Here is a 57,671-nt window from a genome sequence, read left to right on the forward strand (position 1 = left end):
AGATACCACAAACATAAGTCTGTAGCCATCTCAGCACAGTTACCTGTTAAGAATTGGGTTTCAATTTTCAAAGATCAAACGATTGCAGATGCGGTCTTGGACCGCATAGTGCGCAATGCGTATAGGTTCGACCTAAAAGGTCCTTCCCGCCGTCCTACGATAGAACATATGCCGGCTGACGCCGGAGATGACAATAAGACGGCAAGCGAGTAATATAAAAAATAGATGTCATCTTGTCCACTTGATACAGGAATCTTGTCCGGATATTAGTAGAAACCTTGTCCGGATAATTGCGGAACTAACGTCCGAGTATTACAAGATGCTTGTACCAAATAGACAAGAATCATCACTTGAGGGTATCCATCCTGCCGGACCAAAAACCGAAAGAGTTTCTTGGGTATTCACAAGCTTTTGTCTGATTTTCGACTAAAGAAATAGAGGTTTCATATGTATCCGTATGCAGATGCGAGGATAATAGCTCTTGACAATATATAAAAGATGTGGTGTTATTTATATTATAGACCGACAGTCAGTCAATTAAATTCGATTCAGGTGATGAAGATTATATGAGAGTTGTAAAAGAAGCGATTGAAAGACGTAATGAGATCCTTGATGCTGCAGAGGAGCTCTTTGTTACAAAAGGATATGACAAGACGAGTACGAACGATATTTTGGACAGAGTAGGAATTGCAAGGGGGACACTGTATTATCACTTTAAGTCCAAGGAAGATATTCTTAATGCGATGATAGAGAGGATCAATGATTCTCTTATCGCCAAGGCTAAGATGATCGCGGCAGATACATCTGTTCCGGTGATCGACAGGCTGGTCATGACGATAGCATCGCTTAATGTAGAGACCGATATCGGGCATGAGATCATAGGTGAGGTTCATAAGCCGCAGAATGCGCTCATGCATCAGAAGATGCAGGAAAATCTGACATCCGGGATAGTTTCGGTATTGCTTGAACTTGCTGAAGAAGGAGTCAGGCAGGGATTGTTCAACATTAAATATCCGGCTGAAACAATTGAAATGCTTGTTTTATATTCCAACATAGCTTTTGATGACTATCATGAAAAGAATTCTCCCTCCATGGAAAAGAAGATCGCAGCCTTTTTGTATAATACAGAAAAGCTGCTGGGTGCCAGGGAAGGAAGTCTCCAGAAAGTATTGAGAAAGCTGTTTCAATAAAACAGAGCTTTTAAGTTAAGGAAACCGTATATTCAGGAAGGTTGGATGGAGGTTTCCTTTAAAAAGACAATCCTACCGACAGACAGACGGTCGAATAAAAGGCATAAATTGGGGTTTGCAACATAATTAAAATTTTTTTTTGAAGGAGAATGTCATGAAAAAGGAATCGGGTTTTTCAAAATTTCTGGTACTATGGTCCGGTGATTTCATATCACAGATAGGAGGCGGACTTACAAGCTTTGGCCTGGGAGTATATATTTACAATAAAACAGGCAGTGCTGCGCAAATGGCGCTCATAACTTTACTTGGATTTCTTCCGACGCTGGTTTTGTCGGTCCCCGCAGGGGTTCTTGCCGATATGTACGACAGAAGAAAGCTGATGATGATCGGCGACGGTTGCTCTGCTCTGGGAATTCTATATATCCTGTTAAGTATGCAAAAGGGTGACGCTTCACTATTTCAGATATGTATTGGAGTTTTTATCAGTTCGGTATTTTCGTCTCTACTGGAGCCTTCTTACAGAGCAACAGTCACGGATATTTTGTCGGAAGAAGAGTTTACCAAAGCAAGCGGGCTGGTCTCTCTGTCGGGAAGTGCCAGATATCTGGTCTCTCCGGTGATCGCAGGATTGTTGCTTGGACTGTATGACATAAATCTTCTTCTTGTTTTGGATATATGTACCTTTTTTGTGACGCTTGCCACTACCGCTTTTGTAAAAAAAAGTATCGTTACATCGGAAAAAGCAAAGAGAGAAAGCTTTTTCCGCAGTCTGTCAGAGGGGTGGAACGGGGTATATTCCCGGAACGGGGTTATGCAGCTCATTCTGATATCTTCTCTTATATCCATGTTCATAGGAGTGATACAGATTTTGTCAGAGCCGCTTATTTTATCCTTTACAGATGCAAAAACTCTGGGGATATCCGAAACTGTCTGTGCATTAGGAATGCTTTTTACAGCATTGCTTACCGGAATTTCCGGCATCAAAAAGAATCAGAGCAGAGTACTTTCCGTGTCACTTATGATGGCTGGGGCTTTTATGATCCTGTTTTCGATGACTGAAAATGTGATGATAATATGCACCTTTGGCTTCCTGTTTTTTGCAATGCTTCCTCCGGCGAATTCATGTCTTGATTATCTTGCGCGAACTAATATCCCAAATGAGATGCAGGGGCGTGTCTGGGGATTCATAGGATTGATATCCCAGCTTGGTTATATTCCCGCATATGCATTATCCGGGGTACTGGCAGACGGAATAGGAAGTGCATTTGACATCGGGGGCGGAAGAGGAGCGGCCTGGGTCATAGCAATATCAGGAATGCTTCTTATGGCATCGGCACTCGGCTTCCTATTTTCCGGCAGGATTAGAAGTCTGGAATGGGGAAGTGATCTGAATGTGACATACAAGAAACAGAAAGAAATTTCAAATATCGTATAGAATAAGGAGATCGTTATGAAAGAGAATCAGAAAAATACAGGAAATAAAGGATACAGATACAGACCGGTATATTATTTTGCAATGGCTTATCTGTTTACATGGATATTCTGGATCCCGGCGATATTTCTTCCGGAGAATATAGCAATGACGCTTATGATCCTTGGGCTGATAGCACCTGCGGTTGTCTCAACGGTATTTATATTATGCTCTGGATCAGATGCCCTTAAGAAGGATCTGAAAGATAAGATATTCGGATTTTATAAGGTGAAATGGCTGAATGTGATCCTGTCCGTGATCGTTTTTGCCATGATCGTTGTCTGTTCAATCCTGTTATCACTTGTCTTCGGCCAGTCCATCAATCAGTTTGCATTTTCTGATGATTTTAACTTCACGGGAGTCGGGGTGGCAAGTGCGCTGGTCACGATAATCATTGCTTCCATACTTGAGGAGGTTGGCTGGAAGGGGTATTGTGAAGATTCTATAGGCAATTATATGAACTGGTTCTGGGAGTCGGTAATTTTCGGAGCGATATGGTCATTCTGGCATTTTCCCCTTCTCTTCATCAAGGGAACTTATCAGGCGGGACTTATGGTAAATCCGCTCTTTGTGGTCAATTTCTTCGTAAGTGCGATAGCCATGGGATTTATAATAACCTGGGTATATCTTGCTAGCAATCGTTCGATCCTTGCATGTATCATTTTCCATCTTTTCGTTAATTTCATGCAGGAGAAGATTGCCATGACTCCTGAGACCAAATGTGTCGAGACGATAATCGTCTTTATTGCTACGGTCATAATAGTCATCGCGAATAAGGATATGTTCTTCGAAGAGCGTCATGTGGGACATATTCTTGAGTGAAAAGAACGTGTGAGTGCAGGTAAGACTTGTTGCGTAGCACCCGTATAGCACCCACAAATTAATAAAAGTGCCTATTTACGCGGTTCTGCGTTATGCAAGCGTTAACAAAGAGATAATCGCTAAAAATGTAGAATTCTACAATTTAGGAGATTATATGATAAAGCGAGATAGATATCTAAATCAGTTGATTAATGCTAAAGATAATGGATTTCCGAAAGTGATAACAGGTGTAAGAAGATGTGGAAAATCATTTCTTCTAAAAGAAATTTATAGAGAATACTTGCTTTCTCAGGACGTTCCAGAGAGTAGGATAATTATCCTGGAATTGGATGATGATAAAAACAGCAAGTATCGCGATCCTTTAGAACTAGGAGCTTATATAAGGGAAAAATGCAAAGATAAAGAGAATTACTATGTGTTTATTGATGAGATACAAAAGGTATATTCGATAATTAATCCTAACCTTACCGATGGCAAACATGTTTTGGCAAATTCTGATGACACTGAAGTAATATCATTCGTAGACGTTGTACTCGGACTATCAAGAGAAAAGAATATAGATTTATATGTGACGGGATCAAATTCTAAAATGTTGTCTTCAGATATAGTTACTGAATTTAGAGATAAGGCAACAAATATAAAACTTTCTCCGCTTTCATTTGAAGAATACTATGATCAATACAAGAATAAGGGCATAGAAACTACGTTTGAAATGAATCCCGGAAATCATTTCAAAGATGCGGATCTGCGTCTTGCAAAGGGAATAGCCTGGATACTAAAATGATCTTAACTATTAAATAATTAACATCAAGAGAAAGACCAAAGAGAGCGGCCATGACAAATACAGAACAGACCACACAAAATATGACCTCAGGAAACAGTATGAAACAGATCATACTGTTCTTTTTGCCATTATTATGGGGAAATCTTTTCCAACAACTATATAGTCTTGTGGATAGCATTATAGTTGGCAAGGGAATCTCGGATCAGGCGCTGGCTGCTGTTGGGGCAACCGGGACACTTAACTTCCTAATACTTGGATTTGTTGTGGGGATGACCAGAGGATTTGGCATAACCTTTGCCCAGAGCTTTGGAAAAAACGATATGGCTATGCTGAATGCATACATCAGAGCAGCCAAGAAGCTCAGTATCACGTTTGGAATAGCCTTTACTGTTGTATGCGTTTCTTTGCTCAATAAGATGCTGACGTTCTTGAACACTCCTGAAGATATCTTTGACGATTCGTATAGATATTTTGCTGTGATCTTATTGGGAATTGTAGTGACGGTTATGAATAACCTTGAGATTACAATTCTCCAGTCAATGGGAGATTCCAGAACGCCCCTCACTGCTATGATCTGTTCATCACTCGTGAACATCATGCTTGATATTATTTTCATAATGGCCTTTGGCACAGGAGTTGTCGGAGCAGCAGTGGCAACAGTGGTCTCTCAGTTTGTATCATACCTTTTGTGCCTTAAAAAGCTTAGAACCATCAATTTTATGAGTCTGGGAAAAGACACGTCAGAAATAGCAGATGAAAAGAATATATTGGTTGAACTGATGAAAATAGGACTTCCTGTGGCACTTATGAATTCGGTCACAGCTGCAGGGACCATGGTATTGCAGTACTTCGTAAATCTTATGGGAAGCGCATATGTGGCAGCCTATTCAGCCTGCATGAAATTTGCATCACTCTTTGAGCAGTTCGGAATGTCCGTAGGTCTTTCCATGATGACCTTTGTGGGGCAAAATAAGGGCGCTGGCAAATATGACAGGATACGCACAGGAGTAAGACAGGGCCTGATGCTCTCTACACTTGTGAATGTGCCTATATCGCTCCTTATGATATTTGTGCCCGGAAGCCTGGCAAGGATGCTGCTGACTGACAACATGATAATCGGTTATTGTACCGATTTCATGCCGATCATGGGAATAAGCTTTTTTGCCCTGGGCTGGCTTTTTGTATACAGATACTCTGTTCAGGGGTTGGGCAATACCTTTATACCAATGCTCTCAGGCGGGCTCGAAGTCATTATGAGGCTGATCTTTGGCTTTTTGGTAGGAAGGAACGGATTTAAGGGAATTGCCATTTCTGAAGTATCTGCATGGATAGGCGCTTTTCTGATGCTCATGGTGACATACTATTGTTTAATTGGTAAAAGAACTAAAGCAATAGCATAAAGTAGCAATAAAAAGACTCCCTGGATTTTTTATAAAAATGTAAGAAAGCACCATGGAATAATATTGGATTAACCGATGAGAGAAGATAGATTATGGACAAATCATGGTCAGAAAACAATAAAGAAATACAGAAATTGTTGACGAAGGAAGCAACCTTTAAAGAGGCTATTCAGAAGCTTTTGGCTTTCCGTGAGGAAATGTTTGATCAGATCACACAGATTGTGAGTGGATATCCGGATGAGGCCTTTGCCAAAATGCCCTTTGCGGGTGCGGACGGATATCACAGTAAAACCCTTGCCTATTCTATCTGGCATATTTTCAGGATTGAAGATATAGTTGCCCATGAGATGATAGCAGAGGATAATCAAATCCTTTTTACACATGACTTTCATAATCGCATTGGCGCACCTATCATTACTACGGGTAATGAACTTCAGGGAAACGAGATTGCAGAGTTTTCAGAAAAACTGAATATTAAAGAACTATATCTGTATGTAAAAGCTGTAAAGGAGTCTACGGATCAGATTCTTGGAGATCTGACATACAAGGACTTAAAGCAAAAATTCGGCGGCGATGTAAAGGAAATACTTATACGCAGTAAATGCGTCAGCGAGAATGAGAATGCGTTTTGGCTGATTGATTACTGGTGCGGTAAGGACATAAAAGGACTGATTCAGATGCCATTTTGCCGTCACTGGATCATGCATATCGAAGCCATGAGCCGCATCAAGAATAAACTCTGCAAGATAGCACGAAAGGGTGTTGATCCTGTTGCTTATTGTGGCTTTTCCTGTAATCACTGTTTCATTTCAGAGTGGTGCGGATCCTGCAGAACGAAGTACAATGTCTGCTCTTTTGCCACCTGTGCTGAGGACAGAACATGTCCGAATGTGAAATGCTGTAAGGAAAAAGATTTGGACGGATGTTATGAGTGCGATGAGCTCGAAAATTGCAATAAAGGGTTCTATATTCCATCAAATGACGGAGCAAATGCAGCAAAGGCTCAGGCATTATATATAAGGAAATACGGAAAGAAAGAGTTCTTAAAGGTTCATGACAGACTACATGAGAAGTATGACTTCCAAAAGACACAGGAAGTTTTGGGACAGGATTATAAGGAAGGACTGAGAATTCTGGAGGAAACTTGAAAAAGCCTATAAATATGCTATTCTATCATATATAGGTGATGCACAGCCTTATAAATGAGCGATTTATGTAGTGGATGCGCTATGGAATCTTGAGATGCCTATAGCCCGGAGAGTTCATGCGTGAGCTCTCTTTTTTTATTATCGATACTGGTGAGCTGGATGAAACTTCTATCGGCATGGCGGATGTTTCCGGGTTTCTTTATACATAAATTGTGATAGAAAGTAGTGAATGGTGGAAAATTAATATAATTTCCCATTCCACAATGCCACGAAATTTAACAGACAAATGTAAAAATGTAAACTTTGCTTGGTGGCTCGGGCAAAGTTTATTTTTTATAATCGTGTAAAGAATAATGGCAAAGGTGGTAAAATTATGAGAAAGACATACCTCGACAATATCCGTTGGATTACAGTGAGCCTTGTGGTAATCTATCATGTGATTTACATATTCAACGGCGTCACACGATACGGCATCATCGGCCCTTTCCGTGCAAATCAGCCTCAGGATCTGTTCCAGTATATGGTTTACCCCTGGTTTATGCTGTTGCTGTTCGTGGTTTCCGGTATGTCCGCCAGATTTGAGCTGGACAAAGTCACAGCTAAGGAATTCGTAAGAAAAAGGACAAGAAAACTCCTGGTGCCCTCCACCATAGGCCTGCTGGTATGGGGATGGGGCATGGGGTATTACAATATGCTCATCGGCGGTGCGTTTGAACAGATGGGCGCCGTCCCGAAGCCGATACTGTTCCTGATCATGTGCGTCAGCGGCACCGGCCCGCTGTGGTATATCCAGCTTTTATGGATTTTCAGCATCCTGCTTCTCGTAATCCGTAAAATTGATAACAACAGGCTATGGCACCTTTGCGGAGATGCCGGGACTGTTGCTGCCCTCGTTCTTACGGTGGTGATCTATGGCGCAGCACAGATTCTGAACACTCCCGTTATTGTGGTCTATCGCTTCGGCATCTATGGAGCAGGTTTCCTGATCGGTTACTTTGTCTTTTCCCATGATGAGGTTATGGACAGACTGGAGAGGAACTGGATTTTGCTGAGCTCTCTGGGAGCGGCATCTGGTGTGCTGTTTGTTGTAATGTATTGGGGGCAATCCTATCCGGATCATGAGGTGTTGGATACCTTCGTCTGTAACCTTTTTGCATGGCTCGGCACCTTGGGCGTTCTCGCCTTTATGAAAAAATGTGGTGGATTTGAAAACCACTTTGCCAATTGGATGAAGAAGCGGTCCTTCGGGCTTTACGTGTTTCACTATCTGCCCATTGCAATGAGCGCCTGGTATCTGAAAATGTATGCGCCACAGCTTTCACCGTTTTTTATTTACATGCTTGTCGGCGTGTCCGGCTTCGGGGGAGCATTTCTTCTAAACGGAGTTATTCGTAAAATACCCGTAATACGATGGTGCGTTTTAGGCATAAGAAAGGAGAAAAAATGAGTTTTTCGGAAAACCTGATTGAGCTTAGGAAATATCACGACTATTCGCAGGAGGAGCTGGCAGAGATGATCGGCGTTTCCCGCCAGACTCTGTCAAAATATGAGACAGGTGAGTCCCTGCCGGATATCGAAAAAAGCAAGCTCCTTGCGGATGTGTTCTCCGTGACCATAGACGACCTAATTAACCACGAAAAGAACGATGAGGAAAGTCTTGGGCTGGGCGTTCCCCCAAAGGGAAAGCATGTGTTCGGCATGGTTAAGGTTGGTGACAAGGGGCAGATCGTGATTCCCGCCAAGGCGCGGAAGGTCTTTGACATTCAGCCCGGGGATAATCTGATCGTTCTCGGCGACGAGGGGCAGGGCATTGCAATCATCAAAGAAAAGGGACTGCTCAATCTGCTGAATAAGGTGCGGAACGGGCGCTAAATTTCAGTTTATTATGCATATTACATGCCGTTGTCCCGGAGAACACTGAGCTGCTCTCCGTAAGACGCAGGCAGGTAGCAAAACTTTTGAAAAAATGCCGTATTTTCAGTACTTTGCGGTTATCAAAGAGATGAGAATATCTGCAGTTGCAGATTTCAGAAACCCACAACCATCTGGTTGTGGGTTTTTTGTTGTCAAAAATAGTGTAGAATATAAACATGACATATAGATGACATGTTTGTGCTTGTATGATAATCATAGAAGGTGATCAAATGAAGATAGACAGACTGATTGGCATACTATCAATTCTTTTGCAAAAAGAGGTGACGACAGCTCCGGAGCTGGCTGAGCATTTCGAGGTGTCTAGAAGAACCATAAACAGAGATATTGAGACTCTTTGCCAGGCAGGAATACCAATTAAAACGACCCGGGGAGTTGGAGGCGGTATAAGCATCATGGATGGCTATAAGATGGATAGGACTCTTTTGACATCCCGTGACATGCAAATGATCCTGGCGGGACTACGAAGCCTTGATAGTGTTAGTGGAAGCGGATATTATGGGCAGCTTATGGAGAAGCTCCAGGCAGGTTCTTCGGAGTTTATCAGCGGTAGGGATTCTGTCCTTATCGACCTGTCTTCTTGGTACAAGACATCGCTGGCTCCAAAGATATCTACTATTCAGGATGCGATAGAAAACAGGCATCTTTTGACCTTCCACTATTATGCTCAGGCGGGAGAAGGAAAACGAACTATTGAGCCATATTATGTAGTGTTTAAGTGGAGCAGCTGGTATGTCTATGGATGGTGTCAAAAGCGCAAAGACTATCGCCTATTTAAATTAAACCGCATGGTTAAAGTGGTTGAAACGGATAAAGGATTTGTCTGCAGAAACGCTCCATTACCTGATCTGTCTACAGAAAAGATATTTCCTGGTGGAATCAAGGTAAAAGCGCTGTTTTCAAAGGATGTAAAGTGGCGCCTGGTGGAGGAATTTGGACCAAACTGTTTTACGGAAACAGAGGATGGTAGACTTATGTTTACTGCGGATTACACGGACTCAGATAATTTGATCACATGGATAATGACCTTTGGAAATAAAGCAGAAGTGCTTGAGCCGGTAGAAGCCAGGAGGCAGATTTCAAAGATGGTACAGAAAATGGCGACGATTTACAAGGAGGACTAATGAAAATGAGACTTGATGGTTTTGGATTGTTTGTTGAGGATATGGGCAAAATGGTACGCTTCTACAGGGATGTGCTGGGGTTTGAAATAAAAGAGACAGAGGATACATCCAATGTGTATCTGGTGAAGGATGGGACCCTTTTTCTGTTATACGGCAGGAACGACTTTGAGAAGATGACAAGACGCAGGTATAAGTACATAAAAGGTCTCAACGGACATTTCGAAATAGCGCTTTATGTTGATACATTTAAAGAAGTGGATGAAGCTTATAATAAGGCTGTACAAAACGGTGCAACATCAGTCCTTGCACCTGAACTAGAACCTTGGGGGCAGAGAACCTGTTATATAGCAGATCCTGAAGGCAACCTGATTGAGATTGGTTCATGGAATAAGCCTTACGAGTCAAAAGATATTTCGGAGGAATAAAGACATGGCATTCGATTACAAGAAGGAGTACAAAGAATTCTACGAGATTTACCTTAGCGATGCAAGGAAAGTGGTGCCAGAGAAGCTTAAGACGGTTATCAGACATCCTATTAGAAAGGAGAGCTGAAGATGGAGTATATAAGAGTATCCAAGGATAATCTTGAAGAAGAACACATTTGTTGTGCTATATCAAACAATAAAGATATACAGGTTTCATCCAAGAAAGCCTGGCTTGCTGACAGATTTGATGAAGGGCTTGTTTTCTTAAAGAGTGTCGAACGCGGTAAATGCTTTATTGAATATATCCCGGCAGAGTATGCGTGGAATCCGATAAATGCACCGGAATATATGTATATCGATTGTCTGTGGGTTTCAGGTTCCTTAAAGGGACATGGATATTCAAGTGATCTTCTTAATGAGTGCATAAAGGACAGTAAGGAAAAGGGGAAGAAGGGAATTTGCATATTATCTGCTGCTAAGAAAAAGCCATTCCTTTCTGATCCAAAGTTTCTAGCATTCAAAGGCTTTCAAGTTTGTGATGAAGCCGATAATGGAATCCAGCTGTGGTATCTGTCCTTTGAAAAAAGTGTTGAAACACCATGCTTCAAGGAATGTGCAAAGCATCCTCGTATCGATGAAAAAGGATACGTGCTTTATTACACGAATCAGTGCCCATTTAATGCCAAGTATGTGCCTGTTTTGGAAGAGACTGCTAAGAACAATGGAATACCGTTTAGAGCGATCAGAATAGAGACCAGAGATCAGGCTCAGAATGCTCCAACACCAATTACCACATATGCACTGTTCTGTGATGGGGATTATGTAACTAATGAGCAAATGAATGATAAGAAGTTTTTAAAACTGGTCAATGCAAATCTTTGATATTATCATGATTTAAAGAGTTTTCGATTCACACTGGTATACCGGTTCGTACTTTAGAGGATTGGGAAGCAGGGCGCAGGACTCCTCCGGAGTATATTCCGAGGCTGATCGCTTATCAGCTTGAATATGAGAAAATAATGAAGGATAGAGGGGAATTTAATGGCAAAGAATGAAATTGTTTTATTTACAGACGGGAATACAGAGATAGAGGTGCAGATATGTCCTGAGCAAGAAACAGTTTGGCTAACACAGAAACAAATGGGTGAATTATTTGGTGTTAAGCAAGCCACTCTTAGTGAGCATATAAAAAATATTATCGATACGGGTGAGCTAGATGAGACTTCTATCGGTTTTTCCGATAAAAGTTCCGGAGGAAGAAAACCTAAGATATACAATCTGGATATGATACTTTCTGTTGGATATCGAGTAAATTCAAAAAGAGGAATAGCATTCAGACGATGGGCTAGTTTGGTGCTTAAACAGTATACTTTAAATGGCTATGCAATAAATGAACGCAGGCTACAGGCACTTCAGAAAACCGTTGAAATACAAACTAAGATGATTGCAGGTACGCTTGATATTGAACAACAGGATGTGCTCAAGGCTGTAAATCTATACACGCAGGCGCTTATACTTTTGGATCAATATGATCACCAGTCTCTTGAGAAGCCTGAAGGCTCAAGCCCAATATACAGAATCACCTATAGTGATTGTAGAGAGATGGTTGATCATATGGAGGATACATTCAAATCAGACGTATTTGGTGTAGAGAAGGAAACTGGTAAGGTGGAAGGCATTTTGGCAGCAGTATATCAGGATGTTTTTGGAGGGGAGGTATATCCTTCGCTAGAGGAAAAGGCGGCCAATCTTCTTTATTTCATGATAAAAGACCATCCTTTTGAGGATGGCTGTAAGAGAATCGCAGCATCATTGTTCTTGGAGTTCTTGAACAGAAACAATGCACTTTTTAGAGATGGGCAGAAGATAATAAGTGATGGAGCGCTTGTGGCTATTACCCTTATGATTGCAGAATCCAATCCAGATGAAAAAGATATTATGACAGCTATGGTAATGAATTTATTGAGAATATAACGACTCTGAAGAATTAGACTTTAAATTGCCACCAGCCGCATACAGTAGCCCTGAGCTGTCTACCGTACGAAGCAGGTAAACAGCAACTCGTCCTACAAATGCCCAAAACAAGGCACTTAAGGCGGTGATAAAGTTCTCAAAGAGATAATCAATCTGCTATTGCAGATTTCAGAAGACTCGGTACATTGTACTGAGTCTTTTTCAAGAAAAATTAGGGAACTTTTTGACATGTTTCTATTAAAAAAGTTCCCTAATTTTAATTTGAATTTTAGGGAACTTTTTGATATATTTTTATTGGAAAAGTTCCCTAAAAGGAGAAATTGATGAATAATAAGTTGGAAATAATTCAGAGTTTATTGCAGGATAAAGCTGATTTTCAGGCACGTCTAAATCTCATACCTTATGATGGCTCACCGGAAGTGAAGGAAAACTCCAGCGGTAAATACTTGTATATAAGAAAAAGAGTAAATGGAAAACTCACATCAACATATGTTGATGTTTACTCAGACAATCTGTACCAGTTGCTCCTTAGGAACGCTAGAGAAGCCAGGGAATTAAAAAAGAATATTCGAAAGATAGATAAGCAGCTTGCAGAAGTTGGATATAGTCCTGCTGAACTACCTGCAAATGTTGTTATGAATTTGGACTTTGCCAGAGCAAATATGAAATCAAATATCTATGATCAGGCTGTTTTGGAGGGAGTAGCAACGACATTCCCACAGACAGAGGAAATATTGGAAAAAGGTATCGTCAATGGCATGACAGCGGATGATGTACAAAAAATCCTGAATCTTAAGCATTCCTGGGAGTTCATTCTTGATCAGGATGTTATACAGGCTGAAACTGACTATTATTTACTCTGTCATGTAGCAAAGCTTGTTAATGAAGGTTTTTTCTCTTATGGGGGAAAAATACGTAGTGTGCCTGTAACCATAGGAGGTACAAGTTATGTACCTCCTATTCCTATAGAGTCGGTTGTTATAGAGAACATAAACGAAATAAGAACTTCCGATAAGACAGATATAGATAAAGCTATAGAATTATGCATGTATTGCATGAAAACGCAGGTCTTCGTTGATGGTAATAAAAGAGCTTCAGTAATATTTGCTAATCATTACCTTATATCCAATGGACAAGGGCTTCTTGTCATACCAGAGAAAGAAGTGTCTGAGTTCAAGAAATTGTTGGTTGCGTACTATGAAGGTGAAAACATCAATGTGATAGCTGATTTCCTTAAAGAAAAATGCTGGAAACAGATGGAGTAGTAATGTATGTTTCTATTGGAAAGAAATAACAGAGAACCACCAGCCGCATACAGTAGTCCTGAGTTTTCTACCGTACGCAGCAGGTAAACAGCAAAATTTTAGAGGCAGGGCGAATAACAGCGTTCGTCATGCCTCTTTGTTTTCCTGAAAAGATGTTTGTTTGACAGTATTAAGAGTCTATGTTAACCTAAAGGCTAATAGCATTAGCTTACAAGCTAAAATGATTAGCAAGGAGGGGAAATGTCCAGAAAACAAGAGATCATTGAAGTGTGTGTCGAAATGATAGATAAAGATGGTTTTCAGAATCTTTCTGTAAAAACTATTGCTGATAGATTGGGCATAAAGCCCCCATCTTTGTATAAGCATTTTCAAGGCGGTTTGGATGAGATAAAAGAGGCAATCATAGTATATGGTTGGAGCAATATTGATATAAAAATCGCTAAATCGGCAGTAGGAAAGTCACGGGAAGAAGGATTAAAGGCAATGTGCTATGCGCTTCGTGAATTTGCTCATGATCATCCCGGAGTTTTTGAGGCAATTTGCTGGCACAATTCATATACATCCGAACTGAATAATGAAATTACAAAAGGGGTTATATCATCATTGTATTCTATTTTGGATTCTCTTGAGTTTAGCGAAACCCGGAAAATGCATGTTCTGCGAAGCTTGCGAGGTTTTGTGGAAGGGTTTTCGATGCTGGAGTTACATGGTAGTTTTGGAGATGAAATCTCTTTGGATGAAAGTTTTGCATATGGCGTAGAGGCATTGATCTCAGGGATTATGAAAGGACAAAAAAATGTGGACTGATGAAAAAAAGAAAGCACCGATAGCAGATTTTCTTGGTTGGCTTCTGTTTATAACTGTATTTTTTCAAATTATTATGTTTGTTCTCGAACCTGTATCGGTTAGTTATGCGGAGACAGGAAAGCTGACATTTGCATATATTATGTATGCAATCATAGGTATTCTCTTTACGACACCGGCTCCGGTTATTTCTCTTTTTATCGTACTTAGGAAAGAAGAGCATATCACTGTAAAAGAATATTTGAAGCGCTTTTTATATACCCCTAAAAAGATGAAAACGCTTCTGATAACAGGCCTGTTCTGCATATGCGCCTTGATATTTGCTCTTTTTTACGGTGAACCCAACGGTTCGCCCTTGTATATGATGCCGCTTGGGTTTCTTATCATGCTTCCGTTTGTCGGATTTGCGGAGGAAACCGGCTGGCGCGGCTTTCTGCAACCTATGCTGGAAAAAAGATTTCCATTCCCGGTTGCAACTACTATTGTGGCGGTGATTTGGTGTGTATGGCATTTTCCGATATGGCTGCAGCCGTCCTCCAACCACTATGGCGATAGCATTGTAGGTTTTGCTATGAACATATTTGTATGGACTTTTGTGGCCGCTGCAATTTATAAAGCAACAAAGAGTGTCCTGGCATGTGCCATATATCATTCTTTTATAAATTCCATAGGCGCAATTTATGATTGGAATAAATTATTTGATGCGTATCCGAAATCAAATGCAGCTTACATATACTTTGGAATTATTTTTATAGTTGCTTTGATAATTTGGTATAAGGAAGATAAAAATAAAATATAAAGACATTCATGTTTTTTCTGAAAAGGAATTGGAAGAACCCTAGGTTTTATCCGGGGTTCTTTTTTTGCCCGGAAATCCTGCAAATTCCTGTATAATGGTTGTACTGGGGCATGGCATATGTCTCGGTACAGCAACTTTTGTTTTAGCGGATTTAGGAGAGAAAAAAATATGAAGAAAAGAAAGGCACTGTTGTCATATATCTTAATTATATTCGGAGCCATAATGGCGAGCTTTGCGGTCGCTCTGATACTGCTTCCGAATGATGCGATAGATTACGGAACAGCCGGCGTTGCGATAATTATCAGTAAACTTACCGGATTGCAATTATCGCTGTGCGTTCTCTTTGTCTTTTTGCCATTTATAATTGCAGGTTACGTATTTCTGGGGAAAAAGTTCACTGTAAAAGCCGCCGTGGGCTCGGTGGTTTACATGGTAGGCCTTGAATTTTTTGAGAAAATTCCTTTTGAACTTAATACGGAACACTTTCTTGCAGTTGCATTCGGCGGAGCAATTCTTGGCGCAGGCCTTGCGCTGATTCTCAGAAACGGAGGGTGCATTGACGGATCGGAGATACTTGCGAACATAGTGGTAAAAAAGCTTTCTGATAGGACCGGACGTAACTATAGCCTTACACCGATGCTTCTTGGATTTAACGCTCTGGTCTATATCACGGTATTCGTAGTCATTGATGCCACTGCGGCGCTCCTTAGCCTCTTAGTTTATGTCGTTGCTACAGCAGTTATCGACCACTACACCGATCACTTCGAAGCTATCAAGCAGGTAACGATAATAACCCAGGATCCAGACGGAATCATCAAGGACATAAAGGATAAACTGAACAAGACATGCACCATCATGGATTCCCGCGGCGCAATCGCCGGAGAGAACAACACACTCATTTGCTATATCAGCTATTTTGAACTTCCGCTCATGAAGGAAATCATCTCAACTCATTCGGGAAGTTTTAGTACGGTTTCTACGATTGATGAGATTTTGAGATAGGAGCTTTATTTACCGAAAGACGATTGGCTTTCGGTTTTCTATAATATACGGAGACAAACTTCTTACAAAACTGGATTACGCTATCCTTGTTGAAGCCCCAAAAGAAACAAGATTGGAGCGGGTAAAGAAACGCTCAGCTCAAAAGTTTGGTGATAGAATTCTTGCTGACGGAGATCTTTCCGATATAGAAAATTCATGGTTTGCGAAGGTTAATAGCAGACCGGAGGACTTTGTCACATCATGGCTTGAAGGAATTGAATGTCCGGTGATCAGGATTGACGGGATGGTTCCTGTTGAAGAAAACGTAGAATATATCCTTTCATTACAAGAACTTAAAAAGAATAAATAATATTCGGACATAATCAAAGATAGGAGAATGAACCCCATGGAAATCAGGCGAGTTACGGAAGATGACAGTGGCAGAGAGCCTTAGAGATAAGCTAAGGTACAACATGATGATGAATCATGATAGTATTGAGGTGTCAGATAAAATATTTGGATTTGATACCCTTGCGCAAAGGGAATTAAAAGCGACTCTGGAGGAGAGACTTTTCAGAAATGAGACGCCTCATCGCATGGAGAGAAAAGCATCAAAAAAACGTGGCATGGAGTAAAGCCAACCTCATGCAGGATGCCGAGAATCACAAGCTGAACACTGATGAGGGCGAGAGGTGCTTTGAGAATCATATGAAAAAGAATACCGCTTTGGCGTATGAAATAGCACCGCACAGAATGGCTAGAAAGAAGGCGTACGGTGTAGAAACAAGAAAAATGCCACCGCACAGAAAGACTGGAACGAAAGTGTGCGGTGCAGAAAAAATAGCATCATATCATCAAAACAAGCGTATCAAACTACCATAAAGGAGACACCTTATGAAAACAAGAGAAGAAGCCCTAACCTATGGTATGTCTTTCCCGGACACCTATCAGGAAGCGCCGTTTCATGATCCTAATTGGCAGCTTGTTCGGGTAAAAAAATCCAAGAAAGCCTTTTTATGGACATATGAAAAAGATGGCTATATCAATATAAATTTGAAGGTTGATGCTGAGTGGAGAGACCTTTGGCGAAAAACATATAAAGCCGTACTTCCCGCGTATCATCAGAATAAAGAGCACTGGAACACGGTTATTTTGGATGGTTCAATTCCCGATGATGTCATAAAGAGGATGATTGCAGAGAGCTATGACCTTGTTACAGATTCTCCTACAAAAAGAATATATGAAGCGGTAAAAAAAATCCCGAAGGGCATGGTTGCCACATATGCGGATGTTGCAGAAATGGCCGGCGACAGGAAGATGGCAAGGGCTGTTGGTAATGCGCTTCATAAAAATCCTGATCCAAGCACCATTCCGTGTCACCGTGTTGTCAATTCAAAGGGTGAACTCGCAGGTGAGTATGCTTTTGGCGGAGCTTGGAAGCAGGCGCAGATATTGGAGAGCGAGGGAATTGAGATCACAGAAGGCAAGGTGAATTTGAAGAAATACAGAATTACCCTGTAAGTTGGGGGAAAGATGATCAAGACTGCCATGGAGCATAAAACAATAAAAGTGTAAAAGGAGGAGCGGGAGATGAAAGCACTATTCATTGGCGGAACCGGAACAATAAGTATGGGAATAGTAAGAAGGCTTGCTGAGGATCCTCAGTGGGAACTGTATCTTCTTAACAGAGGAAATAGAATGAGTGAAGTTCCTGAGGCTGTTAAACAGATAATTGCAGATATAAACGATGAAGAGGATGTTAAAAAGAAACTTGATGGAATGACATTTGACGTTGTTAGCGATTTTATTGCTTTTGATGTCAGTTCAGTTGAGCGTGATTACAGACTCTTTGAGGGAAGGACAAATCAGTATATCTTCATAAGTTCAGCTTCTGCCTATAATAAGCCGGCTGCATCTTACGTGATAACAGAAGGGACTACCCTTGCGAATCCTTACTGGGAATATTCAAGAAACAAGATAGCATGCGAGGAATTTCTTTTACGTAAGTACCGTGAAAATGGATTTCCTGTAACAATAGTAAGGCCAAGCCATACCTATGACGAGAGGCATATTCCGCTGGGAGTTCATGGCAATAAGGGGTTTTATCAGGTAATAAAGAGGATGCAGGAAGGAAAGCCTGTTATTATTCAGGGCGATGGATCTTCCTTGTGGGCTCTAACATTTAACAGGGATTTTGCCATAGGCTTTACAGGACTTATGGGAAACAGACATGCTATTGGAGAGGCTTTTCAGATAACAGGAGACGAGATTCTTACATGGGATCAGATATATAGGACTATTGCAGATGCTCTTTCTGTAGAACTTAAAGCATACCACGTTTCATCTGAGTTCCTTGCTGATGTGGGTGAAAAGTACGGCTATGATTTTAGAGGACAACTTCTCGGAGACAAGGCAGTATCTGTGGTGTTTGACAATACCAAGCTAAAAAGGATTGTACCTCAGATGACCACTAATATTCCATTTAATGAGGGTGTTCGTAGGGTTCTTGATCATGTGCTTTCGCACTCCGAAGAGTATGAAGAAGACCCAGATTTTGACAAGTTCTGTGACAAGGTGATAAGCGCATTGGAAGATGCAAAGAAAAAAGTTTTAGAGTAAACGGTCTACAAGGCAGCATATAAGAGCTGTTGGAAACGCACTTCATAAGAATCCGGAGAAATACAGGATTAGACTGTAAGAAAGGCATAAAGCGGATGTATATTGATTCTTTTCAGTTTCCGGGAGTTGACGCAGAAGAGCAATTTGTAAATTACATAAGAAGAACATGCTATAGCTCTTTTTACCCGTTCGGGGTGTTTGCGGAAAATCAGCTGGAGTCGTTGTCTTTTGCCGAAATAACTATTCTGTATGGGAATAATGGTTCCGGAAAAAGTACGGCGCTCAATCTGATGGCAGAAAAACTAAAGGCAGAGCGAGATACTTTGTTCAACCGTAGCAGCCTATATGGTGAGTACTTAAAGATGTGCGGATTTGAAATGACTCCGGGAGAAAAGCCGGAAGAGATCAGGATGATCACAAGTGATGATGTGTTTGATTTCATGCTTAATCTGCGTGCGCTGAATGAAGGTGTCGATCGAAACAGAGAGCGGGTTTTTGATGAGTGGGTCAAGAATAGAAATTCCACATTTCAAATGAAATCGCTGGATGATTACGACCGGTTAAAAAAGGTAGTAGAAGCTCGTTCCAAGACACAGTCTAAATATGTCAGGGATGAAATCGGAAGCAATGTGATTACGCACAGCAATGGGGAAAGTGCTTTACAGTATTTTTCTGAGAAGATCAAAGATAATGGACTATATTTGCTGGATGAGCCGGAAAACTCCTTGTCCCCACAAAGACAGCTTGAGCTTATGGAGTTTATTCAGAACTCGGCACGCTTTTTCGGATGCCAGTTTATCATTGCGACTCATTCGCCGTTTTTACTTGCGCTTAAAGGCGCGCGGATCTACGATCTGGATGAAAGCCCGGTTGATATCAAGAAGTGGACAGAGCTTGAAGGAGTAAGGACATACTTTGAGTTTTTTGAGCAACATAGAGATGAATTTGTATAAAAAGAGTATGTTCATTCATGACTATGATGTTACAGGATATACTAATGTTAATCTGCGTTGCTTGAGGAAAAAACATAGTAGTAAGAGCGGTCGCAAATTTAAGTTGCGAAGATGCAAACATAACCTATTTAGAACGATAGAAGAGTGATTTATAACGTAGAGACCTCAATCTCCAAAAAAAAGGATAGAGGCCTCTTTTTATAAATATTTATGAAACTCTATATTCCATCAAAGTTGTATTTTGCCATTTGCCAAATCTGTCCTTGGCGATTCTTTCCCGGTATCCGATCTCGCGGAAACCACATTTTTTATGTAATCTTATGCTTGCCTCGTTTATGGAGATTATTGCTGAATAGATGCTCCAATAACCGGCCTTTTGGCTCTCCGAGATCAGATGATTTACCAAAGCGGTGCCTATCCCTTTGCCGCGATAAGCCGAATCAATATAGATACTCATTTCTACGCAGCCTTTATAAACGCAGCGGCTGGATGTCGGGCTGATGGCAATCCATCCAACAACTTTGCCGGACTCTTCGTAAACGTACCTGCATTCTTTGATGTGGCTGTTATTCCAGTCTGCATAGCTGGGACATTCGGTGTTGAAAGTCGCTGTCCCGCTTGATAAGCCCTGTTCATATATTTCAGCCACTCTTTTCCAATCTGTTTCACACATTTCCCTGATCACAACAATTTTCCTCCGTTTTTCTGCAAGCTTCATTAAAGATTTGTAGCGCTTCAAGAACCATATCTTTTTTATCTTTAGCAATGTTAGAGAATACCCTTTTGAATTTCTCGTACATGTCCGCTTCTATTTTGTTAAAATGCGATGCTCCGATATCGGTAAGAGTCAAAACAACGCTGCGGCGATCGGATTTAGAAGGCTCTCTGATAACATAATCCTTTTGAACAAGCTCCTCTATGGCTCTGCTTATACTGCTTTTGTCAACGTGGAGCAGGCTGGCCAGATCTTTTAAACAAATACCGGGGGCTCTGCCTATTTCAACAACTATATAGCATTGCAAAGTATTAACATTGCACTGGCAACAATCGCTTCTATCCATATTTTCAAGATTACGATAGAGCTGTCGTGTATATTCTCTAAAAAGCTTCACTTGGTCCATTCAGATACAACCTCCTTTAGGTGATAATATTAGATGATATAGTTGCGAATGTCAATAATTTATTATTACAACTAAATCAAAACTGTCGTGTTCCGGTTTTTGTTCTGATATAGTGATATATACAGACATTAATTTATAGCATGATATCGGAAGATGCGTTGAGAGGACCTCCCTAAAAATAGTATTGATACTGTTTCAGATCCACAGGGCTCCTTGCAATCGTAACCTACTTCTTGATAAACCGTCATGCGGTAACTAACTGATTAACAAATAAACAAAGAGACTGTGGTTGGAGCCTCTCAAAAACCGTCTATGCGGTAGGAGCAAAAGACCAATCCACAGCATCTTAAACAGCATAGTCGAACCTATTGAAAAGGTAAAGAAAGACTATGACTAATACTAATAGTAGGAGCAATATGATAAAACCAAATAAATTGCAGCGAGGAGATACCGTAGCTACAATTAGCCCTTCATGGGGATGTGCAGGGACTTCGCGCGTAAAATGGCAATATAGATTGGGCTGTGAGAGACTTAATGAACTGGGACTAAACGTAGTAGCCGCTCCGAATTCAATGAAAGGTACGTCGTATTTGGCTCAAAATCCGCAAGCACGGGCAGAAGATATAAATTGGGCTTTTGAGAATAAGGAAGTAAAGGCCATTATCAGCAATATTGGTGGAAATGACGCAGAGCGCCTATTTCCCTATTTGTCGAAAAAAGCTATAAAAGATAATCCAAAGATCTTTTGCGGTTATTCGGACGTGATGGCGTTGCACCTTTTTTGTTATAGGCTTGGAATCATGACTTTCTATGGCGATAATCTGCTCACTACGATAGCTGAAAATCTCAAGTGGCATCCTTACAGCAAGCATTGGTTTGAGAAGACTTTTTTTGATCCGTCGAGCATCGGAGAAATATTTTCTGCAGACGAATGGTCATATGATCCTAACAAACACACGGATAAATCTTATAAAAAGACATTTGTTTCAAACGAAGGTGTAAAAAGAATTCAGGGAAAAGGCGCAGTCAGAGGAAAATTATTTGGAGGACATGGGGAACTGATCTCAATTAAAGATGCCGATGGTCAGCCGCTTGTCAGAGAAGAAGACTTTAAGGATTCGATATTCTTTTTCGAAGATATACCGGAGTGCTGCGATGTTGATTACATAAAAAGATTTTTTGATTATCTGGGCAAAAAAGGATACTTGCAGTTGCTGAACGGAATTATTATAGGAAAAATGCCCTCACCAATGAGCTTTGAGCCGTATATGAATGCTATAAAGGAGATAATCTCAGAGAAATATGGCTTACCGGATTTGCCGGTCATGTGCGATATGAATTTCGGACATTCATCGCCTATTTTTATTTTACCTTACGGCGCAGAAGCTGAGTTGGATGTGGATAACTTAAGCTTTGCGATCACGGAAAGTGGAGTTGTATAGCGCAACTGTCACTAAATAAGTTGATTCTATTATTTGTCTAAATTGCCATCTGCGTTGTTGCCGTCAATCGTTGATGCCTGCATCGGCTCAGTCCTCCGCTGCGTAGATTGGCAAAGTATGCATTCTTGAACATGAAGTTCAAGGATGCATTAACCAAGCCAATTAGAATCGACTTTGTCGATGAGGCTTGGTTGACTCTTGTATCACTTTCTCACGAAATCCGCAACCGGTGCGGCTTTCTGTAATTTCATTCGAGAAGTCATTCTTTGTAAAAAGGTCGAGGCTTTGATGCCGGCAGCAATACCGGAAGAACACAGATCGTAATTGAGCAGGTGATATCATTTATCTGTGTTTAAGTGAGAAATTTCAGGGAAAAAGACCGAAAAATACAGATCAGAAATGAGCAGGTGATATCATTTATCTGTGTTTAAGTGAGGAATTTCAGTGAAAAAGACCGAAAAACACAGATCAGAAATGAGCAGGTGATATTATTTATCTGTGTTTGAATGAAGAATTCAGAGGAAAACAGCGAAAAAACACAGATAAGAACTGTAGAAGTGTATATCGTTATCTGTATTTTGGAAAAAATGCTTGAAATGAGGCATGCAATCTTGAACATGAAGTTCAAGATTGCATCAACCAAGCCAATTAGAGTCGACTTCGTCGATGAGGCTTGGTTGACTCCTGAATCATGTTCTCACGAAATCCGCAGTTGGTGCGGCTTTCTGTAATTTCATTCGAGAATACATACAATACGCCGAGGAGTAGGCGCTAAGAAAAGAGAAATATGCCCTCAGAGAAAGAAAAGCATGAAATAAGGCATACAATATGCTGAGGACGAGGCACGGAGAGAAGAAAAATATGCCCTCAGAGAAGGAAAAGCATGAAATAAGGCATACAATACACCGAGGAAGAGGCGCTGAGTGAAGAAAAGTATGCCTTATAACAAGAAAGATAGCTGTATAAGGCATATTGTTCAAAAAATCATCTTGCCAGGACACTATGCCACCGCATCACCTTCGGTTTTCTTCCTTGTATATAGAATCATATACCGCACAATTTGATTAAAGATGAGCAAGACAGTACACCAACATATCACATCGTGATAATATGATAGACATAGACGGTCAATGATCATAACCAAGGAGGTCATATGGATAGTATTGTTGAAAGACGCAGCATTAGAAAGTACAAAGATACGGAAGTATCAAAGGAGCAGATCAGGGAGATTGTTGAAGCTGCTGTAAAGGCGCCTTCTGCCAAGAATAGGCAACCTTGGAAATTTATTGCATATTCGGGAGAAACCAAGAATGAATTTTTGAATACCATGGAAGCGGGTTTGAATAAAGTATCGGGAGCGCCGCAGCTTCCGCCAGATTTTAAAAGATTACTTTCTGATGCGTACAACACACTAAAAATAATGCGTCAGGCTCCGGCACTGATAGCTGTTGTGAATACCAACGGAAGATCGCCGTTTGAAAATATAACAACAGACAGAAGGATTACGGAAATCTGCGACACACTTTCCATAGGGGCTGCGGTAGAGAACATGATATTAAAGGCAACAGAAATTGGCCTTGGCACTTTGTGGATTGCAAACACATTTTACGCGTACGAGGAACTGTCAGATTTCATAGGCGAAGAAGGACAGCTTGCATGTGCGGTTGCACTTGGATATGCGGATGAGGCGCCGGATCCCAGACCAAGAAAGCCTTTTGAAGATATTTTGGAATTTCGCGATTAGTGTCTTGGCAAGACGACTTTTGATCAAAATAGGAGATTTTTTATGAAATCAATTCTTATAAAAGATACTACAAGAGAAGAGAGAGAACAGATAATCCGTTCATCGCTTGATTGTGGAGGCGGTTGTGAGAATTGTTCCTCCTGCTGGCTTGGAGGCGGTAATCCGATGGATATATATCAGGATTATATAGACGGAAAGCGCGAGATCAGAGAGATAAATCAATCATATATGGAAGAATACCGCCAGGACAGGCAGATAAAGGGGTAATTATGAATACAGCACCTTCTGTTCAAGAGTCGACGATTGAAGAACGTCGGGATTATATAAAGAAAAGATATCCATGCATTTCAGATTGTGATATGTGCGGACTGTGTAAGGTATTTCACGGAAAAGATCCGGAACTTGCTTACAAAGATTACATTCAGGGAGAGCGCTCATTTGATGACGTCTCCGCCGATTACAGATAAGTGCCGATATAAACGCCGGCTTAAGCGCCGACATAAGCGACGGCACAAATGACTACAACATAAAGGAAAGGTGACAACAGCATGAAACTGCTTGTTATTGACGTGCAAAAAGGAATTACGGATGAGAGACTTTTTGAATATGAGTCTTTTATCAAGAATACAGCGAATCTTATAGAAACGGCTCGTAAAAATGGCGTTGAGGTAATCTACGTAGTGCATGATGACGGTCCGGGATCGGGATTTACGAAAGGGTGCGAGGACTTTGAAATCGCTGATCAAATTGCGCCTGTGGAAAATGAGAAGATATATACAAAAACCATAAACAGCAGCTTTGGAAACAGTGAATTTGCGGAGTATCTTAAGCAGACAGGTGAAAAAGAGCTGATGATAACGGGGCTTCAGACGAATTTTTGCATAGATGCGACAATAAAATCCGCTTTTGAAAGAGGCTACAAAGTCATTGTACCTGCAGGTACAAATTCAACTTTTGACAACGATTATATGGACGCGGAGACTACTTACAGATACTACAACGAGATGATGTGGCCAAAAAGATTTGCGGAATGCGTATCTATAGAAAAGGCAGCAGCGATGCTTAAAAAGTACAGTGGGTGAACTAAAATGCAGTTAAAGAAAAAATATAAAAAGACATTACTTGCCTGTTACTTGAGTTTTATTACACAGGCCATATGTGCAAACTTTCTTCCGCTGCTATTTTTGACATTTCATAAAGACTACGGCATTTCTTTAGGAAATTTGGCTTTTCTATCAACAACATTCTTTTTGACTCAGTTGATAGTAGATTTTTCCTGCGCCAAAATTGTGGATAAAGTAGGTTATCGTCCGTGCATTATTGTTTCGGAAGTTACTTGCGGAGCCGGACTTGCGGGGCTTTCGGTGATTCCGGACGTGACACCGTCTCCGTTTATCGGAATTATTGTCTGCGTTATTATATATGCCATAGGAAGCGGACTTATAGAAGTATTGGCAAGCCCAATCATAGAAGCGTGTCCGTTTGAGAATAAGGACTCTGTGATGAGCCTTCTTCATTCGTTCTATTGCTGGGGCTCCTTGGCTGTAATATTGTTTTCTACGTTGTTTTTTACACTGTTTGGACTTGGTAACTGGAAAATTCTTGCACTTATCTGGGCAATCATACCGTTATATAATATCTACAATTTTGCGACCTGTCCCATGGAAAACCTTCTCGATGAAGGAGAAGGGATGACAATTGCGCAGCTCTTAAGGTCAAAAATTTTTTGGATATTTATTGTATTGATGGTATGCGCAGGATCTTCGGAGCTGGCTATGGCTCAGTGGGCTTCCGCTTTTGCGGAGTCGGCGCTTCATGTATCAAAGACAGTGGGAGACCTTGCGGGCCCGTGCGGATTTGCACTATTTATGGGAATCAGCAGAACTTTGTATGGCAAATTTGGAATGAAAGTCGATCTGTCCGTATTCATGATCTTTTCGGGAATACTTTGCCTTATCTGCTATCTGCTTGCAGGACTTTCCGATATCCCGGCGCTGGGACTGATCGGTTGTGCTATCTGCGGCTTTTCGGTCGGCATCATGTGGCCCGGATCTATCAGCATATCTTCCAAAACGATTCCAAGCGGTGGAACCGCAATGTTTGCGCTCCTTGCTTTTGCGGGAGATTTAGGCGGCTCCGTGGGGCCTGCCATAGTAGGCAATGTATCCCAGATGATGGGAGATAATCTAAAGGCCGGAGTCCTTGCCGGAATAGGATTTCCAATCGGCTTAGTTCTGTGCGTGCTGTCGCTGACTAGGATAAAAAAATCATAATATGAAAGGGCATAAAGAGAGACCGGATGAAAAAAGTATTTATTGTTGAGGATGATGAGATAATAGCAAGTCAGGTGGCAAAACACCTTGAGACCTGGCAGATGAAAGCAAAGGCAGCAGAGGATTTTCAGAATATCATGGCAGAATTTGAGGAATTTAAGCCAGACATCGTGCTTATGGACTTAAAGCTTCCCGCGTACAACGGTTTCTACTGGTGCGGTGAGATCAGGAAGGTTTCGCAGGTACCTATCGTATTCGTATCATCTGCCGATGAGAATATGAACATCGTGATGGCTATGAATATGGGAGCCGACGACTTTATATCAAAGCCCTTCGACCTCCAGGTTCTTACAGCCAAGATTCAGGCAGTTCTTAGAAGGAGCTACGGAGAGAGCATTTCGGTACATGAGCTTGAGGTAAAAAATGTGCGCCTCAACCTTGATGATACTTCCGTTACAGCAGGAAATAGCAGGCTTGAGCTTACAAAGAATGAGTATCTGATCTTAAAGACACTTATGGAACAGCCCGGCAAAGTCGTATCGAGAGAGAGCATAATGGAGAGACTTTGGGGCGCGGAGGAGTTTGTCGATGACAACACACTGACCGTCAATATTACGAGAATCCGCAAGAAGCTGGAGGCAGCAGGAGCGGAAGGATTTATTACAACCAAGAGAGGATTGGGATATATCGTTGGTGATTAAAAAAATCTGGGAGAACAACCGAATTTATTTTGTGGCAAATCTGGCATTCATACTTATTTTCTGGGGAATCGGTGTTCTGTATCATATTGAGACTGAATTTATTTTCTATGAAATATCTTTTGCCCTGATAATAACAGTGATCGCTGCAATCGTTAACCGTAAGCCCAATGCTGATACGACGGGGATCGGCGGTGAGTGCGATATCGAGCAGGAAAAAGATAAGATGAGGTGGGAGAAAGTAAGAGAAAAAGAGGATTTCTTCGCGCTCTGGGCACATCAGGTGAAGACACCGATTGCTGCGCTAAAGCTCCTTTTTGAAGATGAGAACCCCAATAACTACTCTTGCAAGAGAGAACTTTTTAAGATAGAGAACTACGTTGAGATGGCGCTTAATTACTTGAGGTTTGATGAGCTGTCAAGTGATCTTGTCCTTGAAAAGTGCAGGCTTTTACCGCTTGTAAAGCAGGTGGTAAAAAAGTTTTCGACAATATTCATCCATCAGCATCTTTCAATCGAACTTAAAAATCTTGACTGCGATATACTTACGGATGATAAGTGGTTTTCTTTTGTCCTTGAACAGGTACTGTCAAATGCGCTTAAATACACCAAAGAGGGCGGCATCAAGATTTTTTCCCGTGATACGGATGAGGGAAAAGAGATCGTTGTAAGCGACAGCGGCGTCGGAATAAAGAGCGATGATCTTCCGAGAGTGTTTGAAAAAGGCTATACCGGCTATAACGGACGTGTAGATAAGAAGGCAAGCGGGATTGGCCTTTATCTGTGCAAGGGCGTGTGTAACAAGCTTGGACACGGCATACGCATAGAGTCGGAACTTGGCAAGGGATGCGATGTCATAATTACGGTCCGCAAAGAAGCGGTAAATGCACGGGATTCAAAGTATATCTGAAGAAATATCGCTTAACTTACATAAACGTAAGATTAGCAGTGGGAAATGTAAGCCAATGAAAAGGTATTGCATTTCCCTTTTTGTTATTATGATATAGGTTTCAAAAGTGTGTTGGCTATAGAATTGCGGGAATGACGATAGTTATGGAGCAATTCGTATATCATAATAAAGCAATTGGATGGGAATAAATACAACTACGGAGGAAGATAAAATGGCAGTACTTGAAGTTGAGCACGTAAAAAAGGTATACAAGACAAAAATGGGAATAGATTCAGTCACAGCGCTTAAGGATGTGCATTTCAGCGTAGAGAAGGGTGAGTTCGTAGCAATCATGGGCGAGTCCGGAAGCGGTAAGACAACTCTTTTGAATATCCTTGCAAGCCTTGATGTTCCTACAGCCGGCAAAGTACTGGTTAACGGCAAGGACTTCTCGGCGCTAAAAGACAACGAGAGAGCGATTATGAGAAGAAACAACCTTGGATTTATCTTCCAGGATTTCAATCTCCTTGATAATTTCACAATAGAAGATAATATAAAGCTTCCGCTTGTTCTTGCAGGCGAAGACCACAGAACAATGGACGATAAGGTTGCACCTCTTGTAAAAGAGCTTGGAATTGCGGATCTAATTCACAAATATCCTTATGAAGTTTCAGGCGGACAGAAGCAGAGAACAGCAGTTGCAAGAGCACTTATTACCAAACCTCAGATACTTCTTGCAGATGAACCCACAGGAGCGCTTGATTCAAAGGCAGCTACAAACCTAATGCACCAGCTTCGTGACATCCACAAGAGCGGACAGACAATCCTTATGGTAACTCACAGTAATGTTGCGGCAAGCTATGCAGACAGAGTTATGTTTATAAGAGACGGCGAAGTGTTCCACCAGATCTACAGAGGAAACCTCAAGAGAAGCGAAATGCTTGATAAGATCTGCGATGCAGTTACAGTACTGATGAGAGGAGGAGAGGACAGTGAATAACAACTTGCTTACAAGACTGGCGTTTACGGGACTTAAGAATAATAAGAAGACAGTAATTCCTTATATTGCCTTGTGTTCCGTTACAATTACTGTTTTTCATATATTGTTGTCATTGGTGAACAGTAAGTTTCTTATACAAAATGGAAATCCGGCATTTTATGGAGCAGATTTTCTTCGTTTCTGCATGACGATAGGCTGTATAGCTGTTGGAATATTTGCGGTAATCTTTGTTTTCTACGGAAACAGTTTTGTAATGAAAGGTCGCAGAAAGGAAATTGGTCTTTACGGCGTACTTGGACTTAGTAAAAAGAATGTTACTTTTGTCATGTTAATCGAGAGTCTTGTTCAGAGTACATGTTCAATAGGGGGTGGTATTTTTGCAGGAGCTTTTTTGAATAAGATTTCAGTCCTTTTTCTTTTCAAGATTGTAAAGCAACCATTTGTGAAAGGACTGGATTTTTCGCTTAAAGCAACGCTGATCACACTTGTATTTTTTATGGTTATTTTTGCGGTATGTCTTATCTACAATATTCTTACTGTTAATATGGCAAATCCGATATCAGTTCTGAAGAGTGAGAATGTCGGAGAAAAAGAGCCTAAAGTAAAGATTATATTGCTTATTATCGGTGTTGTCGCAATTACTTACGGTTACTATATGGCTCTTACAGCTAAGAGCACCCTGGTTGCAATGACAAGTCTTTTTAAAGCGATAGTACTTGTATCTGTGGGAACATATGCACTTTTTATATCCGGAAGTATTTTTGTTCTGAAAATGCTTAAAAAGAATAAGGATTATTATTACAAAACAAAGCATTTTATAAGTGTTTCAAATCTTATGTTCAGGATGAAACATAATGCTGCGGGACTTGCGTCTATATGTATTCTTTCGACGGGAGTGATTCTGTTACTTGCTTGTACTTCATCACTTATGATGCTTGGTGAGCAGAATATTGATATCATGTATCCCCACGATGTTGCTATAAGTCTGGCATCTGATGATGGTTTATCCTTGGAGGAAGTAGGAAAGTCAGTTGATGAAGCACTTGATAAATCAGGTATTGAGGCCGAAAACAGGATTGGTAGAAGATATAGTATTTCTTTTGGTGAAATAACAGAAAAAGGGGTAGAACCGGATTGCTTTCCGCGTGAAGATTTAAGCAATACATGTTGCTTATATATAGTGACTTTGGATGATTATTATCTATATACCGGAGAGAAAGAAACTCTTAGTCCCGGAGAGATTTTACGATACAGTACAGATAATAAAGTAAAAGAGGGTGAGAACTTTTCAATATTCGGAACAGAGTTTTATGTAAAAAAGAGCATAGATGGAAACGTTATAGGGGATGATGATTCTTATGCCAATTTTTGTGACGTTGAATATATAGTTATTGCAAATGAAGCAGAAAAAGATTTGATAATTCAAAATAATCCCGATGTTCCTCAGTTGTCCAATACACTTACAATCTCGTTTGATGTAGACGAAAAAACTACTGATGAACAGATACAGATTTTAAAAGATGAGATAAACGGAAAATACGGATTTAGCACCTTTTCTTATAAAAACGAGGAAAGAGAATTGTTCTACAGTCTTTACGGTGGAGTTTTCTTCGTTGGAATATTCCTCACGATACTTTTCCTTATCGCGACAGTTATGCTCATTTTTTACAAGCAGATGTCTGAAGGCATGGAGGATAAAAAGAGATTTGAGATCCTGTCAAATGCAGGACTTTCAGATAAAGAGGCAAGAGGAGTAATAAAGAGTCAGGTAATGCTCATGTTCTTTTTGCCGGTATGCACTGCAATCGTGCATATGATGTTCGCAAGCAAAATCTTAAAATTGTTTATGGGTATGATCCTATATGTCAAAATGTCTACTTTTTGCTGTGCGATTGCGATAGTCTGTCTGGTGTTTTTGTTAATTTATACCCTTGTTTACAGAATTACTTCAAAGCAATACTACAACATAGTTTATGGGGAGAAAAAGAATAATGAAAGTATTAAAGAAAATCGCGAAAGTTTTGTTGGTAATTATAGTTACGGTGAGTGTGGCTCTGGTAATAGGGCTTAACTACAAGACAGTACTTGCAAGTCACAAGAACAAGGAAGTTGTTGATGCGGCGGTTCCTTTTGACCAGATAGAGATTCCGGATAATGTTCAGATTGTTGGTCTTGGAGAAGCAAGTCACGGAAGCAAAGAGTTTCAGGAGTCCAAGCTTGAAATGCTTAAGATGCTTGTGGAAAAGAAAGACTATCGTGCCATCGCGATCGAAGCGGATTTCGGTGACTGCCTTGCCGCAAATGCCTATATTCAGGGCGGTGAAGGCGATGCAAGGGAAATCGTAAACAACATGAGTTTTACAATCTATCACACCAATGAGATGGCGGATATCCTAGATTGGATGAAGCAGTACAACGCATCGGCACCTGAGGATAAGAAACTTAGATTTTACGGTTTTGATATGCAGAATCCCGAGCAGGGCATACAATTCCTTTTGGACTACATTGCAAAGAGCACAATAACAGGCGCAGATCTTTCCGCTACAAACCTTCTTATTGATGAGAAAAGGATAGAACCCTTATCAGATGACCAGCGCAATAAGGTTAAGAGCGAAATGGCTGAACTTAAGTCGGCTATTGAAGGTGTTGCCGGAAGCGAACGCGATTTTGATACAATATGCGCTCTTAAGATTACTGACAATGTATGTACCGCAATGGACTACGGAATGCAGGATACTCAGGAAATGAACAATTTCAGAGACGCAGCAATGGCTGAGAATGTAAGCTGGATCCTTGATCTTGAAAAAGAAATCGGATCGGGCAAGATAATGCTAGCGGGACACGACGGCCACATTGCAAAGAAGGGACAGAGCATGTTTATGAAGGTCACAATGGGCGGTGTTCTTAAGGAAAAGTACGGTGACGCTTACTACAGCCTCGGAACAGATTTCTTTAAGGGAAAATCCAATATCAGAGTTTATCTTGGAGGCCCCGGTGAATATAAGCGTAAGGACTATTATGTGACAACAGCGGATCCTATTGCTTATCAGGCCAAGTATGTTGATGGAAATCGATTCTTCCTTGACTTTGGATCTCTTTCACCTGAAAACAACGCTAAGCTCCATTCTATTGTGAACTCTAAAGTTTCAATGGGTTCTCTCGGAGAAGGCTTTTCAGGAATATATTATCTTATGCATTCAAGTTATCGTGTTGAGATGGCGCCTACAGATCTTTACGACGGAATGATATTCTACTATGAAGTAGGCGCGATACATCCGCAGTATTAAGCTGACTTGAGCCAAGAATTAAAAGACATTGACTATATGCTATTTTATAACTATAATGTAACAAATATCGGAGGAAATTTTGATATTTGACAAAATTGTTTGGCATCGATGGGGAAGCCTGTTAATAAATATGGCAGGTTCGGTGCTTTGGACAATATAGCAAAACAAATTAATATTTAGTAACGTTTTTTAAGGAAGGGTAAAGGTTTTATCAATATGAAAAAATCGGACACTTTTTTTCTGGTGCACAATTATAATACCGTGCCGAAGGAACTGATTGAATATTGCAACGATTACCTTATAATCGATTGTTCTGATGACGGCAAGACGCCGGATGAGTTAAAGGCAGCAGGCTATAACTTTATTCATGTTGAGAATACAGGTCATAATCTGACAAGCTATTTTCATTACTTTATCGATAACTACGACAATCTTCCTGAGCATATCGCTCTTTTAAAGGGAAATATTATCGGAAGACACGTGTCAAAAGAGTTTTTTGACAGGATTTACAACAACAATTGGTTCACATATATTTATCAGGATAAAAAAATGTGGGAGAGGTACAAAAAAGGCGGCGATGAGACCTCAATCGCTTCGCTCCTTTCCGAAGAGGATTATATGGAACTTAACAGCTCATGGTACATGAATCAGAGCCATGCTTACAGATATTTCTACAATATGGATGATTTCTACAGATTTGTGTATAAGGATCCCGTAATCCCGAGATACTGTGAATTTAGTCCGGGCGGCTGCTACATAATAAGCAGAGAGCAGGTGCTTAAAAATTCAAAGACCTTCTACAAGAATCTGAATACTCTCATGGAGTACAGAAAAGAAGTAAACTTTCCTGCCGAAGCATATCTTGTTGAGAGACTTATGCCGTGGATATTCACATCAAGATATGAAGTGAATCCCTGGATGGAGGATGAGGAAGAGTTTGCAAAGATGCTCGAAAAATGTGAACAGAGCGTAGAGAGATACCGCGCATGGAACAGCCTTAGATTAAAGAGAATCAGGCTGTTGCTCGGACAGAAAGCACCGGTATTTCTTAAAGCCTGAGAAAATGGGGAAATGCTGATATGATCGGTGTTTCCCCTAAATTTTTTTCCGATTTTGCCGATATACATGGAAACGGGTTACTGTGCATATTTACGCAGGTAATTTGTGGAAATGATCAATTCTTTTATGTATGACATCTTAAATGAAATTACAGAAATCCGCACTGGCTGCGGATTTCGTGAGAACATGATTCAGGAGTCAACCAAGCCCTATCGACGAAGTCGATTCAAATTGGCTTGGTTGATGCATTCTTGAACTTCATGTTCAAGAATGTATCCGATTCATTGAAAAACATGGAGGCAGGTTATGAAAGTAGAGCAGAACACGGATGTTATGACACTCAATAATCAAAAAACCGATTATCATTCTGAAAATGCGGGAACTCCCATAGTAAAAGAAAAGAAAAAAGAGAATATCCAGTCCGTATCGGGAGTAAATCTGACCGGAGAAAGCCTTATCGCGCAGCGAAAAGGTATCGCCATAAAACAGGCATTTAAAGTTGTCGCGGAAGCTTTTTCGGAAGAAAAAAATATTGACACTAAGCTTCAGGAAATCAGAGATAAGATACACGAAATAAATGATGAATTAGCAGAGATACGAGAAAGTGCACAAGGCAATATAAAGGGACTTATGGGCGCGTATGGCATCGATCCTGACAGTGATGAGGGCAAAAAAGTTTTAAAAAATGCGATCGACAGAATGAACGGTTTTGTTGCATATGATCCATCCGGAAAAGAGAGTGAATTTGAAGAAACACCGAAGTATTCGAAATTTCAAGGAGAGTTAGATAGATATCTCAGATTTGAGATTGACAAGATAAGAGATCTTCGAAAAGAGCAGATGCAGGCTGTTATGGCAGGTAAAGATATAAGATCGGCACGAGACAAGTCACATAATATGGTGGATTCGCAAAAGGCGGCTGAGGATATTATGGAAGCTGCTGTCAGAGAAGAGATAGCGCTTATTACAGACGAAGCGGTGGATCACATTGACGAAGAAGAAAAGGAGCGCGAAGAAGAAGCTAAGGAAGCGGCGGAAGATAAGAAAGAAGAGAAGAAGGAAGAAGCCAAAAAGCTTGAAAAAGAAGCAATGCAGCAGGAGATGATCGCTAATATAAGAGAACATGCCGAAATTGGTGAGAAAACAAGCGCGGATGTGAAAAAAGCCATTGCCAGAAGAGAAAGGACTGAGTCTGTTCAGATAAACGTCGGGGAGCTTTCCGAGAAGATAGTGATTTCCGACGATATATCACTTGAAGAAGCGCAGGAAGCGGTCAACTCCGAAATCACCAACATTTTGAACAAATTTCTCCTTACTCCAAGCGATATAAAAGGCGGTGTCGTCGACGATCAGGTATAAATAAAGTCAAAAATATGTATTGATTGACGATTTTGCGTGTATTATAATTTTTATGATATACGTGTCATAACTCATAATGATGTCAAAAATAGAAGTTAACAAAATACGGCAGTTCTTTATATGTATTTATTGAATGATCAAGGAGTTATTCTATGAAAACAAAGAGAGGATCTCTAAAAAGAACCCTGTTAACCAAGATTATTATCTATTCTGCAGTTATCATCATTATCATTTCTCAGATAAGTATAAAACTTGCAGTAGATAATATTGAGCCAATGACCTACAGCATACTTGCCGATGAATCTGTAGCTTACGCAAAAGAGATACAGAGCTGGTGGAACAGTGTGAAAGAAAGGGTGGCTCAGACAGCGTCAGTTATCGGTAATTCACCGAATATTTCCCATGCGGATATGCAAAGTCTTCTTACAAAACTTACACAGAACGATCCCGATTCACAGGATGTGTATATGGCATATGGAAATGAGTCGTTTTTTATTGACGGATCTGGATGGGTTCCCGACAGTACATTTGTATTTACCGACAGGCCGTGGTATATAGGAGCACTTTCAAATAACGGAAGCGTCTATTCATCAGAGCCTTACATTGATGCGTCTACAGGTAAGACCTGTCTTGCGTGCTCGGTAATGATAAGTGACAATGTTGTCCTTAGCAGTGACATCAACTTTGACAAGGTTGTTGAGAAAGTCGACAACTTTAGTTCCTATGCTCAGGATACAAGATATTACATCATAAACAAAGAGACCAAAGACATTCTCATAAGCAGTATTAAGGAAAGTGTGGGACAGACACTTTTAGATACTACAGATCCTGTAGCAAAGGCACTTGCAGGTGTATGTGATTCTCTTAATACTTCTGTTGTTGCCGATAAGAGCAAGATAAAGACAATCAAAACAGATATTGGCGGAATGATGGTTGTCGCAACAGATATTGAGGGAACATCATGGATTGTTGTAAGTGCTGTACCCTCCACACTTTTAGGTAACAGCATAGTTAAAGTAATGACGCTTACAATGTCGGTAGGACTGATACTTATGATACTGATGTCAGTATTGATGTACTTTACCATCAGTAAATCGATAGGACCTGTAAATACGGTAACTGAGAGACTTACAGATATCAGCAGAGGTGATTTTACAGTAGCGCTTGTTCCTGAAGGAAACAACGAAATCACAACTTTGAGCGAAAGCCTCAATGCTTATATAGAAAAAATGAGATCTACGCTTAACAGCTTGTCCGGTATATCAAGTGAAATGAACAGCCGGGCGGGAGAGTGCTTTGACATTTCGCACAGCCTTTCGGGAGCCAACGAGAATCAGAGTGAGTCGATAGAAAAGCTTAATAGGACGCTAAATTCCATGACGGAAGCGATAAAAGAGATTGCAGAGGCAGCAGGAGATCTTGCAACAACTTCCGGCCAGCTTGCAACAAGTGCCGAGGGTGTACGTGTCCTTTGTGATGAGACTATGGAAGCTTCCGGAAAAGGAAAAGAAGAGATGGGGCTTATGACAAGAAGTGTTAAGACGCTCAATAATACCATAAATGAGCTGACATCTCTTATTAAAGCTACAGCAAAGTCAGTTGAGGAGATCACGGGAATTACCGAGACTATCAATGCAATTTCCGCTCAGACCAATCTTCTTTCGCTAAATGCGTCAATTGAAGCCGCAAGAGCGGGGGAGATGGGTAAAGGATTTGCGGTTGTAGCTCAGGAAGTCGGAGCTCTTGCAAATCAGTCCTCGGAAGCTACAGACAATATAAGAAGACTGATTGATGATGTAACAAAGAATATCGAAGATATAAATAAAAAAGCCGATATCTGCGTAAAAGATATGGAAGCCTGCATGAGCGGTGTTGAAGGCGCAAACGGATCGTTTAATAAAATTTTTGAAGATGTAAGTAAGGCCACGGATGGAATTGTTGAGATCGCAGGCGGCATAGAGAGAATAAACGGCGTTGCTTCAAATAATGCGGAAACTACCAAAGAGCAGGTTCAAAGCATAAATGAAGTTCTTGGACTCAGCGACGTTATTGTCACAGAGAGCAATAAACTTCGAAAAGAGACTGAAAATATAACAACCGTATCCGAAAACCTCAGCAAATACTCGGATGAGATCAACTCAGATCTTGCACAGTACACGCTGTGAGCGGTATTATTCGGCAAATAGATACTCTTTTCCAAAATAAAAATATGATCACGGACTCCCGGACTCGATATGAGTTCGGGAGTTTTTTATTGAACGAGGAAATTTCTCTGAAATTCCCTATGTAACGGCAAGACAGGACACCGGTACATTGTGACAAATGTCATATCAAAAATGACTCCGCACACTGTTCTGCGGGGATTTAAGAAAGTATTATGGTCTCATAAGAGATAGCGAACAAGATGCCAATTGATCGGCGTCAGAAAAAATATTGAATTAAAATACGGAAAAAGAAAAGGGAGATGGATATGAGTACAAGTGTAGTTGCAATAGACAATCTGGTAAAAAGATACGGTGACAAAGTTGCGGTCGATCACTTTTCGCTTGATGTAAAAGAAGGTGAGATACTTGGACTTTTGGGGCCGAACGGATCGGGCAAGACAACAACCATTAACTGCCTTCTTGCACTTCTTAAGTATGACAAGGGTTCGGTGACAATCTTTGGAAAAGAGATGAAACCCGAAAGCTATGATATAAAGTCGGAAATCGGCGTTGTTATGCAGAATGTGGCAGTCGTTGAGACTTTAAATGTATATGAGAATGTGGATTTCTTTTGCGGATTGTATATAAAAGACAAGGCTTTAAGAAAAAAGTATGTTGAAGAAGCACTTGAATTTACAGGTCTCACTGAATATAAGAAGTACAAGCCGATGAAATTGTCGGGAGGACTTCTTCGAAGACTCAATATAGCCTGCGGAATAGCGCATAAGCCAAAACTCATAATCTTCGATGAGCCGACCGTTGCGGTAGATCCTCAGTCGAGAAATGCAATCCTTGAAGGCATCAGGAAGATAAATAAGGACGGCGCAACGATCATATATACGTCTCACTACATGGAAGAGGTTGAAGAACTTTGCACCAGGATCGTAATCATGGATCACGGCAGGAATGTAGCGAGCGGAACGGCAAAGGAACTTAAATCATCACTTGTAAATCGTGAGACCATAAGGATTGGTATTCCCAACAGAACCGATAAGATCTTTGCCGATATCAAAGAGATAAATCACGTCTATAAGGTCAAAGAGGATGGCGAAGATCTTGTGATCAAGTGCGACGGAGGAGAGCACAATCTTGTTCATGTTCTAAGTTATCTCACCGACAATAACATTCCTTTTGGCCATGTATCGACGCAGCTGCCTACACTCAACGACGTATTTCTTGAGATCACGGGAAAGGAGCTCAGAGACTGATGTTTGGAAGAATGTTCATATATAAATTAAAAGAACTTGTAAGAAACCGCTTCCTTATCGGATGGAATTTTCTTTTTCCCCTTGTTCTTGCGACAGCTTTTTATCTTGGATTCGGAAATATGATAAAAGACGATCCGGATTCTTTTAAGGCAATAGATGTCGGATATGTAAACACTGCCGGAGAAGATACGAATTTTCATAAGGTGATCGGCGAACTGTCGGAGGAGACAAGTGACCATGCGGATATCTTGAATGTATCTGAGTATACTTCCGAAGAAGAGGCAATGAAAGACCTTAAAGGCGAGGGTGGTATCTACGGAATATATGTCGATGACGGCAATGAGATCAAGACGATAGTTCCTTTCAACGGATATAGAGCTACAGCGCTTAATCAGATAGTGCGCGAATATGAAAACAAGATAACCCTTATCGGGAATATTGCGAAGGATCATCCTGAGAATCTGGACACTGCGCTTGAGCTGGTGACAAAAGACATGAATATTGCAAAAGAGTATGATTTTGGATCCGGTATTTCTCTTTACCTTCAGTATTTCTTTGCTCTTATCGCGATGGCTTCACTTTTTGGCTCGTGGATAAGTACGGAGATGATCGAAGGTATGTGCGCAAATCATACGGAGAAGGGTAAAAGATTTGAATGTGCACCCGTAAGTAAGCTTATGTCGATAGCCTCCGGCGTTCTTGCGGGAGCATCCATGCAAGCCGTATCAAATGCGATAGTTGTCATTTATATAGAGTATGTACTTAAAATAAAATTCGGTATTCCGCTGTGGAACGTGATACTTATCACAACTCTCGGAAGCGGACTTGGAATATCGATGGGAGTCCTTATTGGAGCACTCGTAAAAAACAAAAGACTCTTTGATATTATTCCCATTGTATTTTCTATGACCTGCTCATTTTGCAGCGGACTTATGTGGGATCAGATAAGGCAGATGATACAAGCCAATGCGCCGATCCTTAATAAGATCAATCCTGCGGCACTGTTGGTTGATTGCCTGTATACGAGAGCGACTTACGGAACCATAGATGTATATTATCAGGATATCGGAATTATGAGCATTATGATAATAGGCGCTTTGACAATAAGTGCAGTCTTGTTAAGGAGGAGAAGATATGTCAGTCTTTAATGCAATGATAATATCGTTAAAAGCATATGTGATCACGATACTGGTATACTTTCTATTGTTTGCGGTTGTCGGAAATATGCAGGCAAAAGCCGCTTCATCAGAAAAGAGCAATATCTTTGAAGAAGTTGTGATATCGGTTGCGGTTACGGATAATGATAATACAGGCTTAAGTAAGGCACTTGTAGATTATCTGAAAGAAACCCAGAATGTTGTAGATCCCAAAACCGACGACCTAAGGACTATGAATGACAATGTAAGATTTTCGATTTATGACTATGCACTCATAATCCCACAGGGATTTGAAGATAAGATCCTATCTGGTGACACGGAGGGTGCTGTGTCATACATAGTTCCCGGAACAACGGCGTCGCAGTTTCTTCTTACAGAAAAAATAGATAACTATCTAAGCGATGTTGTAATATACTTAAAGAGTGGTTACAGCAAGGATGAAGCCATTAAACTTACGCATGATCAGATGATAGATCTTTCCGATACGCATGTTGTGGTTATGGACAATGATGATAATAATCATAAATCTTTTTATGCATCCATGTTTTCATTTAACGGCTACACACTCATGATGCTCTTGTGTGTCTGCTGTGCATGCACGTGGTCTGTTATGAAGGACAGAAACGTGTCTGAGCGTATTGCCGTAAGCGGTATGCACTTTTTTACCAGAAATGCAGCGGCGGTAGGAGCCGTGCTTACTATCGGCTTTGCGATAACATCACTTGTAATAGTGGTAGTCAGGATCATGGGACGCGGGAATGTTGACGATAAGTTTATGTACTATGCGCTTGATGTATATGCTCTCATGACCGTAGGAATCGGAATGGCATATTTTATTTGCTCGATCACTGTCAGTGACAATCTGATCAACATGATAGCCAATATGATCGTGCTGTCTATGAGCTTTTTGTGCGGTATATTTGTGGATGCGCAGTTTTTATCTGAATCTATACTTAAGGTTGCTCATTTTCTGCCTCTTTACTGGTATGCCAGAGCCCTTAAATTTATTAACGATACGAAGGTTGATCAAATTTTGGGAGGACAGTTTATAACCTACCTTGTTATAGAAGTCTTATTTGCTCTTGTTTTCTTTGCGGCAGGTATGGTTATATCCAAGAAAAAAGAACAATATGCTGTTTGATGTAATTATCCGTTTACTGTTGGCAGTTGGTTTAATAAGTTTTATAAATGCAAATGGCATTACAACCGGCGGGGTTGTAGTGTCTGTTTGCGTTTTTTTGATATTGGAAGTGAGTCTTCTTTGTGACAACAAAAATGTATGCTATGCGCTTACTGCATCTTCATTTGTTATCGCAGCTCTTTTTTCGGGAAAGCCTTTTAACGGAGCGCATTTTATGATGCTTGTGATGTTTGGTGGCTTTGCGATCATCTCACTTATCCTTTATGAAAAGATGATGAAGTACAAGAAGCTTTTGAATATGACAAGGGATGACAGTAAAGAGCTTGAAAAGATGCTTGAAGAAAAGAATAAGCGTCTTATGTCCGAACAGGACCAGCAGGTTCATCTTGCAACTCTTGCTGAGAGAAACAGGATAGCAAGAGAGATCCATGACAATGTAGGACACCTTCTTTCAAGGGGGATACTTCTGCTTGGCGCGATCGCAACGGTCAATAAGGATGAAAAACTAAAACCTCAGCTTGATATGCTTGCGGGAACACTGGACGAATCCATGGAAAAGATGAGATCTTCCGTGCACGATCTTCATGATGATTCCATCGATCTTAAAAAGAATCTCGAAGATATAATAAGTGAGCTAAAAAACTATGAAGTAACTACAGACCTTGATCTTGACGAGGAATTTGATATTAAGATCAAGCTGTCCTTGATAGGTATATTAAAAGAAGCCGTCACCAATATAATTAAGCATTCAAACGGTGACAGCGTCTCAATAATACTTCAAAGAAATTACAGCTTTTGCAGTCTTTCCGTGACTGATAACGGGAATGTGCCGGATGATGAAAAAGACAGGATTCTTGCCGGAAACATAGATGGCATAGGGCTTCAAAATATATTAAACAGAGCAAGGTCTCTGGGGGGCGATGCCTATTTTTATACAGACGAGGGATTTACCGTCTTTGCAAGACTTCCGTTAGAACACTGAGAATGGAGCATATATATGGCGACTAATGACAATAAAGGTAATAAAGATAATAAAGACAAAAAGATATTGCTGATAGATGATGATGAACTGATCACCGTTGCACTTGAGACGATCATTAATTCCGAAGAAGGCTTTACGATCGTCGGCAAAGGAGGGAGCGGGCGCGAGGGCGTCGAGCTCTATGATAAGTTAAGCCCCGATCTTCTTTTGATGGACATCAGAATGGCTGATATGAACGGCCTTGAAGCGGCCGAGGAAATATTAAAAAAACACAAAGACGCCGTGATTCTGTTCCTGACAACATTTTCGGATGATGAGTATATAGTAAAAGCATTAAAGCTTGGCGTCAGAGGGTATCTTTTAAAACAGGACTATAAGTCGCTCACTTCTGCGCTCAAAGCGGCGATGAGCGGTCAGAGCGTATTTGGAGGAGCTATAGTCGATAAGATCCCGACACTTATGAATGTCCCTGCCGCCGCGGGTGAATCGCAGTTTGATTACAGATCCAAAGATATCACAGAAAAAGAGTATGAAGTCATCCAGCTTGTGGCTGAAGGATATTCAAACAAGGAGATAGCGGGTAAGCTTTTTCTTTCGGAGGGAACTGTCAGAAATTACCGCTCAGTGATACTTGAAAAACTTGAACTTCGTGACAGAACGCAGCTTGCAATTTTTTATCTTAAAAACTGCGAAAAATAGCTGTTAAAGAGGATATAAACATGGATACAAAAATTTTTTTACTTGAAGATGATGATGCAATAGGAATGGGGCTTACATACTCGCTCGAAAAAGAGGGCTACGCGGTTACTCATGTAAAGACATGCAAAGAGGCGCGTAGCGAGTGGGCATCCGATAAGTGCGATATTGCAATTCTCGATATCAACCTTCCTGACGGAAACGGTTATGATATCTGCAAGATGATAAAGGAAAAATGCAACGTTCCCGTGATATTTCTGACTGCGTCCGATGCGGAAGTAAACGTAGTTATGGGACTTGAAATGGGCGCTGATGATTATATATGCAAGCCGTTTAGAGTAAACGAGCTAATGGCAAGGATCAGAGCAGTTCTAAGACGAAGCGGAAACGTCAATGATAATGCTCAAGGAGACTTTGCGAATGGCAACGGTGCTCAAGGAGGCAACGCCCAAAATGGCAATTTTGCCTCAAATATAATGAAAATAGCCGACATCACCATATACACAAATGAAGCAAAAGTCACAAGATTTAACAGCGACACAAACGCTGAAGAATCAATCGAGCTTACGGCTCTTGAATACAGACTTCTTCTTGCTTTTTGCAACAACAGAGGAATAGTCCTTTCAAGGAAAAATCTCCTTGAAGATATGTGGGATGTAAGCGGCGATTTCGTAAATGGAAATACACTTACCGTATATATAAAAAGGCTTCGCGACAAGATAGAAAAAGACCCCGCAAATCCGCTTATCATAAAAACAGTCCGCGGACTCGGCTACATTATGATGTAAGTCAGCTGTTTAGCTTGAAGAACTTTATTTCTTTTGCGGTTTTTTATGCAATATTTATTGCAATAGTGATAAAATAATATAAGAGAGACTTTTTTCCATGGTTTGGAAGAAAGAAAAACTTCGGTGGTTGAAGTAAGTGATTTTGTAGAGTATGATAAAAATAAGTATATTTATAAACTCATTCCAAAAGAAAATATCGCTGTCTTTTTACCAAAATCCCTATTTTATGCGATGGATGCGGAAGTCAATTTCTGAGAGGATATTATATGTGATTTTTGAGCTGTAACAGAAAAAAGTACGGAAATCAGCGATAAAGTATTTGATTTACTTGAGAAAGACGGTTATCATAATTATACATGTGACGATTCGGATGGAATATAATATGGCGTCACACCAAAGGAAAATATTTTATAAGGGAAACTGAAATGAGCAAAATCGCGATTTTTACAATGGGAACGCGTGGGGATGTTCAGCTGTATATCTATTTGGCAGGGAAGCTGATAGAAGAAGGAATCGACACAATTATTGGAACACATCCTTACTGGAAGGATCTTGTCGAAGAGGCAGGAGTTGGATTTGTTCCCATAGGTTCCAATATAAATATTGAGAAAGAAATGGCTGCAATAAGAGGCAATGGCACCAATCCCATGAGTGGAATCAGGGAGCAGGAATTTGTCGCAGATTTTTTTCAGGATGCAACTCATGATATTTTGAATGCATGCAAGGGAAAAGACATGGTTATTGTCGGCCACACTATGATCGGAGCTGTAGAAGCAGAGGCTTTAGGTATTCCCACTATAAATGTAACTCTTCAGAAAGAATCAATTCCCGAGAAACTAAGACAACAGACTGTTTCTGAGAAAGTTTTGGAGAATTTTGGCTCTAACAGAGCAATAAAACCTTTTAACAATTTGAGAAAAAAATATGGTCTCAGACCGATCAAATCTGTGGATGAGCTCTTTTCGGACAGGCTCAATCTTATGCCGATCAGCAGGACTGTCAATGACAGAAATCCGTACTGGGAAGCAAAGAATGTGGTTACAGGTTTTTGGTATGAGGACGATGTTGATTTTGTTCCCGATGAGAAGCTTAAGAACTTCATGGAAACAGGTGATAAGCCTGTAGTTTTGTCATTTGGTTCGATGTCCTATGAGGATGATGTCGTAGCCGATAAGCTTGATAAGTTCATCAAGGCATTTGAGGCAACAGACACTAAAGCTATCATTCAGGGATTTCAGAAGAACATAGCGACTAATTACAAGCTCCCTGACAGTATTATGTCATGCGGAGATGTGCCACACAGCTGGTTATTTAGTCGATCAAGATATGTTATACATCATTGCGGCTTTGGAACTTGTGCTGCATCTATGGTTTATGGAGTTCCGTCAATACCTATTCCGTATATGGCGGAGCATGTTAAGTATGCAATAAAGTTAAACGACCTTGGAATCGCGACCAAGATGGTAAAAGTCAGTAAAGTCAGCAAGAGAGCAATAATGGATGTGCTTGACGAAATGAATTCTTCATATTATTTCAAAAAAGAAAGGGCAGAGGAGATTTCTAAGAAAGTCAGAGCCGAGAATGGCTTGGATGATGCAGTACGACGTATAAAAGATGTTTTGCACTGATAGGCCGATATGTTCCGGAGGGTCAGAATGAAATGTAGTAAAGTAATTTTGACAGCATTTTTTTCCGCGATGCTAGTTTGTGGATGCGCGGGTAAATCCGATTCTGAGGATGAAGATATGTATTTGTTTGAGAATGCATTGGCAGAACCGGGTGAAGATTTGGAAGAAACAGAGGATGCAGAGGAAGCAGAAGAGGATTCTTCAGTAAGGGTAGTTTCGCAGAGAGATCTTATCGGAGAGGGTGGCAACAGCGGTTTGTCATCGGATTATATTTCGGAAGATGAGATTGCTTCTCTGTATGCCAAACGGAAATCTGTTTCAAATGCCAAAAATTTTGAAGGAGACTGGCAGAGGATAGAAATTGAGAATTCCGCAGGTGATATCGAGATAACCGATCAGACCGATGAAGGTTTTTCATTTGAAGGTTTTTTCATCTATACGGTAAATACCGGAGATTGTTCGGGAACGGCGTATTTTGTTTCACAGGACACAGCGATAAGCTGTATTGACGAGGCTTCGGAAGCATATATAGCATTCCATAAAGTCGGAAGTTCAATGTATGTATCGCATACGGGTGAGATCCCCGGTATGGGCATGGATGTAACACCGGATGGAGAGTATATAAGTAATTGAATATAGAAATAAGAAAAGCCAAGGCTCAAGTGCCTTGGCTTTATTAATATATTCTTGAATTTCGTGTTCAAGGATATTTTATTCTTCAGATGATGAAAAGCGGTTAACTTCTTCCTGCAGACGCTCAGATACTTCTCGGTTACTCTCGGAATCATCGTGAATTGTAGTGATGGAAGCAAGGATTCCGGTAGTGCTTTCCGTAGCATCTGAAACTCCTGTCGTACAGTCGCTAATAACATGTGAGATGTTGTCAATCTGTTCTGCCATTTCACCGATGGTGTTGGTAAGTACAACAGTATTTTCATTAACTGACTTAAGTACCAGGTTGATGTCTTCCGCATCCTGATAGTACTGCTGTGCTACATTTTCGAATTCATCGTAGTCTGCAAGTACCGATTCGCTTACATAAGTAAGCATTTCATTTGAATCTTTCGCAAGTGATTCAACTGCGGAAATAACCTGATTACTGATTTCCTGAATTGAGTTTGCGGTATCTTTACTGTGCTCGGCAAGCTGCCTGATTTCATCTGCGACAACCGCAAATCCCTTACCTGCATCGCCTGCTCTTGCTGCTTCAATTGATGCGTTGAGAGCAAGGAGGTTGGTCTGGGATGCAATTGAGAGGATATCTTCCGTAAGAGTCTGGATCTGTGCAACGTTCTTACTGTCTTCGATAGAGCTTTCAAGCCCGTCTTTTATTGAAGAAACCATCTCGTTTGTGGAATTTCTCTTCTTTTCCGTGCTTTCTCTTATAACGGTAGCATGATCCTTAATATCCGATACACGCTGGTTTCCGGCTGCTACCTGATCCGATACCTGACCTACAGCATTATTTACATCTTTTGCTCCGTTATTAAGGGAAGTAAGTGTATTGTTTGCTGTTTCCATGCTTGCGGTAAGTTCTTCCATAACCGCGGATACATTGCTGACATCTTCTTTTGAGTTATTTACAAGGCCTACTGTGTTTTCAACCGATGAATAAATATGTCCCGACTCTGATTTTATCTTTACGATAATATCCTGAAGGGTTGAAAGGAAATTGTTTATTCCCGAAACAAGTACTCCTACTTCATCTGTTGAGCTGTTTTGTATACGACGTGAAAGATTTGCATTTCCTGCATTCATGGAAGCAAGAATATCGTTAAGTTCTATTGATGCCGAGCGCAAAGGAGAAATTGTCTTGTTTACGACATAAACTCCTATCACAGATACTATTATGGAAAGGATGGAACCTACTATAATCGATGTGTGAACGCTCTTTTCAGCAGCCTGTAAGCTTGCATTGTTCTGATCTACGAGAACCTGAAGCTGTTCTTTCATAAGGCCTACATTTTCTTCGTACTGAAGAATGGCTTCGTGGCAGTTTGCAAAATAAAGATCATAGGAATCGGAGAATTTTTTTGCATAAAACATCGTTTCCATTTCTTTATATGTTGTAAGGAAAAGATTTCCCGCCGAACTCATAATTTCATATTCAGCAGAAAAATCGGGATTATTTACTTTTTGAACCTGGATGGCCAGATCGTCAAGCGCAGCCTTAAGAGCTTCCTGTTCAGGCTTACCGGGATCTACCATGCTTGCGACACCGTCATCTGTATCCAAGGCGCCTGTGGGAGCCATAGCCTGTACAAGGAAGAATCTTTTTACAAGATTCTGCAGGTTGGTGTTGGCGTCTCCAAAGTCTCTTTCAATGGACAGGTACGTACCTGACATTGTATTTGCCGCTTTTACGGCGTCCTGGAAACTTATCGCAATAAGAACTACGCCAATAATCATAACTAAGGCCAGAAGAAAGAAACATGAAAGAATTTTGGTTCTTAGACTTTTAATCATATCGTGCCTCCTGAAGGGGGATGAAAATATAAGTTGTTATAATTCCACATTATCATCGTTTTTTTGCGATATCAATAGATGTAAAAGTAATTTTTTATTTTTTTTATTCTTTTATAATTAGTGAGATTTACTGCATTTGATAAAAAAGCTGCATAATAATGCAAGAACAGCTTTTCCGAAGGAAATTGGCATGATAGTATATTAATATAGCGTAGAACAATTATCATAAATACAGAAATTCCAACTTACATGAGGAGGTCTCGTATGAGAGTATGTAGCAGATGTGGAGCAATGGTTGAAGATGGTATCATGATATGTCCGAGTTGCAGGACGCCGCTTTCGGGAAATGAGCAGGTGGTATCGCAGCCTATGACTGGAAACGGAGCCTATCAGAATTTTCAGGCTGAGCCAAGGCTTGGAACGAAATGGGCTGATTTTCTCGGATATTTTGCGTTATGGCTGGGGGGACTTGCCAATATTGTTTCGGGACTGGGATGTTTTGCACTGGTCGGAGCATCTTCTGCTTATATGTTGATCGCGGTTTGCTTTCTGATAACAGGTGTCTTTGACTTTATGGCAGCGGTCAAGATCATTAAGAGAAAAAGTGATGCAAGAAAGTTTGTGATTATTGCATATTCGCTTGCAACTGTGGTTAATCTGATCGCAATCGTGTTTGCGCTTTCATCAAACGGAGATATTACGACTATGGTTCCGGCTACAATTGTATCTATACTAATGATCTTTGTTAATAATACTTATTTTAAGAACAGAGAGAATATATTTGTGAATTAAATGATTTTTTTGCGCCCAAAGAGTTGCTTTGCAACTCTTTGGGCGCAAGCTCTTTCATTTTACGATCTCATTTTTAAAAGCTCTGATAAAAGAATATTTGCGGCGTCTGCTTTACTCATGATACCAAGTTCTTTTTCATCGGAATCGGTTATAAGAGTAAGTACATTTGTATCTACTTCAAAGCCTGCGCCCTCTACTTTAAGATTATTGGCACAGATCATATCGAGGTTCTTTTTCTCAAGCTTTTTCCTCGAATTTTTCAAAAGATCTTTTGTTTCCATAGAAAAACCGCATAACAGCTGGCCTTTCTTTTTGTTTTTTCCAAGATACGCAAGTATATCGTCGGTTGGCTTAAGCGGAATCTTAAAGTCGCCGTTCTGAGCACTCTTTTTTATCTTGTCATCTGCGTAAGCAGCGGGAGTGTAGTCTGCAACGGCAGCAGCTTTTATGATAATATCCTGTGCGTTTGAACGCTGCGTCACGGCTTCATACATATCTTTTGCGGAATTGATGCTCACAAAATCAATGTGAGAGGGCACTTCCAGATTTGTCTTTCCCGATACGAGAGTTACATTTGCACCTCGCTGTGCGGCGGCGATTGCAATGGCGTAGCCCATCTTACCGGAAGAGTGATTTGTGATATAGCGGACAGGGTCGATGGCTTCTCTGGTCGGACCCGCCGTAACAAGGAGATTTATGCCTTCCATATCTTTGGGGAGGGCAATCTCATATATTATCTCATCAAGTATCTTTGCAGGTTCTTCCATACGACCTTTTCCGACAGTGCCGCATGCAAGGAAACCTTCGCCCGGAGTTACTATAATGTAGCCGTAGCTTTTTAACGTTTCTAAATTTTTCTGAGTGATGGGATTTTCAAACATCTTTGTGTTCATGGCAGGAGCGATTATCTTCTTGCAAGTGCAGGCAAGAGCCGTTGTTGTGAGCATATCGTCTGCGATTCCGTTTGCAAGTTTTGCTATGCAGTTGGCGGTTGCAGGCGCGATGACCAGAACATCTGCCTTATCGGCAAGTGCTATATGTTCGACTTCCATGGGGTGATTGCGCTCAAAAGTGCCTGTTATACATCTTGTATGCGTGAGCGATTCGAACGTAAGCGGAGTTATAAACTCTGTCGCATTTTTTGTCATAATGACATCTACATTGGCATGGGCCTTTACAAGCTTTGAAGCAAGATCGGCTGATTTATATGCGGCAATTCCGCCCGTAACACCAAGAATTACATTTTTACCGGTTAACATCTCTTTTCTCCATCTCATCACAAATTTGTTTTGAGTATACCCCCAAAATGTAAGGCCTGTAAAGGAAAGAGAGCAGTTCATAGATTTTTTATAAAAATAGTTATTGACAAATTAGATTGCGCGCAATACAATCACATTAAATCAAAACACGATACACAAACACGTAAACATTGTTTTATTTAATACGGAGGTTATAACATGGGATTTTATGATTATTCGGTAACAGATGCTCAGGGCAATGATTTCAAGCTCGATGCTTATAAGGGAAAAGTTGTTCTTGTAGTTAATACGGCAACAGGATGTGGATTTACACCTCATTACAAAGATATTGAAGCAATGTATGAGAGATTCCACGATAACGGATTTGAAGTCCTTGATATCCCCTGCAATCAGTTTGCCGGACAGACACCCGGAACCGATGAGGAAATTCATGAATTCTGTCAGCTTCATTACAATACCAAGTTCCCTCAGATGAAAAAATCTGATGTAAACGGTGAGAATCAGCTCCCTGTTTATAAGTTCCTTAAGGAGCAGAAAGGTTTTGAAGGATTTGGCAAAGGACCTGCTGCTTTGGCAATGGGTGTTATGCTTAAAAAGATTGATAAAGATTATAAGAATAACCCTGATATAAAGTGGAATTTCACTAAGTTTGTAGTAGACAGAGAAGGCAATGTTGTTGCACGTTTCGAGCCTACACAGAAGATGGAAGATGTTGCTGCTTATGTAGAGAAGCTCATCTGAGGAAATGTATTTGCACATTGCAAGGCTTGCAAAAATACTTTTCTGTGATATATTTATTGTGCGCGGTATTTAGTATGAACTGAAACTGCAGCATTATTTAAGGAGAATTTAAAATGGATAGTACATCATCACTTGGCCGCAAGACTGAGGAGTTAGGCGGACTGAGCAAAAAAACGCAGTACATGGTAGAGACTGCACTTCTTGTTGCCGTTACCATCATCATGGGTAACACTTTTTTAGGCACAATTCCCACACCTTTACTTAAAATTTCAATCGTAACCGTTCCGGTTGCCCTTGCATCTATGTTGATCGGACCTGTTGCAGGCATTATCTGTGGTCTTGCATTTGGTATCAACAGCTTTATCGGTGCGCTCAACGGATCGAGCGGACTTCTTTCAACACTCTTTAATATCAATCCTTTCGGAGTGTTTGTGACAGCAATTGTTGCAAGAGTCCTCGATGCAGCGGTTACATCATTTGTTTATAAGTTAATACACAAAGGTAAGCTTAAGACAGCTTCCTATTACATAGCAGGCGCCCTTATGCCTCTTCTTAATACGGCATTCTTCATGGGCTCACTTTGCCTGTTCTTCTTTAATACTGAATTTGTACAGGGACTTGCAGCCAATTACAACGCTACAACACCTATGGCATTCGTTATCGGCATGGTAGGCGTTCAGGCGACAATCGAGGCTGTTGTCGGATGCGTTTTGGGCGGTACACTTGCTATGGTGCTTTCCAAAGCTCTTCACAGGGGATAAGAGTGTGTTGTCTCATTGACAATTAGATTAATTACTTGTGAAATAATCCATATACTGCGTTATTAATCAAAAAGTCAACGAGACAACACACTGAAAGGCGATTTTCATGAGCAGAGTTTTGGCGGTTGATATTGGTAACTCAAATATTGTCGTAGGTTCATTTGACGGATCGGATTACAGAGAACTCGGAAGACTTAAGTCTGACAGAGCTCTTACAGAAGATGAGATTGCGGAAGGATTTGCAGACCTGATAAGTAAGGCAGGATTAGAAGAAAGATCATTTGACGGCTCGGTTTTATCAAGTGTTGTCACTGAGATGACGGATAAGACAGCAGGGGCACTGAAGAAGATAACGGGAAAAGATGCAATGATTCCAAACACCACAATGAACACAGGAATAGATGTATCAAAATATGACACTTCCTGCTTGGGATTTGATCGGGTTGCAGATCTTGCGGCTGCAGTTTCAGAATATGGAAGCCCTGTAATGGTATGCGATCTGGGAACCTGCACGACAATAACGGTTGCGGATGAAAAAAACCAAATTGTAGGGGGAATGATATGTCCCGGAGTTCAATTGTCTCTTGATGCAGAGGCAGAGAGGACTTCGAAACTTCCACAGCTTACAGCCGGAGGGACTGACAAACTTCTTGGAACCGATACTGAGTCCAATATGATAGCGGGAACTGTTGCAGCCACCGGGATCATGCTTACAGGGCTTATAGACAGGATTACAAGGGAATATGGTTTTGACGATCTTAAAGTTGTCATAACAGGAGGTTTGTCAGAGGTCGTAGCACAGTGGATAGATGCGGACGTTATAAGAGATTCGAATCTTTTGATGAGAGGTCTTTTGACAATATATAACAAAAATAAATAATGGATTACCAATCGAGAAGTCGTACCTTGAAAAAACAGGGTGTGGCTTCTTTTCAATATGGCAAAAGAGGGCTATAATCAGATAGTCGAATTATGAAAAAAGTTTTTGGAGGAAAATTATAATGAAATCACCTGCAGAGATAGCAGCAAAGTATGAATCAGTCGGAAAGGGAAAGACAGAAGGAAAATTTTTGCAAACTTTTATGCTTGCTATTCTTGCGGGCTCTTTTATAGCGCTCGGAGGTCTTGGAAGCCAGATTGCGTCAAGTTGTGCGGCTGATCCGTCAAGCGCAAGAGTTATCAGCTCGGTTGTATTCCCTATAGGTCTTTTTATGGTGCTTGTCGGAGGAGCTGAACTTTTTACAGGAAACTGTCTGATCACAATCCCTGTTTTGTCAAAGAAAGCTACTGTTAAAGGAATGATCAGAAACTGGGTGATCGTTTATTTCGGAAATATGGTCGGAGGCTTTTTGATCGCGGCTCTTGCTGCTTTCAGTCATATATATTCTTTTAATGACGGTAATCTTGCTACGCAGGTAGTGAATACTGCCGTGACCAAATCTACAATTTCTTTCGGAGATGCATTTTTAAGAGGAATTCTTTGTAACGTTCTTGTATGCATGGCTGTTTGGTGCTCTTTTGCGGCAGATGAACTTGCAGGCAAAGTATTTGCACTGTGGCTTCCCGTTATGCTCTTCATTATCTGCGGATTTGAGCACTGTGTTGCAAATATGTATTTCATCCCCGCAGGATTTCTTGCATCATTTGTTCACGGTATTCCTGCAGACGGATTGTCTGCCGTCGGATTTTTTGTCACAAATCTGATACCCGTTACGCTCGGAAATATAGTAGGCGGCGGTATCTGTGTCGGTGCGGTCTATCATTTGATCTATCTAAGGAAGAACTGAGAATATGAATAATATTGAATTTTTCGTCGGAGATATCACAAAAATTAAAGTTGATGCAATTGTTAATGCCGCCAATTCAAGTCTTCTTGGCGGGGGCGGTGTTGACGGTGCGATCCACAGAGCGGCAGGTGTGCGGCTTTTGGAGGAATGTAGACGCCTGGGCGGATGTAGGACAGGTGAAGCAAAGATCACCAATGGTTACAATCTTCCGGCAAAATATGTTATTCACACGGTAGGACCTATTTATTCAGGTGCAGAGAGTGATGAGACAGACCTGTATAACTGCTACTATAATTCGCTTTTACTTGCAAAAGAAAATGATGTTCACAGTATTGCTTTTCCGGGAATTTCAACGGGAGTTTACGGTTATCCCAAAGAAGCGGCTGCGAAAATTGCGCTTAGGTCGATAACGACTTGGCTTTCGGATAATTCCGGTTATGATATGAAGATAACGATAGTAAACTTTTCACAACATGACTACGAGATTTATCAATCCGTGATCGGCAAATGATGTAGCTTTTTTATTCTGAAATCACACTAAAAGTATGGGAGTAATATTATGAAGAAAGATTTTGGTAGTGCAGGGGGCAGAAAAAATCGCAGGGGCAGAGGACTCAGACAAGAAGATCTTTTTAAGATCTATATTGCAGCAGGAGCGGTTTTGTTGCTCGTTATAGGCATCGTGGTAGGTTCATTGTTGGCTAAGGGCTCAAAGGATGAAGAGGAAGAGCTTGATCTTGCCGAGGTTGAAGAGTCAATTCCCGAGGAAGAAGAGGAAGTTGCTGTGGAAGCGACAACCGAGGCTACGGAAGCAAATGAGGCGGCTACAGAAGCTTCATCCGAAGAAGTTGCGGCTAGCGACCCTCAGACAGCGGCAGCACCTAAGGAGACAGGTGCCAATATCAATATCAAAGAGCTTGTCGGTGCGAGCAGCGTGGGCGAAAATTCTAATGTGACTTACGGAATAGATGTATCAAAGTTCCAGGGAACCATAGATTGGGCGCAGGTTGCGGGTACAGGAATCGATTTTGCCATGATAAGAGTCGGCTACAGAGATTCCGCGTCAGGCGAGATAAAACCTGATACCAATGCAAAGTTCAATATGCAGGAAGCAGAGAAGAACGGAATAAAGGTCGGAGCATACTTTTTCTCAACAGCGGTGACCAAGGACGAAGCGGTTGAAGAAGCAAACTGGGTAAAAGATTATATTTCAAAATATTCGATCACATATCCTGTGGGATTTAACTGTGAGGGCTTTGAAAAAGAGACGAGCAGACAGTTTAATCTTACTAAGGATGACAGAAGTAATATTGCGATAGCATTCCTTGATCAGGTTCACAAGGCAGGTTATACACCTATATTCTATGCTTCAAAGGGTGAACTTGAAGCGGATGCTAAGTGGAATACGTCGCAGATTGAAAAGTCCTACAAGATTTGGATGGCATGGTACAATCAGGACACATCCAATATCGCAAAAGGCCCCGCATATGGCGGACAGTGCGCTATGTGGCAGTATACCAATCAGGGTGATGTAGCAGGAATCAGTAAGAAAGTCGATGTTGATGTGGCATACTTTGGATATAACGGAACAGAGACTGCCAAAGATACGTCGGAGAGAGAGGTGGCTTCTGCTGACGTTGAAGCACTTATGAAGTTTGATTCCGTGGATGAAACGGTTACGGCTAAAAGTGTAACGAATCTTAGAGACAAGCCGAGTCAGGGAGCTGACAGTAAGGTCGTTGAGACTCTTCAGAACGGACAGACGGCGCAGCGTACAGGTACAAGTTCGAGCGGTTGGTCAAGGGTTATCTATAACGGCCAAAAACTTTATGCGATATCAAGCTATCTGACTACCGATTTAAGCGCACCAAAGCAGCAGTCGGCAACTCAGCCTGCAGAAGATAACTCGGGACTTAAGACTAAGTTTGCTTCCTGCAACGAGACGGTAACAGCCAAAGAAGAGGCTAATCTCAGAACAAAGCCCAGCGTTACCGATCCGGATGCAACTGTTGCGGCAACGCTAAAGGCCGGTGAGAATGCTACCCGAACAGGCATCAATAATGATGTCGGCTGGTCAAGGGTTGAGTATAACGGGCAGACGCTTTACTGCGTAAGCAGCTTGCTTAAAGTAGTGGAATAAAATAGAAAAGGCTGTAGCGCAAGGTTGTGTTACAGCCTTTTTCGAGACTAGTGATGATTCAAATGACGCCCTGCCTCAAAGTCATCCGTTTGGAGGTGGTGCTTTTCACTGTGAGGCGATAAGGCGGATTTTCTTGTTGCCACGTATGTTGATATTCAAGGCATAAAAAGACTTAAGTTTTCATTCTTCGCTCCAAAACTCGCTCATAAATGGGCTCAAACAGTTGGAGCGAGAACAGAATGAAAACTTAAGTCTTTTTATTGCTCTTGAATATGGCAACATACTTAAATACTGCGAAAAACCGCCTTATTGCCTCACAGTGAAATTTCAACATTTCTAAACGGATGGCTTTGTGACAGGGCTGTCTACAAAAATTGCACATTTCCTTCTTTAAATACCTTCATCATTTCGTTGGTAAGGCTGTACTCAAGTGGTTGGAGTTCAATCTCTTCAGGGGACAGCCAGCTTGCGAATTTTAGTTCGTCGTTGTCCATGGTGATTTCGCGGCTTCCGGTTACCTCGCAGAAGAAACCTACGAGGATGTCGCTTGCGATGCCCCATGGCTGCGACTTGTAGTAGCGGATGTTGGTTACTGTAAGACCGGTTTCCTCCATTACTTCACGGCTCACGGTTTCTTCAAGAGTTTCGCCGATTTCGGTGAAGCCCGCCACGAGAGCGTTGTGGCCGTAGCCGACTCTGTATCTGGTAACAAGGAGTTTATTGGCTTCCTTGTCGATTACACCTATTATTACCGCGGGATTTATTCTGGGATAGATGATATTGCCGCATTTTGGACAGATCATTGCACGTTCAGTTTTTGAATGCTCGTTTTCAGAGCCGCACTTACCGCAGAATCTTGTGACCATGTACCATTCGGCGAGCTGATATGCCGTGAATGCAGCGTACACGTATGTTTGTGGATAGTAGTAGGCACTTCTGAACTTTCTGAAATCATGGAATATGTAGGAATCCTGTGCAGAGACATCCAAAAAGTCCATATTTTCGGAATCTGCGATCATCAAAAAGAAATCCTCGGAATCAATGCTGAAAAGATAAGTGAGTTTTTCTTTTGAAATATTTTTTACATCATTAAATCTTGGAAAAGAAATCTCTTGAGTGCCGTCGTCAAGGCGCCCAAGGAGCTTTTTTTCCTTTGTAAAAAATAATATTATTGAGTTTTCGTCCGCTGTCTTTGTCGGATCGAAGTGATTGTTAAGATGTGCCGGTAAAATATCCTGAATCATAGTCTGTCCTTGTATCTTGGATTGTTTATCCATAAATAATGTATCAAAGGAAGCACTGATTGAATCAGCACTTCCTTATTTTTTCATATATTGTGCCACATTACGGAATGAGGTTGTGCGAGTACAGGCTCTGGTACTCCTTTGGAGACATTCCGTACTCTTTTTTAAACGCCTTAAAGAAACTTGAGTAGTCCCTAAAGCCGAATTTCTCGTAAGTTCCCGTGATGCTTGCGCCGCCTGTTATGGCATTACGGCACTCGTCAAGACGCTTTTTTATTATGTACTGATGAAGCGAGACGCCGAGCGTATCCTTGAACAGGTGGGCTACATAATACTTGCTTATGAAGAATTTGCCTGCAATATCGTCAAGTGTAAGCGATTCCTCAATATTTCCCTCAATGTAAGATATGATATTTTGGAAAAGAGTAAGCTCGTCGCTTGAACTTTTCATATTCTCTTCGTCGTAAACAATCCTGTTGATTGTGAGAATAAGGTCGCAAAGGCACAGATGTATAAAGGCTGAGCTTCCGTATCTCTCACTTGATACTTCTTCAAGAAGACGAAGGAATTTGGATTCTATCATATGGAACTGAGCGGGAGTCATGTGATATATGTACTTGTGGAACGCTTCCGCCTTCTGTATCAGATACATATAGTCCACGGATTCCTGCATGAGCCTGTTACAGCAACTTTTGCTTATCCAGAAAAGAAAACGTCTGTAGTTTGCCTCGGGATTGTTCATCAGCGCGTGATGCATTATTCCGGGAGGAACCAGCATGAGATCGCCGGGAGACATCTTGTATCTGGAGGGAGTGCCTTCGGGATTGAATATTTCCATGGTGACGTCGCCCTCGATGAAAAGATAGCATTCATAATAGTCGTGGGCGTGCGGTTTCAGGGTCGTAAAGTTCTTGTCGGAGTAGTAGTAGACCTCGAAATCCGAAGATACCATGTATTGTCTTGTGTTAAATGATGATCGTAATTTATTTTTCATAAATACATAATAACTACCTGTGGCAATTTTTGCAAGGTGTGAAACAAAATATTCAATTCTATTTTTTTGCTTAAAAAGTTATTGTATATGTATACGGATATTAACGTTCGAAAACTGTTTTTTTAACAAAGTAGGAAATGATTTATTAGACGAAGGGAGTATTTAGTATCAATGGAAATGACACTTCGCTGGTATGGCAGCAAATATGACACTGTTAAGTTATGGCAGATCAGACAGGTTCCCGGTGTAAAGGGAGTTATCACAACTCTTTACAACAAGCAGGCAGGCGAGCTTTGGGAGCAGGACGAGATCAAGGCTCTGAAGAACGAAGTTGCAGCTGAGAATATGCACATCGCAGGAATCGAGTCTGTCAACGTTTCAGATGCCATCAAGGCAGCTACACCGGACAGAGATAAGCATATAGATAATTACATCAAGACTCTTGAGAATCTTGGTAAGGAAGATATCCACATGGTTTGCTACAACTTCATGCCCGTTTTTGACTGGACAAGAAGTGAGCTTGCAAGAAAGAGACCCGATGGATCAACAGTTCTTGCATATACACAGGAAGCAATCGATGCGATCGATCCCGAGAAGATGTTTGAGTCACTTGCAGGTGATACAAACGGTGCGGTTATGCCCGGTTGGGAGCCTGAGCGTATGGAGCATGTTAAGGAGCTCTTTGAACTCTACAAGGGAATCGACGAGGAGAAGCTTTTCGAGAACATCGTTTATTTCTTAAAGGCAATCATGCCAGTATGTAACAAATATGATATCAAGATGGCTATCCATCCCGACGATCCTGCATGGTCTGTATTCGGACTTCCCAGAATCATCAACAACGAGAAGAACATCCTTAAGCTTATGAAGGCTGTAGATGATGTACACAACGGTGTTACATTCTGCTCAGGTTCATACGGAACAAGCCTTGAGAATGACCTTCCTCACATGATCAGAGCACTTGAGGGAAGAATTCACTTTGCACACGTTCGTAACCTTAAGTTCATTTCTCCTACAAACTTCGAGGAGTCAGCACACCTTTCATCTGACGGAACATTCGATATGTATGAGATAGTTAAGGCTCTTTACGAGACAGGATTTGACGGACCTATCCGTCCCG

The 57,671-nt window shown here is 41.0% G+C and carries 59 protein-coding genes and 1 pseudogene (1 of these 60 running past the window's edge); 54 read left to right on the forward strand and 6 right to left on the reverse strand.

Annotated elements, in window-relative coordinates:
• The 23 genes and pseudogenes from BLP87_RS12725 to BLP87_RS12840 all read left to right on the forward strand — a co-directional run.
• Positions 1–213, forward strand: a 213-nt coding sequence (locus BLP87_RS12725; protein WP_176756651.1) for an ATP-binding protein, incomplete at its 5' end; no start/stop codon positions are given.
• A 353-nt stretch (positions 214–566) separates the two neighbouring features.
• Positions 567–1,190: a TetR/AcrR family transcriptional regulator gene (locus BLP87_RS12730; protein WP_074463000.1), complete on the forward strand. Its 624-nt coding sequence runs from the start codon at positions 567–569 to the stop codon at positions 1,188–1,190.
• A gap of 154 nt (positions 1,191–1,344) precedes the next feature.
• Entirely contained in the window at positions 1,345–2,625 is a 1,281-nt protein-coding gene (locus tag BLP87_RS12735; protein ID WP_074463001.1) for an MFS transporter, read from the forward strand.
• A gap of 15 nt (positions 2,626–2,640) precedes the next feature.
• A complete protein-coding gene (locus BLP87_RS12740) occupies positions 2,641–3,483 on the forward strand; it encodes a CPBP family intramembrane glutamic endopeptidase (protein WP_074463002.1) in 843 nt (280 codons plus the stop codon).
• Between the two features lie 154 nt (positions 3,484–3,637).
• Positions 3,638–4,267, forward strand: coding sequence for an ATP-binding protein (locus BLP87_RS12745; RefSeq protein ID WP_074463003.1), 630 nt, complete (start codon positions 3,638–3,640; stop codon positions 4,265–4,267).
• A gap of 50 nt (positions 4,268–4,317) precedes the next feature.
• Positions 4,318–5,667: an MATE family efflux transporter gene (locus BLP87_RS12750; protein WP_074463004.1), complete on the forward strand. Its 1,350-nt coding sequence runs from the start codon at positions 4,318–4,320 to the stop codon at positions 5,665–5,667.
• Positions 5,668–5,759: 92 nt separating this feature from the next.
• Positions 5,760–6,815, forward strand: coding sequence for a DUF3795 domain-containing protein (locus tag BLP87_RS16490; protein ID WP_074463005.1), 1,056 nt, complete (start codon positions 5,760–5,762; stop codon positions 6,813–6,815).
• Positions 6,816–7,188: 373 nt separating this feature from the next.
• Positions 7,189–8,262 (forward strand): acyltransferase family protein, encoded by a 1,074-nt coding sequence (locus BLP87_RS12760; protein WP_074463006.1) that lies wholly within the window; start codon positions 7,189–7,191, stop codon positions 8,260–8,262.
• Positions 8,259–8,687: a helix-turn-helix domain-containing protein gene (locus BLP87_RS12765; protein ID WP_074463007.1), complete on the forward strand. Its 429-nt coding sequence runs from the start codon at positions 8,259–8,261 to the stop codon at positions 8,685–8,687. Before BLP87_RS12760 ends, BLP87_RS12765 begins: the two co-directional genes overlap by 4 nt.
• Before the next feature lie 272 nt (positions 8,688–8,959).
• Positions 8,960–9,871 carry a helix-turn-helix transcriptional regulator gene (locus BLP87_RS12770; protein WP_074463008.1) on the forward strand — a complete coding sequence of 304 codons (912 nt, stop codon included), beginning with the start codon at positions 8,960–8,962 and terminating at the stop codon, positions 9,869–9,871.
• Positions 9,872–9,876: 5 nt separating this feature from the next.
• Positions 9,877–10,296: a VOC family protein gene (locus tag BLP87_RS12775; protein ID WP_074463077.1), complete on the forward strand. Its 420-nt coding sequence runs from the start codon at positions 9,877–9,879 to the stop codon at positions 10,294–10,296.
• A gap of 40 nt (positions 10,297–10,336) precedes the next feature.
• Positions 10,337–10,423, forward strand: a pseudogene (locus BLP87_RS16365) (transcriptional regulator); the annotation flags it as partial.
• A gap of 2 nt (positions 10,424–10,425) precedes the next feature.
• The gene (locus BLP87_RS12780) at positions 10,426–11,178 is read left to right on the forward strand and encodes an N-acetyltransferase (RefSeq protein WP_022778128.1); all 753 of its coding nucleotides are present in this window, start codon (positions 10,426–10,428) and stop codon (positions 11,176–11,178) included.
• 159 nt (positions 11,179–11,337) lie between these two features.
• Entirely contained in the window at positions 11,338–12,270 is a 933-nt protein-coding gene (rhuM, locus tag BLP87_RS12790) for a RhuM family protein (protein ID WP_074463009.1), read from the forward strand.
• 323 nt (positions 12,271–12,593) lie between these two features.
• Positions 12,594–13,535: a Fic family protein gene (locus tag BLP87_RS12795; RefSeq protein WP_074463010.1), complete on the forward strand. Its 942-nt coding sequence runs from the start codon at positions 12,594–12,596 to the stop codon at positions 13,533–13,535.
• A gap of 240 nt (positions 13,536–13,775) precedes the next feature.
• Positions 13,776–14,342, forward strand: a complete 567-nt coding sequence (locus BLP87_RS12800; RefSeq protein WP_026515569.1) for a TetR/AcrR family transcriptional regulator — start codon at positions 13,776–13,778, stop codon at positions 14,340–14,342.
• Positions 14,332–15,138: a CPBP family intramembrane glutamic endopeptidase gene (locus BLP87_RS12805; protein ID WP_074463011.1), complete on the forward strand. Its 807-nt coding sequence runs from the start codon at positions 14,332–14,334 to the stop codon at positions 15,136–15,138. The genes BLP87_RS12800 and BLP87_RS12805 overlap by 11 nt, the downstream gene beginning before the upstream one ends.
• 168 nt (positions 15,139–15,306) lie before the next feature.
• Positions 15,307–16,140, forward strand: a complete 834-nt coding sequence (locus BLP87_RS12810; RefSeq protein ID WP_074463012.1) for a YitT family protein — start codon at positions 15,307–15,309, stop codon at positions 16,138–16,140.
• A 112-nt stretch (positions 16,141–16,252) separates the two neighbouring features.
• Positions 16,253–16,489 carry a P-loop NTPase family protein gene (locus tag BLP87_RS12815; RefSeq protein WP_074463013.1) on the forward strand — a complete coding sequence of 79 codons (237 nt, stop codon included), beginning with the start codon at positions 16,253–16,255 and terminating at the stop codon, positions 16,487–16,489.
• Between the two features lie 209 nt (positions 16,490–16,698).
• Entirely contained in the window at positions 16,699–17,001 is a 303-nt protein-coding gene (locus tag BLP87_RS16205) for a hypothetical protein (RefSeq protein ID WP_207648722.1), read from the forward strand.
• Between the two features lie 12 nt (positions 17,002–17,013).
• The gene (locus tag BLP87_RS12830; RefSeq protein WP_074463016.1) at positions 17,014–17,640 is read left to right on the forward strand and encodes a methylated-DNA--[protein]-cysteine S-methyltransferase; all 627 of its coding nucleotides are present in this window, start codon (positions 17,014–17,016) and stop codon (positions 17,638–17,640) included.
• Positions 17,641–17,709: 69 nt separating this feature from the next.
• A complete protein-coding gene (locus tag BLP87_RS12835; protein WP_074463017.1) occupies positions 17,710–18,738 on the forward strand; it encodes an NAD-dependent epimerase/dehydratase family protein in 1,029 nt (342 codons plus the stop codon).
• 95 nt (positions 18,739–18,833) lie between these two features.
• On the forward strand, positions 18,834–19,691 hold the full coding sequence (locus BLP87_RS12840; RefSeq protein ID WP_074463018.1) for an AAA family ATPase: 858 nt from the start codon (positions 18,834–18,836) through the stop codon (positions 19,689–19,691).
• A gap of 208 nt (positions 19,692–19,899) precedes the next feature.
• Here BLP87_RS12840 and BLP87_RS12845 read toward each other — a convergent pair whose 3' ends face one another.
• Positions 19,900–20,376: a GNAT family N-acetyltransferase gene (locus tag BLP87_RS12845; protein WP_330390071.1), complete on the reverse strand. Its 477-nt coding sequence runs from the start codon at positions 20,374–20,376 to the stop codon at positions 19,900–19,902.
• Positions 20,357–20,812: a MarR family winged helix-turn-helix transcriptional regulator gene (locus BLP87_RS12850; protein ID WP_074463020.1), complete on the reverse strand. Its 456-nt coding sequence runs from the start codon at positions 20,810–20,812 to the stop codon at positions 20,357–20,359. Before BLP87_RS12850 ends, BLP87_RS12845 begins: the two co-directional genes overlap by 20 nt.
• A gap of 416 nt (positions 20,813–21,228) precedes the next feature.
• Between BLP87_RS12850 and BLP87_RS12855 the strand changes: the two genes are divergently transcribed.
• The 23 genes from BLP87_RS12855 to BLP87_RS12965 all read left to right on the forward strand — a co-directional run bounded on the left by BLP87_RS12855 (position 21,229) and on the right by BLP87_RS12965 (position 45,000).
• Positions 21,229–22,254 (forward strand): S66 peptidase family protein, encoded by a 1,026-nt coding sequence (locus BLP87_RS12855; protein WP_074463021.1) that lies wholly within the window; start codon positions 21,229–21,231, stop codon positions 22,252–22,254.
• A gap of 1,153 nt (positions 22,255–23,407) precedes the next feature.
• Positions 23,408–23,998: a nitroreductase family protein gene (locus tag BLP87_RS12865; RefSeq protein ID WP_074463023.1), complete on the forward strand. Its 591-nt coding sequence runs from the start codon at positions 23,408–23,410 to the stop codon at positions 23,996–23,998.
• A 42-nt stretch (positions 23,999–24,040) separates the two neighbouring features.
• A complete protein-coding gene (locus BLP87_RS12870) occupies positions 24,041–24,265 on the forward strand; it encodes a hypothetical protein (protein ID WP_074463024.1) in 225 nt (74 codons plus the stop codon).
• A gap of 2 nt (positions 24,266–24,267) precedes the next feature.
• The gene (locus tag BLP87_RS12875) at positions 24,268–24,465 is read left to right on the forward strand and encodes a hypothetical protein (RefSeq protein ID WP_074463025.1); all 198 of its coding nucleotides are present in this window, start codon (positions 24,268–24,270) and stop codon (positions 24,463–24,465) included.
• Between the two features lie 81 nt (positions 24,466–24,546).
• Positions 24,547–25,080 carry a cysteine hydrolase family protein gene (locus BLP87_RS12880; RefSeq protein ID WP_074463026.1) on the forward strand — a complete coding sequence of 178 codons (534 nt, stop codon included), beginning with the start codon at positions 24,547–24,549 and terminating at the stop codon, positions 25,078–25,080.
• A 6-nt stretch (positions 25,081–25,086) separates the two neighbouring features.
• A complete protein-coding gene (locus tag BLP87_RS12885) occupies positions 25,087–26,271 on the forward strand; it encodes an MFS transporter (protein WP_074463027.1) in 1,185 nt (394 codons plus the stop codon).
• Between the two features lie 26 nt (positions 26,272–26,297).
• Entirely contained in the window at positions 26,298–26,972 is a 675-nt protein-coding gene (locus BLP87_RS12890; RefSeq protein WP_074463028.1) for a response regulator transcription factor, read from the forward strand.
• The gene (locus BLP87_RS12895) at positions 26,965–27,879 is read left to right on the forward strand and encodes a sensor histidine kinase (protein ID WP_242871866.1); all 915 of its coding nucleotides are present in this window, start codon (positions 26,965–26,967) and stop codon (positions 27,877–27,879) included. Before BLP87_RS12890 ends, BLP87_RS12895 begins: the two co-directional genes overlap by 8 nt.
• 211 nt (positions 27,880–28,090) lie before the next feature.
• Entirely contained in the window at positions 28,091–28,858 is a 768-nt protein-coding gene (locus tag BLP87_RS12900) for an ABC transporter ATP-binding protein (protein WP_026515544.1), read from the forward strand.
• Positions 28,851–30,929: an FtsX-like permease family protein gene (locus tag BLP87_RS12905; protein ID WP_074463030.1), complete on the forward strand. Its 2,079-nt coding sequence runs from the start codon at positions 28,851–28,853 to the stop codon at positions 30,927–30,929. The genes BLP87_RS12900 and BLP87_RS12905 overlap by 8 nt, the downstream gene beginning before the upstream one ends.
• On the forward strand, positions 30,850–32,145 hold the full coding sequence (locus BLP87_RS12910; protein WP_074463031.1) for an erythromycin esterase family protein: 1,296 nt from the start codon (positions 30,850–30,852) through the stop codon (positions 32,143–32,145). Before BLP87_RS12905 ends, BLP87_RS12910 begins: the two co-directional genes overlap by 80 nt.
• 216 nt (positions 32,146–32,361) lie before the next feature.
• Complete coding sequence (locus BLP87_RS12915; RefSeq protein ID WP_074463032.1) at positions 32,362–33,204, forward strand: DUF3431 domain-containing protein; 843 nt, start codon at positions 32,362–32,364, stop codon at positions 33,202–33,204.
• A 306-nt stretch (positions 33,205–33,510) separates the two neighbouring features.
• Positions 33,511–34,563, forward strand: a complete 1,053-nt coding sequence (locus BLP87_RS12920) for a hypothetical protein (RefSeq protein ID WP_074463033.1) — start codon at positions 33,511–33,513, stop codon at positions 34,561–34,563.
• A gap of 152 nt (positions 34,564–34,715) precedes the next feature.
• Complete coding sequence (locus BLP87_RS12925; protein WP_074463034.1) at positions 34,716–36,728, forward strand: methyl-accepting chemotaxis protein; 2,013 nt, start codon at positions 34,716–34,718, stop codon at positions 36,726–36,728.
• 305 nt (positions 36,729–37,033) lie between these two features.
• Positions 37,034–37,975 (forward strand): ABC transporter ATP-binding protein, encoded by a 942-nt coding sequence (locus tag BLP87_RS12930; RefSeq protein ID WP_083334613.1) that lies wholly within the window; start codon positions 37,034–37,036, stop codon positions 37,973–37,975.
• Positions 37,975–39,123, forward strand: a complete 1,149-nt coding sequence (locus BLP87_RS12935) for an ABC transporter permease (protein ID WP_074463036.1) — start codon at positions 37,975–37,977, stop codon at positions 39,121–39,123. The genes BLP87_RS12930 and BLP87_RS12935 overlap by 1 nt, the downstream gene beginning before the upstream one ends.
• Positions 39,110–40,273: an ABC transporter permease gene (locus tag BLP87_RS12940; protein ID WP_074463037.1), complete on the forward strand. Its 1,164-nt coding sequence runs from the start codon at positions 39,110–39,112 to the stop codon at positions 40,271–40,273. Before BLP87_RS12935 ends, BLP87_RS12940 begins: the two co-directional genes overlap by 14 nt.
• Positions 40,274–40,352: 79 nt before the next feature.
• Positions 40,353–41,255 (forward strand): sensor histidine kinase, encoded by a 903-nt coding sequence (locus tag BLP87_RS12945; RefSeq protein ID WP_176756652.1) that lies wholly within the window; start codon positions 40,353–40,355, stop codon positions 41,253–41,255.
• 15 nt (positions 41,256–41,270) lie between these two features.
• Positions 41,271–41,954, forward strand: coding sequence for a response regulator (locus BLP87_RS12950; RefSeq protein ID WP_074463038.1), 684 nt, complete (start codon positions 41,271–41,273; stop codon positions 41,952–41,954).
• Positions 41,955–41,974: 20 nt separating this feature from the next.
• Entirely contained in the window at positions 41,975–42,739 is a 765-nt protein-coding gene (locus BLP87_RS12955; protein WP_074463039.1) for a response regulator transcription factor, read from the forward strand.
• A 102-nt stretch (positions 42,740–42,841) separates the two neighbouring features.
• Positions 42,842–42,994, forward strand: a complete 153-nt coding sequence (locus BLP87_RS16105) for a hypothetical protein (RefSeq protein WP_176756653.1) — start codon at positions 42,842–42,844, stop codon at positions 42,992–42,994.
• Between the two features lie 170 nt (positions 42,995–43,164).
• Positions 43,165–44,367 (forward strand): glycosyltransferase, encoded by a 1,203-nt coding sequence (locus BLP87_RS12960; RefSeq protein WP_074463040.1) that lies wholly within the window; start codon positions 43,165–43,167, stop codon positions 44,365–44,367.
• A gap of 27 nt (positions 44,368–44,394) precedes the next feature.
• Positions 44,395–45,000, forward strand: a complete 606-nt coding sequence (locus BLP87_RS12965) for a hypothetical protein (protein WP_074463041.1) — start codon at positions 44,395–44,397, stop codon at positions 44,998–45,000.
• A 78-nt stretch (positions 45,001–45,078) separates the two neighbouring features.
• On the opposite strand, the gene BLP87_RS12970 is transcribed toward BLP87_RS12965, so the two are convergent.
• Positions 45,079–46,833 carry a methyl-accepting chemotaxis protein gene (locus BLP87_RS12970; RefSeq protein ID WP_074463042.1) on the reverse strand — a complete coding sequence of 585 codons (1,755 nt, stop codon included), beginning with the start codon at positions 46,831–46,833 and terminating at the stop codon, positions 45,079–45,081.
• A gap of 264 nt (positions 46,834–47,097) precedes the next feature.
• Here BLP87_RS12970 and BLP87_RS12975 point away from each other — a divergent pair, with 264 nt between their 5' ends.
• On the forward strand, positions 47,098–47,625 hold the full coding sequence (locus tag BLP87_RS12975; protein WP_074463043.1) for a hypothetical protein: 528 nt from the start codon (positions 47,098–47,100) through the stop codon (positions 47,623–47,625).
• 59 nt (positions 47,626–47,684) lie between these two features.
• Here BLP87_RS12975 and coaBC read toward each other — a convergent pair whose 3' ends face one another.
• Entirely contained in the window at positions 47,685–48,884 is a 1,200-nt protein-coding gene (gene coaBC / locus BLP87_RS12980) for a bifunctional phosphopantothenoylcysteine decarboxylase/phosphopantothenate--cysteine ligase CoaBC (protein WP_074463044.1), read from the reverse strand.
• 198 nt (positions 48,885–49,082) lie between these two features.
• Here coaBC and BLP87_RS12985 point away from each other — a divergent pair, with 198 nt between their 5' ends.
• The 6 genes from BLP87_RS12985 (at position 49,083) to BLP87_RS13010 (ending at position 54,313) form a co-directional block, all read left to right on the forward strand.
• Complete coding sequence (locus BLP87_RS12985; protein WP_074463045.1) at positions 49,083–49,625, forward strand: glutathione peroxidase; 543 nt, start codon at positions 49,083–49,085, stop codon at positions 49,623–49,625.
• A gap of 113 nt (positions 49,626–49,738) precedes the next feature.
• Positions 49,739–50,386, forward strand: a complete 648-nt coding sequence (locus BLP87_RS12990) for an ECF transporter S component (RefSeq protein WP_074463046.1) — start codon at positions 49,739–49,741, stop codon at positions 50,384–50,386.
• 106 nt (positions 50,387–50,492) lie between these two features.
• Complete coding sequence (locus BLP87_RS12995) at positions 50,493–51,266, forward strand: type III pantothenate kinase (protein WP_074463047.1); 774 nt, start codon at positions 50,493–50,495, stop codon at positions 51,264–51,266.
• A gap of 121 nt (positions 51,267–51,387) precedes the next feature.
• Positions 51,388–52,173 (forward strand): formate/nitrite transporter family protein, encoded by a 786-nt coding sequence (locus BLP87_RS13000; protein ID WP_074463048.1) that lies wholly within the window; start codon positions 51,388–51,390, stop codon positions 52,171–52,173.
• A 4-nt stretch (positions 52,174–52,177) separates the two neighbouring features.
• Positions 52,178–52,684 (forward strand): O-acetyl-ADP-ribose deacetylase, encoded by a 507-nt coding sequence (locus BLP87_RS13005; RefSeq protein WP_074463049.1) that lies wholly within the window; start codon positions 52,178–52,180, stop codon positions 52,682–52,684.
• A 48-nt stretch (positions 52,685–52,732) separates the two neighbouring features.
• Complete coding sequence (locus tag BLP87_RS13010) at positions 52,733–54,313, forward strand: GH25 family lysozyme (protein ID WP_074463050.1); 1,581 nt, start codon at positions 52,733–52,735, stop codon at positions 54,311–54,313.
• Positions 54,314–54,678: 365 nt separating this feature from the next.
• On the opposite strand, the gene nudC is transcribed toward BLP87_RS13010, so the two are convergent.
• Together nudC and BLP87_RS13020 are read right to left on the reverse strand one after the other, a co-directional pair.
• The gene (gene nudC / locus BLP87_RS13015; protein WP_242871867.1) at positions 54,679–55,590 is read right to left on the reverse strand and encodes an NAD(+) diphosphatase; all 912 of its coding nucleotides are present in this window, start codon (positions 55,588–55,590) and stop codon (positions 54,679–54,681) included.
• Positions 55,591–55,657: 67 nt separating this feature from the next.
• Complete coding sequence (locus BLP87_RS13020) at positions 55,658–56,551, reverse strand: AraC family transcriptional regulator (RefSeq protein ID WP_074463052.1); 894 nt, start codon at positions 56,549–56,551, stop codon at positions 55,658–55,660.
• Between the two features lie 171 nt (positions 56,552–56,722).
• On the opposite strand from BLP87_RS13020, the gene uxuA reads away from it, so the two are divergent.
• Positions 56,723–57,671, forward strand: the 5' portion of a protein-coding gene (gene uxuA, locus BLP87_RS13025; protein WP_074463053.1) for a mannonate dehydratase. The gene runs 128 nt beyond the window's last position; only the first 949 of its 1,077 coding nucleotides appear in the window; the start codon lies at positions 56,723–56,725; the stop codon falls past the right edge of the window.

It is taken from the genome of Butyrivibrio hungatei (genome assembly GCF_900101605.1).
GTDB classification, from domain to species: domain Bacteria; phylum Bacillota; class Clostridia; order Lachnospirales; family Lachnospiraceae; genus Butyrivibrio; species Butyrivibrio hungatei_B.

Bases quoted from the DNA above. Each gene is read 5' to 3' on its own strand.
- BLP87_RS12730 (WP_074463000.1), top strand. From the start codon at position 567: ATGAGAGTTGTAAAAGAAGCGATTGAAAGACGTAATGAGATCCTTGAT.
- BLP87_RS12735 (WP_074463001.1), top strand. From the start codon at position 1,345: ATGAAAAAGGAATCGGGTTTTTCAAAATTTCTGGTACTATGGTCCGGT.
- BLP87_RS12740 (WP_074463002.1), top strand. From the start codon at position 2,641: ATGAAAGAGAATCAGAAAAATACAGGAAATAAAGGATACAGATACAGA.
- BLP87_RS12745 (WP_074463003.1), top strand. From the start codon at position 3,638: ATGATAAAGCGAGATAGATATCTAAATCAGTTGATTAATGCTAAAGAT.
- BLP87_RS12750 (WP_074463004.1), top strand. From the start codon at position 4,318: ATGACAAATACAGAACAGACCACACAAAATATGACCTCAGGAAACAGT.
- BLP87_RS16490 (WP_074463005.1), top strand. From the start codon at position 5,760: ATGGACAAATCATGGTCAGAAAACAATAAAGAAATACAGAAATTGTTG.
- BLP87_RS12760 (WP_074463006.1), top strand. From the start codon at position 7,189: ATGAGAAAGACATACCTCGACAATATCCGTTGGATTACAGTGAGCCTT.
- BLP87_RS12765 (WP_074463007.1), top strand. From the start codon at position 8,259: ATGAGTTTTTCGGAAAACCTGATTGAGCTTAGGAAATATCACGACTAT.
- BLP87_RS12770 (WP_074463008.1), top strand. From the start codon at position 8,960: ATGAAGATAGACAGACTGATTGGCATACTATCAATTCTTTTGCAAAAA.
- BLP87_RS12775 (WP_074463077.1), top strand. From the start codon at position 9,877: ATGAGACTTGATGGTTTTGGATTGTTTGTTGAGGATATGGGCAAAATG.
- BLP87_RS12780 (WP_022778128.1), top strand. From the start codon at position 10,426: ATGGAGTATATAAGAGTATCCAAGGATAATCTTGAAGAAGAACACATT.
- rhuM (WP_074463009.1), top strand. From the start codon at position 11,338: ATGGCAAAGAATGAAATTGTTTTATTTACAGACGGGAATACAGAGATA.
- BLP87_RS12795 (WP_074463010.1), top strand. From the start codon at position 12,594: ATGAATAATAAGTTGGAAATAATTCAGAGTTTATTGCAGGATAAAGCT.
- BLP87_RS12800 (WP_026515569.1), top strand. From the start codon at position 13,776: ATGTCCAGAAAACAAGAGATCATTGAAGTGTGTGTCGAAATGATAGAT.
- BLP87_RS12805 (WP_074463011.1), top strand. From the start codon at position 14,332: ATGTGGACTGATGAAAAAAAGAAAGCACCGATAGCAGATTTTCTTGGT.
- BLP87_RS12810 (WP_074463012.1), top strand. From the start codon at position 15,307: ATGAAGAAAAGAAAGGCACTGTTGTCATATATCTTAATTATATTCGGA.
- BLP87_RS16205 (WP_207648722.1), top strand. From the start codon at position 16,699: ATGAGACGCCTCATCGCATGGAGAGAAAAGCATCAAAAAAACGTGGCA.
- BLP87_RS12830 (WP_074463016.1), top strand. From the start codon at position 17,014: ATGAAAACAAGAGAAGAAGCCCTAACCTATGGTATGTCTTTCCCGGAC.
- BLP87_RS12835 (WP_074463017.1), top strand. From the start codon at position 17,710: ATGAAAGCACTATTCATTGGCGGAACCGGAACAATAAGTATGGGAATA.
- BLP87_RS12840 (WP_074463018.1), top strand. From the start codon at position 18,834: ATGTATATTGATTCTTTTCAGTTTCCGGGAGTTGACGCAGAAGAGCAA.
- BLP87_RS12850 (WP_074463020.1), bottom strand. From the start codon at position 20,812: ATGGACCAAGTGAAGCTTTTTAGAGAATATACACGACAGCTCTATCGT.
- BLP87_RS12855 (WP_074463021.1), top strand. From the start codon at position 21,229: ATGATAAAACCAAATAAATTGCAGCGAGGAGATACCGTAGCTACAATT.
- BLP87_RS12865 (WP_074463023.1), top strand. From the start codon at position 23,408: ATGGATAGTATTGTTGAAAGACGCAGCATTAGAAAGTACAAAGATACG.
- BLP87_RS12870 (WP_074463024.1), top strand. From the start codon at position 24,041: ATGAAATCAATTCTTATAAAAGATACTACAAGAGAAGAGAGAGAACAG.
- BLP87_RS12875 (WP_074463025.1), top strand. From the start codon at position 24,268: ATGAATACAGCACCTTCTGTTCAAGAGTCGACGATTGAAGAACGTCGG.
- BLP87_RS12880 (WP_074463026.1), top strand. From the start codon at position 24,547: ATGAAACTGCTTGTTATTGACGTGCAAAAAGGAATTACGGATGAGAGA.
- BLP87_RS12885 (WP_074463027.1), top strand. From the start codon at position 25,087: ATGCAGTTAAAGAAAAAATATAAAAAGACATTACTTGCCTGTTACTTG.
- BLP87_RS12890 (WP_074463028.1), top strand. From the start codon at position 26,298: ATGAAAAAAGTATTTATTGTTGAGGATGATGAGATAATAGCAAGTCAG.
- BLP87_RS12900 (WP_026515544.1), top strand. From the start codon at position 28,091: ATGGCAGTACTTGAAGTTGAGCACGTAAAAAAGGTATACAAGACAAAA.
- BLP87_RS12910 (WP_074463031.1), top strand. From the start codon at position 30,850: ATGAAAGTATTAAAGAAAATCGCGAAAGTTTTGTTGGTAATTATAGTT.
- BLP87_RS12915 (WP_074463032.1), top strand. From the start codon at position 32,362: ATGAAAAAATCGGACACTTTTTTTCTGGTGCACAATTATAATACCGTG.
- BLP87_RS12920 (WP_074463033.1), top strand. From the start codon at position 33,511: ATGAAAGTAGAGCAGAACACGGATGTTATGACACTCAATAATCAAAAA.
- BLP87_RS12925 (WP_074463034.1), top strand. From the start codon at position 34,716: ATGAAAACAAAGAGAGGATCTCTAAAAAGAACCCTGTTAACCAAGATT.
- BLP87_RS12930 (WP_083334613.1), top strand. From the start codon at position 37,034: ATGAGTACAAGTGTAGTTGCAATAGACAATCTGGTAAAAAGATACGGT.
- BLP87_RS12935 (WP_074463036.1), top strand. From the start codon at position 37,975: ATGTTTGGAAGAATGTTCATATATAAATTAAAAGAACTTGTAAGAAAC.
- BLP87_RS12940 (WP_074463037.1), top strand. From the start codon at position 39,110: ATGTCAGTCTTTAATGCAATGATAATATCGTTAAAAGCATATGTGATC.
- BLP87_RS12950 (WP_074463038.1), top strand. From the start codon at position 41,271: ATGGCGACTAATGACAATAAAGGTAATAAAGATAATAAAGACAAAAAG.
- BLP87_RS12955 (WP_074463039.1), top strand. From the start codon at position 41,975: ATGGATACAAAAATTTTTTTACTTGAAGATGATGATGCAATAGGAATG.
- BLP87_RS12960 (WP_074463040.1), top strand. From the start codon at position 43,165: ATGAGCAAAATCGCGATTTTTACAATGGGAACGCGTGGGGATGTTCAG.
- BLP87_RS12965 (WP_074463041.1), top strand. From the start codon at position 44,395: ATGAAATGTAGTAAAGTAATTTTGACAGCATTTTTTTCCGCGATGCTA.
- BLP87_RS12970 (WP_074463042.1), bottom strand. From the start codon at position 46,833: ATGATTAAAAGTCTAAGAACCAAAATTCTTTCATGTTTCTTTCTTCTG.
- BLP87_RS12975 (WP_074463043.1), top strand. From the start codon at position 47,098: ATGAGAGTATGTAGCAGATGTGGAGCAATGGTTGAAGATGGTATCATG.
- coaBC (WP_074463044.1), bottom strand. From the start codon at position 48,884: ATGTTAACCGGTAAAAATGTAATTCTTGGTGTTACGGGCGGAATTGCC.
- BLP87_RS12985 (WP_074463045.1), top strand. From the start codon at position 49,083: ATGGGATTTTATGATTATTCGGTAACAGATGCTCAGGGCAATGATTTC.
- BLP87_RS12990 (WP_074463046.1), top strand. From the start codon at position 49,739: ATGGATAGTACATCATCACTTGGCCGCAAGACTGAGGAGTTAGGCGGA.
- BLP87_RS12995 (WP_074463047.1), top strand. From the start codon at position 50,493: ATGAGCAGAGTTTTGGCGGTTGATATTGGTAACTCAAATATTGTCGTA.
- BLP87_RS13000 (WP_074463048.1), top strand. From the start codon at position 51,388: ATGAAATCACCTGCAGAGATAGCAGCAAAGTATGAATCAGTCGGAAAG.
- BLP87_RS13005 (WP_074463049.1), top strand. From the start codon at position 52,178: ATGAATAATATTGAATTTTTCGTCGGAGATATCACAAAAATTAAAGTT.
- BLP87_RS13010 (WP_074463050.1), top strand. From the start codon at position 52,733: ATGAAGAAAGATTTTGGTAGTGCAGGGGGCAGAAAAAATCGCAGGGGC.
- nudC (WP_242871867.1), bottom strand. From the start codon at position 55,590: ATGGATAAACAATCCAAGATACAAGGACAGACTATGATTCAGGATATT.
- BLP87_RS13020 (WP_074463052.1), bottom strand. From the start codon at position 56,551: ATGAAAAATAAATTACGATCATCATTTAACACAAGACAATACATGGTA.